Source organism: Streptomyces spongiicola, assembly GCF_003122365.1.
Classification (GTDB): domain Bacteria; phylum Actinomycetota; class Actinomycetes; order Streptomycetales; family Streptomycetaceae; genus Streptomyces; species Streptomyces spongiicola.
Map to the genome: position 1 here is coordinate 6,670,155 of NZ_CP029254.1, position 56,257 is coordinate 6,726,411.

The following is a 56,257-nucleotide window of genomic DNA, read 5'->3' on the forward strand; positions in this document are numbered from 1 at the left end:
GCACGCGCAGTCGTTGACCAGCGGGGTGTCGCCGCGGGACAGCTCGCCCGAGGCGTCGCGCACCCGGCGCAGGACGGTGCCGTGTTCGGCGGCCGTGGACAGGTCGTGGTGGAGGGCGACGCTGCCGGGGACGCTGTGCAGGAGGCGGTCCACGACCTCCCGGCGGGCCTCGGAGTGGAGCCCGCCGACGATGACGACGGGCAGCGCGCCTTCGTGCCGCATCAGAGCGCTCCGCGCCGGCCGTAGCGGCGCTCGAACCGCTCGACCCGGCCGGCGGTGTCCAGGACGCGGGCGGTCCCCGTGTAGAAGGGGTGGCTCACGTTCGAGATCTCGACGTCGACGACGGGGTAGGTGTTGCCGTCCTCCCACTCGACGGTCTTGTCGCTGGTCATGGTGGAGCGGGTGAGGAAGGCGTAGTCGGCGGCGCGGTCGCGGAAGACGACGGGACCGTACGCGGGGTGGATTCCGGGCTTCATCGGGTGTCCTTCGGTGCGGGTCGGTGGTCGGTGGTCGTTGCGGGTCGGTGGTCGGTGGTCGGTGGTCGGTGCGGTCGGAAGTCGGTGCGCGTCGGCGCGGGTCGGTGCGCGTCGGGTCGGTGCCCGATGCCCGGTGCCTGGTGCAGGCGGCCCGGTGGCCCGGTGGCCCGGTGGCCCGGTGGGCGGGTGGCCCGGTCGGCCGGCGGCGGTGGTGGTGGTGCGCGGGGGGTCAGCGTTCCTCGCGGAAGTCGGCGTGGCGCCGGGCGATCGGGTCGTACTTGCGCAGGACCATGCGGTCGGGGTCGTTGCGCCGGTTCTTGCGGGTGACGTACGTGTAGCCGGTTCCCGCGGTGGAGCGGAGCTTGATGATCGGGCGTACCTCGTTGCGAGCCATGCGGGGTACTATATGGGAATGGTTTCCATTACCAAAAAGTATCCGCTCGAAGAGAGGCAGGTAACACCTTGTCCGCCCACTGCCAGCTGACCGGCGCCAAGCCGGGCTTCGGCAACACCATCTCCCACTCGCACCGGCGCACCTCGCGCCGGTTCGACCCGAACATCCAGCGCAAGCGCTACTGGCTGCCGAGTGAGGGCCGCCATGTCCGGCTGACGCTCAGCGCCAAGGCGATCAAGACCATCGACAGCATCGGCATCGAGGCGGCCGTGGCCCGTATCCGCGCCCGGGGAGTGAAGGTCTGATGGCCAAGAAGAGCAAGATCGCGCAGAACGAGAAGCGCAAGGCGACCGTCGAGCGGTACGCGGCCCGCCGTGCGGAGCTGAAGGAGGTCATCCGCCGCCCGTCCTCCACCGACGACGAGCGCCGGGCGGCCGCGGCGGAACTCCGGCGCCAGCCCCGCAACGCGAGTGCGACCCGGGTGCGCAACCGGGACAGCGTGGACGGGCGGCCGCGCGGCCACCTGCGCAAGTTCGGCCTGTCCCGGGTGCGGGTGCGCGAGCAGGCCCACGCCGGCTTCCTCCCCGGGGTCACCAAGTCGTCCTGGTAGCCGTACCGTTCGCAGGAGAGCGGAGCCGCCGGCCGCGACCCCACCGGGTCGCGGCCGGCGGCTCCGCCGGGTCGCGGCCGGTGGCCCCGCCCCCGGAGCGGCCACGGCTGACGTCGGGGCAGGCGAAAGCGGCCGGGCCGGTAGTCCTCGACCTGGGGTGAGCCGCTGCGCCGCGACAGCGGTCATCGTCTGCCGGGCCGGACGGTGCCGTGGCTGCGACCACCGTCCGGCCCGGGGTCTCAGTGCCCCGTCACGCCGCTGAGCGGCCCGTGCTCGTGTGCGCAGCTCTCGTCGAAGCCGTAGGTCTCCCAGGCGGGGAAGGGGTCGGAGGCGGGCGGAGGCTCGCCCTCCCGCATGAGGCAGTCGGCCAGGGCCGCCCGCAGCCCCGCCGTGTCCAGGTGGGTGCCGATGAAGACCAGTTCCTGGGCGTGGGGGTGGTCGGTGTCACGGGCGGAGGAGGGCTCGAAGCGCGCCACGGAGCCGGCCTGGGACCACAGGCCCGTCACACGCGGTCGGCTGGCCAGGGTGAAGAAGCCCTTGGAGCGCAGGACCTGCCCGTGGGCGCCGCTGTCCAGTGTCCGGGTGACGAACGTCCACAGCCGTCCGGGGTGGAAGGGCCTCGTGGAGCGGAAGACGGTCGAGGAGATGCCGTACTCCTCGGTCTCGGGGACATGGTCGCCGTTGAGTTCCCGCACCCAGCCCGGGGCCTGCTGGGCCCGTTCCAGGTCGAAGCGGGCCGTGCCCAGGATCTCGCCGACCGGGACGCGGCCCCGCACGGCCGGTACGATCCGGGCGGCCGGGTTGAGGCGGGCCAGGGTGGCCCCGAGCCGGTCGGCGGAGCGGGTGTCGACGAGGTCGAGCTTGTTGAGCACGATGACGTCGGCGAACTCGATCTGGTCCATCAGCAGGTCGCTGACCGTGCGTTCGTCGTCCTCGTACTGGTCCAGGCCCCGTGCGGCCAGTTCGTCGCCACCGTCCAGCTCGGGCAGGAAGTTGACGGCGTCCACGACCGTGACCATGGTGTCCAGCCTTGCCAGGTCGCCGAGGGTGGCTCCGTCGTCGCGGGCGAAGGCGAAGGTGGCGGCGACCGGCATGGGCTCGGAGATGCCGGAGGACTCGATGAGGAGGTAGTCGAAGCGCCCCTCGCGCGCCAGCCGGTCCACTTCCTCCAGCAGGTCGTCGCGCAGGGTGCAGCAGATGCATCCGTTGGTCATCTCGACCAGGCGTTCCTCGGTCCGCGACAGCGACGCGTCGCCGCCGCGTACGAGGGCGGCGTCGATGTTGACTTCGCTCATGTCGTTGACGATGACGGCGACGCGCAGGCCCTCTCGGTTGGTCAGGACGTGGTTGAGCAGGGTGGTCTTGCCGGCGCCGAGGAACCCGGACAGCACGGTGACGGGAAGGCGCGGCGAGGGGGCGTGGGTCATGCGGGGTCAGCCTTCGGGGCGGAGCAGGCCGCGCTCGTACGCCCTGGCCGGCCGCTGGGGGACCCGGTAGGGCACGCCGTCCACCGTGACGGTCACCGGCTGAGGGGTCGCTGCCTTCCACCGCGCGCGGCGGTGGCGGGTGTTGCTGCGCGACATCCTGCGTTTGGGCACGGCCATGGGGGCCTCCGGGGGTGAGTGGTGTGCGGTGGGTAGCAGACGATACATGAAAATGGATGTCATTATCCTGACGGGCTCCCGGCATGGACGCGCGGGAGCCGCCCCGCGCGAGGAGGCCGCGCTCGATCTGCTCCCGGAGGCCCCCGGGCGAACACCCCGGGCGAACACCCCGGGCGATCGCCCGCGGCGGCCTCAGCCGTCCAGCCCGCCTGCGGCGAGCAGGTCGGCCACGTCGCTCACCAGGCCCTTGCCCGTGCCCCCGGCGTGCGCGAGCAGCGCTTCGAAGGCACCGAGGTCGCGGAAGGCCCGGGCGTACGCCGACTGCTCCCCCAGGGGCAGCTGGAGCACCTGCAGACGCCGGATGTCGACCCGCGACGAACTGGAGGCATGGGTGCCGGCCTGCCGTCCGTTGGAGGGTGCGCTCAGGCAGCCGGCGAGAAAGCGGGCGTCCAGCTTCGCCGGGTCCACCCGCAGGGCGTAGAGCTGGGGCCCCAGGGCCGTCGGCGGCCCTTCGTGCACCCACGCCCTGAACGCGCGTACGACACCGGCGACCACCACGTCGCCCCTCTCGGCGATCACCGGCGCCGATCCGGCTGCGACGGATCCGCTCGGAGTGCCGTCCGACACCAGGTCGGCGACGGTGAGGAGGGGTACGAAGGCACTGCCGGGCGCCGCGGCGCCGTCCAGCGGCTGCTGCCCCGCCCGCAAGGACACGGCGCCGGCCTTGACGAGGTCTCCCACGCCGACCGTCGTCTGCGGCCCGCCGGTGGCGAACCCCAGCTCCGACAACCGCCGGGCGCGCCGGGCCAGGCCGGTCAGCACCGTCTCCAGATCCCGCCAGGCGGCCGCGAGTTCGAGCCCGGACGGCTCCGTGCCGGCCGGCGTGTAGCGCCCGGGGGTGACGTCAACCTCGTCGTCCAGGAGGTCCAGGAGGGGAACCCGGGCGGCGCCGTCCGGCAGATCCGCGTCCGGACGGTCGAGGGCCTGAAGAGCGGAGAGCACGAAGGACTGAAGGGACTCCCAGTGCGGGCCGGGTTCACGCGTACCGGCTCGCGCGAAGCGCGTCGCGTCGACGAGGAGCGCGTCCTGCCCCGGTGGAACCGCACCGGGGTCGTCCGAGGCGGCTCTGAGGACCCACAGTTGAAGGCGGACGCTGTGCGGCTGGGCGCTGCCGGGTGGCAGGGCCACCACGGCCCGCAGTGCGCCGGTGCGCAGCAGCGAGCCTCGGATGCGTCGGCCGGCCTTGCGCGAGGCGACCGCGGGAGGCAGGACGACGACGCCCGCTCCGCCGGGCTTGAGATGGGCGAGCACGTGCTGCACCCAGGCGAGTTCCGGCTCGGTGCGGGGAGGGAGCCCGTGTGCCCAGCGCTGGTCGGTGGCGAGTTCCTCGTACCCCCAGTCACGTTCGTTGAACGGCGGATTGCACAGCACGATGTCCGCTCGCGCCCCCGTGAAGGGGTCCTCGCGCAGGGCGTCCGCCGCGGCGATCTCCGTACGGACGTCGTGTCCGTCCCCGACGAACGCCAGCCGGGCGGAGGCCAGTGCGGCAAGCGCGGGGTCTCGCTCACAGGCCAGCAGCGTCAGGCTTCGATCCCCGCACTCCTGCACGGCGGCGGCCGCCAGATGGCCGGTGCCGCACGCAGGGTCCAGGGCGGTGAGTTCCTCGTCGTGCCCGCCGACGCGGACACCGAGCGCGATCCGCGCCATGAGGGCGGCGAGCGGCGGCGGCGTTGTGCTCAGCTGGCGGACATGCGTCTCGAGCCACCGCTGGAGCAGGAACTCGAACGTCGCCCGCGCTCCCTCACTGCGTCCCAGCTTCGCCGCCTCGTCCGTCAACCTCCGCGCCTCCGCGGTGAGTTCCGCCTGCGAGATGCGCGCACGGGGGGCACGCATGCGATGGGCGGCCTCGGCGATGGCCAGGCCCGAATCGTTCCTGCTGCCCAGCGCCTCGAACCGGGGCCACAGGAGTTCCCGTCCGGCGATGCTGTCGAGCTTGCCGTTGTTCCGCAGCCACCGTTCGACCTCGGCCAGGGAGAACTGAGGGCTGACGTCCGTGCCGCCGATGCGGATCGGGAACGAGTCGTGGCGCCGCCGCCAGTTGCTCACCGCGGCACGCCCCACACCGGCGATCCGGGCGATCTCGGCCAGGCTGACGGGTACGGAACCGGTTGTACGCATCGACAGTCTCCGAGGGCTGGTGGCTGGTGGCTGGTGGCTGGTGGCTGGTGGGAGGGGTCGGGTTCGGGCGGGGCCGGGGGACGGGCCTTGGGCTGATGGGCGGCTGTGTGGCAGAGGCTACTACGCTCATTGACTCTGTTCACAGCATGAATATGGGCAATCGGGTGTCGAAGGGTGGAGTACGGGGGAAATGCAGGGATTCCCTCCGGGAAACGTGCTCCCGGCGCGATACCGGCTCACGTCGCTGGGCCGCGGCGTGACGGGCCAGGGGTGCCCGGGGTTTGACCCGCGTCCCGGGCCGCCCGCGTCGACGAGGACCGTCGCCGTGGACCTGCTCGCCGTCCAGCGGAGCCGGGATGAGGCGTTGCGGGGTTTCCGGAGGGGAGGCGATGGCCGCGACGCGGCTCGGTCATCCGAGCACGACCACCGCTTCGGCGTGCCGATCACGGACGACCCCTGACCGTCTGCGCCAGTCGAACCGCCAGACGTACGCGGACGAGGTCTCCTCCCCGGTCTGCACAAGAGGCCGGTGAAGCACCCGCACATGCCCGGCCGTTCGCCGAGGCCATCCGCAGGCGCGACGAGCAGATGGCCTCGCGGGGTGGTCCGGATATCGGTGAACCACGGACTGGTCCACATCACTTCAGGTGACGTGGACCAGCTCCGTGGCTGTGCGGAGGGGAGCCGTCACGGCTACCCGGCGGCGGTCAGGGCAACGAAGGCCGCCCACTCGCCCCTTCCGACGCGCAGCACGGGCCCGCTGTCCGCCGTCTTCGAGTCGCGCACGTACACGACGTCCAGGCCGGCAGCCACCTCCACACAGTCGCCGCCGCCCGAACCGCTGTAACTGCTCTTGAACCAGCGCAGTCCGTCCACGATCTCGGTCACCCCTTCCACGCTCATGTCTCTTCCGCCAGCCGTTCGATGAGCCGCGCAGACTCGGACCCGTGCAGAGCCTGCGAGCGCAGCTTGCCATATCGCATCCCGAAGGCGCTGACCTCGGCTGGATCACGGATGACGCAACCGACCTCTTGAGACTCGACGTACCCAAGGTGCTTGTGGTCCTTCGTCTCCAGCACCACAAACGGGCCGTTGAGGCCCACGTGGAATCCGGACCTCACAGGCATGACCTGGACCTCGACGTTCCGCCGGGCGCCGACCTCCAGCAGGTGCCGCCACTGCCCGTGCATCACTTCCCCATCGCCCACCGGGTTCCGCAGCGCCTCCTCGCTCACGATGAACGACAGCTCCGCCATGGGCACCCGCGTCAGCAGCTTCTGCCGACTCAGCCGCGCCTCCGTGTGCTGGTCGACGACCTCCTCGCTGAGCGGCGGGCAGTGCCCGGCGAACACCGCCCGCGCGTATGCCTCCGTCTGCAACAGCCCCGGCACCAGCAGCGGATCGTACGAGAACCGGCTCACCACCTCAGCCTCGATCAGCGCGAAGTTGCGGAAGAACCGGGGCAGCTTCGCCCGGTCCACCTCGTCCTGAAGCACCTCCAGCACACCGCCCGCCTCCAGCACCCGGTCAGCCGCCACCGTGAACGCCGCCTTCGCCGGCCGCCGCCCCTGTTCGACCGAGGCCACCTGCTCCAGCGAGTATCCGATCGCGTCCCCGAGCTGCTGCTGGTTCAACCCGGCCCGCTTGCGCAGGTGTTGCAGCAGAACCCCGTACGCCGACCAGACGCCCGGAAGATCGGGAGCCTCGTCCTTCGCCTTCGCCCCTGCCGTGCGTTCCGCTCGCGAGTCCCGTACCGTCCTCACACCCACGCTCCCACGCCCTTCCGTCCATGCCGCCGCCCACGCCGCCGGTCACCACCGGTGTGTGTTCAACCCGGCCCGCAGGACGGGGGACACGCCACCGGACCCGTACAACGCCCGTACAGGACACGTACAACCGGGGCCACCGCCCGCCACCCCCTCCGTACGACGAGGCCGGCGTACGGGCGTCGCAGCTGGTCAGGGGGGAGTCACCGCACCATGCTGACCGCCGTGACCCATCACCAGACCACCGACGAAGCCGCGCCGCCTCCCCTCCCCGCCCGCCAACGGACCCTGCGCTTCAGCGGCACCGGACGCGGCGCCCGCCTCGCCCGTCGGCTCGCCGTCGAGCAGTTCAGCGAGTGGACCGGCCTCCCACACGACTCCGGCGCCGCCCGCGCCGTCGCCCTCGTCACTGCCGAACTGGCCTCGAACGCGGTCCGCCACGGCAGCCTCCCCGGCCGGGACTTCCGCCTGACTCTCCTCCTCCCGCCCCACGCCTTCCGGGTCGAGGTGACGGACACCCGCCCCGAGCGCCTGCCCCCGCACACGGCGCCCCGGCCAGCCGACGAGACAACGGGCCGGGGGCTGCTCCTCGTGCAGGCGTACGCGGACCGTTGGGGATGCACGGTCCGCGACGCGTACACGAAGACGGTCTGGGCGGAGATCCTCACGGACTCCCGTGCCCCGGTGAGCGCCGACGAGCAGGCGCGCCGGGCGGTGTGACGCGCGGTGTGACGAGCGAGGGGATGCCGCCGGATCAGTAGTCCGGAGGCCGAGCCCCACCCTGTTGGCCTGTAAATCGAAGGCGAACGGGTCTTCTCGACCTTGGACGCGTTCTATTTACGAATCAGGCGAGCTGCTTGCCTCGGGCGAACAGCGCGGCTTTCATCTGGTCCGGCAGGACACCCGCTCGTCGGGCGTGGTCGTGGGCGAAGGAGAGGTACCGGCCGTAGCGCGGTGTGGTCCATCCACCAGGAGGCCACTTCTCGCCCGTGTCGGCGGCCCGAAGGGCCAGGGAGACGAAACGGTCCAGGATCAGCGGACGCCGCGCCCCCGCGCGTTGTTCGTGACCGGCGAAGTAGAGCACCTTGGTGAAGAACGCCGGACCCAGGAACCTGATGTGATGGCCGTTGCTGAAGGCGTAGTACGCCGCGACGGCTCCCTCTTCCCGGAGCACGCCCAGCGCGGCGTCGAGGTGTTCGTCGATCTCCTGGGGCGGGGACTCCGCGAAGACCCGTGCGCACCGGGCGACCGACCGGGCTCTGGTTCCGGCGCCCCAGACGAGGGAGGCGGTGAGAAGGTGCCGACGGCCTTCGACGGTGCCCGAGCGACGGGCGATGCCGAACACCGTGGTGCGGTCGACTCTGGGCCGGCCGGCCACCGTCGGGCAGGCGTCGAGTTCCGCGGGCCACCAGTCGGGGCCCGGCAGCAGAGGCAGCCAACGCGCCCGGTAGAACGGGATCGCCTGGCCGAAGACCTCGTCACGATCGGGGACGGACGTCATCGTCGGCATCACCGTCACCTTGGCTCACTCATGTCGGCAAGGGGTCGTCTCCTCTTCGCCGGGGTCATACTCGCGGCTGGCCCTCGGAGTCGGGCGGGGTGGACGTGGGCAGAACATCCTCCTCCCGGAGCAGTTCGATCACGCCGATCGCGTCGTCGTCCCGCGCTGTGCCGGCGTCGTCGTAGGTCACGTCACCGATCAGGTCGCCGTCCGACTTCTCGATCAGGAATCGCTCGCGATACGCGTCGTGCGCGGATACGGCGACCCGGTCGATGATCACGTAGTTCAGACCGGCGCCGACAGCCATGCCGGCGATGGGCACGATCTGCCCGAGCTTCTTCTTCGTCACGTTCTGCATGAACTTCGTCGCGAAAGCCTGGGTGATCCTGGTGAGGACCTTCTCGTTCAGCTTGGCCCAGGGAGCGTTTCGGACCAGCAGCTGGGTGAGTTGCGACAGTTCGGCGTACGCGGCCGTCTTCGCCGATGTCCCCGTGGACATTCCGAGAGCGATCACGGACATCACGAAGACCTCCTCTTCGGGGTCGTTCGGGTCGTAGCCGTAGTAGAGGGCTGTAGCGGTGACCGCTCGAGCGGCGAGCGCGAGCATCATCGCCGTGTCGGCGGCCATCGCCCCGGCGACGGTACCGATTCCGGGCGCGGCACCCGCGCCTGCGCCTGCGACCGTTCCGGCGCCGGCGAGCACCGATCCGCCGGTCACGGCTGCGGCGGAACCGAGGCCGGCTGTCGCTGCCGTGAGCGCGTGGCCGTACCGAACCAGGTTGCGCTTCGCGACATCGTCGACGACCCGCAGGTCGAGCTCACGGATCCTGCCCAGGTCGGCTATGTCGTGTCCGGCACGCCGATACTGCTCGACGACCCTCTTCCTGCTCACCGTCCTGCTCGCGGTGTCTCCCACCACCTTGCTGACACCGGTCGCAGCCGCGCCGTAGGCGGCGACCACCTTGTCCGCGCCCGGGGCGTTCCCCGCCTTCTGGCCGAGCGCCGCGAGTCGGTCCCGGGCCTGCTGCGGAAGGAGTCTCCTCGCCTGCTTGTTGAGGGAATCCTCCTTCCGCTTCCTGAGCCGGTCCCACTCCCGTTGTTCATAAGCAGAGAGAGCCATGTCGTCCGCCTCTGTATCGGAGTGTCCGGAAGTGGTCCCGCGTGATCGAGGCCATGGGTCTGAGCCTCTGCAGAAGGAACCCGTTGCAGCTTCCCGCCGGGATCTCAGCCGGATTCGCCCGGGCGTAAGGGGAGTCGATCGGTACTGGTGGCTCACCCGTGGAGGAACACCATGCCGCAGAATACGCGTTCGGCGCAGTCCGTCGCGGGCGTTCGAGGGACATCATCGAGTCGGAGGCGGCGAAGGAGATGGCGCCCGAGCGTTCCGGATCGCGCTGCCGGCACCCGGGTTTCGCGGCGGTGGGGTGCACGATGCGGGCCATACTGGAGGGATGCTCGTTCCCAGCGGTCAGCTCTCGCCACTCCAACACCATCTGTTGCAGGAACTGGATCTCTGTGACCTCCCGGTCCCGGAAGCGGCGCCCGAATCCTATGCGGCGCGCGATCTCGACACGGACGAGGTTCGCGCCGCCTTGCCGACTCTGCTGTGGTCCGGACTGGTCGAGGAGAGGACCGGTGACCGGGGCGTCCTCGGGCTCACTCCGCTCGGGGCGGCTGCCCTGGGCGCGGCGGAGTGCGACGAGCTGACGGCCCGCCTGGGCGCGGTGGCGTCCTTCGCCGACACCGTTTCCCGCGGCGCGCCTTCCCGCGCCGCCGGCCACGCCCTGAAACGGCTCGCGGAGGGGTCCTGGACCCTGGAGCAGGCGGAGTCCCATGTCCGTGAGGGTGAGGCGGGCAGCGGCCCTTCATGACTCCTCCGGCCGGCCGAACTCCAGGACGACACGGCGCCGGGCGCGGGTCGCCCCCGGCTGCGGTGGGAGGACACCCGCCGACGTGAGTTCGGCGACGGTGATGACCGGCGAACCGACGATCCTCGTGGTGAGCGCCTGCTGCGCGGGTGCGAGGTCGACCAGCCGCCGCAGGACCGACAACAGGTCGATCAGCTCCTCCGTCCACTCCCTCGGCCAGGCCGTGACGTGCATGTCATCCAGGGGACTGGTCTTCCTGCTCGTCGGCGAGGCCTTCCGGTAGCCGAACCACTTCCTGATGACGTGCATGCCGCCGACCTCGTAGTCCCACACCTCGGGCGGGACGCCCGTGAAGGTGCCCGGGCCCACGTGCAGGGTGCCGGTCTCCGCGTCGTAGCCGAGCGTGTCGGGCACGGCGGAGCCGATGCCCGTCTCGTACCGCACCTGCCGTGGGTCTCCCGGCGGAAAGCCGACGCCGTCCCCGTCGGCCGGCGGCCCGCCGGGCGGGGTGCCGGCCTCGCCGTAGGTCGCCGCCCACAGGAACTCGCGTCCCGCACCGACGGCCTCGCTCCACAGCTCCGGGTCGCGCGTGAGGGGTAACCGGACGCCGGGCGTGAGTAGTTCCTCCGCGAAGTGCTCGGTGAAGGCACCGTGCCCGGCGACGGCCACCGCGTACGCGGCGAGGTCGTGCACCGGCACGTCGTCGAGGCCGAGCGCGGCGGCCAGATACCGGAGCAGGCCGGTGGGGACGTTGGCACTGCCGTCCGGATGGAGAACGGGGTGCACCCTTCCGCCCCGGCCGTTGAAGTGGTGGGTGTCCGGCACCAGCGCGGTGGCGGCCAGTGCGGGACCGCCGCTGATCTCGTGGCTGCTCTGCTGGTTGAGGAATATCTGCCCCGGCTGCAAGGACTCCCACAGGTCGGGCCTTGGGAAGTCGAGCACCCTGTTGTCGGCGATGAGCCACTGGCGGTCGAAACTGCGCAGGGCGATCCGCGCGATCCGCGGCTCCGCGCCCTTCTCCCGCTCCATGCTCCGGCCGGGGTGTGGGAAGCCCGGCAGGTGAGGCGGCCGCGTGCCGAGCCGGCGGTCCCGTGTCTCCTTGAACAGGACGGGTTTGACCTCGGGATCGTCCTCCGCGCAGACACGCGCCCAGCGGCGGGCGAGAACCGACGCCGACGGCGAACTCACCCATGACCGGTTGGACTTGCTGCCCGGACTGCCCCAGGGGAAGAGCGCCTCCAGCGAAGGGTAGTCCTCCCAGCCCGACAAGGCGGCCGGAGTGAACGGCCGCACCCCCCGCGAGTGCGCGTCCCGCCAGCCCCCGTCATCGAGGCGCACCCCCCGGAGCTGATCGAACTTCTCCGCCCGCCTGCCGTGCAGCGCCCGGTAGTGGATGCGCGCCGGTCCACCGGACCCGTGATCCGCCCGCCGTACGAAGACGCAGATCGACAGCGGCTGGGCGACATGCGGGAACACGCGGGTGGCCACGTCCGACCGCTGGCCTTCCGGCGACAGGTTGATGATCCACCCCTCGTCGCAGGTCCTGCGCAGATAGTCGCGCATGCCCCGCCCGGCCGGACCGCTGGCGAAAGCCGAGGGAGTGATGAAGCAGACGACGCCGTGCCGTTCGTCCTCGTGGGCGTCGAAGACCTTCCAGGTCGCCCACCGCCAGAAGTAGATGTACATGTTCTTCAGCGCGTGCTCGTACCGGCCGTTGCCCGGATACCGGAAGTCGTCCAGCGGAGGTCTGCCCTGACCCTTCACCCGCTTCTCGATCCAGCCACCGCGGTTCTCGGCCTTGTCGTCGTAGGGCGGATTCGAAATGACGACGGTGACGGGGATGTCGGCCTTCACCCGGTTGGCGCGGGCGCGTGACACCGACAGGGCCGCATAGGTCGAGGCGAGCTGCTCCTCCTGGATGTGAGGGTCGTCGAGCGTGTCCGTCACATAGAGGTGGAGGCCGCCCGGCGGGAGGTGGGCGCCGTGCTTCTTCAGGAGGTCGGCGGCGCGGAGTTCGGCGACGGCGAACGGCCCCATCTGAAGCTCGAAGCCGTACAGCCGCCCGGCGAGACGGCCGATGGCGTCGGGTGCCATGGCGTCGCCGTGGCGCTCGGCCGCTTGCAGCGCCACCCGCTCGATGACGGTGTGCAGGTAGGTGCCGGTGCCCATGGCGGGGTCGACGATGTGGACGCTCTCGTCGCCGTAGCCGCTTGCCTTGCCCAGGCGGGTGCGCAGCACTTCTTCCGCGAGGCGGACCATCTCCCCGACGACCTGGTGCGGGGTGTAGTACGAGCCGCTGCGCTGGCGGAGTGCGTCGTCGTAGACGGACAGGAACGACTCGTAGAGGTGGAGGTAGGCGTCCCGGTTGCCTCGGCGGATGGTCTCCCAGTCGACGGCCTCGACGGTGCGGGCGAGGAGGTCCAGGGTCACCTCGAACCGCTCGTTGACGTTGTCGGTGAGCAGTTGGAGGGCCTTGCCCATCAGCGCATGGCCCGCGTTGAGGCGGCGGCCGATCTCGTGGAAGCTCGTGCCGGTGACCGGGATGCGCTCGGTGCGGGCGAGGAGCAGTGCGAAGGTGACGGTCTGCGCGTAGCCGTCGGCGAAGGTGGCGTCGTTCGCGGTGGGGAAGAGGAGCCGGCGCCAGTCGCTCCTGAGGCCGGTGAAGGGGCGGTCGGCGGCGGAGTCGGCCGCGTCCGGCCGTGCTTCGGCCCGTAGTTGTTCCCGTACGGCTTCGCGCAGCAGGCGGCACAGGGGCGCGATGTGCTGGACCAGGACCGAGACTCGCCGGATCTCGGGCGGGTCCCAGCAGAGCACGGCCTGGGCCAGGGCGTCGAAGGCGGCGAGGTCGCCGGCGGTCAGCTTCTCCCCGGCGGTCTTCAGGGCGCCGGTCAGGACGACCTCGTCACCGGTCTGCATGCCGTACCGGAAGACACGCCAGTGGGTGCCGTTGGTGTAGAGCAGGTTGGGGAGGTCGCGCAGGCGCTGCCACTGCCTCTTGTCGTGGCCGGTGAAGGAGTCGGGGTCGATGCTCTTGGTGGGCCGCTTCACTTCGATGTAGCCGGTCACGTGCTTGTCGACGCGGACGGCGTAGTCGGGGCGTACCCCCAGATGGGGGATGCGGGTCTCCGGGTACCAGCTGACGTCGTGCCGGGCGTGGTGCGCGGCGATCGTGCGGAACAGCTGTTCCAGCGGGCTGCGGATGGCTGCCTCGCGGTCACCGGGGCCCGTCAGGTTCCGTTTGCATTCGGCGCCGAAGACGGAGACGGCTTCCTGGAGCCACTGAAGACGTGCGTCGGCCATCGCTCGATACCCCCCAGTCCCCCTGGTCCCGGGCAAAGTGGGGGACCAGGAACTCTTCGGGCAGTATGGGGCAGGATGCGCCGAAAGGGGGAGGCGCGTGCGGGTGTTCATCCCGGGCGGCAGTGCGCCGGTGCGGTGACGGCCGGTGTGTGATCGAGCCGAACGGTGGGCAGGCGCCGGGCCCACCGGTCTCCGGGCGGGCCCCGCGCGGTCGATTCAGCACCCTGTGCGGTCGTCAGGTCGGCCTGCGTGGGGGCTTCTCCAACGGACCGCCATGTGTGGCGGCCGCCGAACTTCCGCACGGCACGGCGGGAGCGCGGCTGCTCCGGGCGGTGACCCGGCCATACCGGCTATACCGGCCACACCGGTCACACCGGCCACGGTGCCGCGTCCGCCGCAGGCCCGCCGGTCAGAGTCCGCCGCACCGGGGCCGGAAGTCCGCCGCGGGCCCCGCCCCTCAGAGTCCGCCGCACCGGGGCCGGAAGTCCGCCGCGGGCCCCGCCCCTCAGAGTCCGCCGAAGTCGGGTGCCCAGGTGAGCCGCAGGCCGATACTGTCGGCCAGCGTGGTCCAACGGGCCGCGGACGGACGTCTCTCCAGCACCAGGACCGGATGTGTGACGGTGCGGGGATACGCGGTCCGGAGTTGGTGGGCGTAGTCGAGGACTTGTCCGATGCCCAAACGGATCTGCTGGTCCTCACGCGCACCGGTCAGGCTCTTCACCTCGGCGATGAACACGTCCTCACCGCGCAACCACCCGGCGTCGAACTCCGGACCGCCGGGAGCATGCCCACACGCCTCGATCCCCTGCTGCGACAGGTGCCTGATGAGCGCGCCGACCGTCGCCTCGTGCACGGCCGTCCCCTCGTCGAGACGGCTGAGGTCCAGCGTGAGATCACCGACGGTGCGCCGGCCGGTCCTCCGCACCCGCAGCGGGCCGCCGAGAACGCGCCTCTCGGACGCGGTGGCCGCGACCGGGCGAACACGCCTCTCGGACGCGGTGGCCGCGACCGGGCGAACACGCCTCTCGGACGCGGTGGCCGCGACCGGGCGAACACGCCTCTCGGACGCGGTGGCCGCGACCGGGCGAACACGCCCGGTGCGTGCCCTTCTCAGCTCCAGGCACGGTGCGGGACGGCCGTCGAGCAGCTTCGAGAAGCCGTCCGCGTCCACGACGCAGACGTGCCGTCCCCGCCTGCGCTCGGCCTCGGCGCGCACCAGCGTGCTGCTGTAGGCTCGACGGTCGTCGGTGACCACCTTGCTGGCCAGATCGCCGTAGACGACGAGGGTGACCTTCCGGGAGAAGTCGGTCTTGGGGATCGCCTGGAGTTCCCGGGCCCGCTCGGCGCAGCGTGTCCTGACCGTCCACTCGCCCTTGACGAGAACACGCCCCGTGAAGCAGACCGTCCGGCCCTGGAGCCTGTGGACCGTTCCTCCGCACGGTCGGTTCGGCACTGTCATCCCCCTCAGCCGGCGTCCGGCGACAGCCAGCCGATGTGCCGCAGCACCGGCACGATCCGGAAGCGGGCGAAGGCGACGACCGGTGTCTCTTCGTCAGCCGCGGGAAAGAAGACGGCGTGCTGGAGGGGCTTCTCGTGCTGCGGGTCGTACAGGTCCACGGGTGGCAGATCCGGCCGGTCGAACGCGGCCCCCAACCTGACACCCTTCCGGGAGACCAGCTCTCCCAGATGGCGCAGCCCCACCGCGTCCGCGAGGTCCGCCGTCGTGAGCGATCTCCTGATCCGCGGCCTGCCGTGCGTGTCGACGTGCGTGGGGAACACCATGATGCGCAGTTCCCCGGGCGCCGAGGCGGAGATCCCGGACCGCAGCCGGTTGTGCAGATTGGAGAGGGCTGCGGGCATCTCAGGGACCACGGTGGGCTTGAAGAGCACCACATCCCGCTCGCCGTTCACCCAGTGGTTGTCGTGCACCGTCAGCGGGGGCTGTCCGGACAGACACAGGTCCCACTCGACGGCGCTCGCCCTGGACATCTCCCCTGAACAGGTCCTGCCCGTCTTGTCGATGCGCTTTCCACTGCTCCGGGCCAGCGTGAGGTCGTTCAACAGCCGCACGAGTGATGCCCCCCTTCGACGTCGTTCCGCTGCTTCAGTCCCGCCGCGCGAGATCCAGTGCCGCCGCCCCCACGAACCAGTCCAGCACCTCGCGAATCCGGTCACCGTGCTGCGCGAAGACACTCACCGGGAACGACGGACGCAGTTCCAGCTTCGCCTCGGGCAGGTCGATGCCGTCGATCTTGTTGAGACGGTTCAGCAGCTCGCGGCGCTGTTCCGTGTCGTCGAAGGGACTGCGGGACCTGAGGTACTGGAAGACCACCTCGACGGTCCCGCTCACCGGGTAGATCCCGAACGGCCAGAGCAGGTGGGGCCGGTGGCTCGTCCCGGCGTCGAGCATCGGGAAGCAGCTCGTCTCCTCGTGCCGGCCGTAGGTCACATGGCCGCCCTGACGGCGCCAGAAGTCGAGGGCCTCCAGGACACCGGCGTACGCGTCCGGCCGGTTCTCCCGCAACTGCGTGCGGAAGCGCTCGGCCGCCGCGGCGTCCTCCCCACCGGGGAGCGGGTCGAGCACCGCGGGCCGGCTCACGTCCTTGCCCAGCAGGGTCGCCAGCTCGGCGGCCGACAGGCGCCGGGTGCGGTGCGCCCGGCCCCAGGAGTCGAAGCGCACTCCCTCACTGCCCAGCAGCTCCTGCGGCGGCGGGCGGTCGCTGCCCTCCGCCCAGCGGAAGGAGGGCGAGATCTTGCCCTCGGCGGTGAGCACCCGATAGGCGCCGATCACCGTGGGGTTGGCGCCGAGATAGCTGCCGACGGCCACCGGGTGGCTGCCGATCAGCTCGGCGACATCGCCGTACGTCGTCCATGTGCCGCTCGGCATCGCGACCAGCGCGGCGCGCAGCTCGGCCCATCCCGGCGACTCCTCGCCGGACGGCTTGATCCCGCCGATCGGGCCGGGCCACAGCTCCACCGCGCGCACGGCCAGACGGCCTGCCCGCTCATGGATCTCCGCCCTGCCCCAGCGCTGCGCCGACGCGATCTCGAGGTTCATGCGCAGCGCGCTCGAGTCGAGGATCTGCTGCTTGCGTTCGAACGGATGATTGGAGAGCTTGGAGTTGTCTCCGGTCAGCGTGAGGTTGCCGAGTGTGTGCACGAGCCGGTCGTGCAGCTCCTGCGGAGTCTGGCCGGGCTCCGTCTCCTCGGCGAGCAGGTCGAACCACGCCGGAGCGGGACGCTGCGGCAGCACGTGCTCCACGCTGAGGGACGCCTTGGCGAAGTCCACGGGCTCGGAGGCCCGGTAGCTCTCCTCCAGGCGGCGCAGGATGTAGCTGCGCTGCGGAGGACGGCCGCTCCAGTAGAACGGCTTGGTACGGATCGCCTCGCCCAGCTCCTCGTCGCTCGGCCAGCGGCGGCGCCGTCCGGACAGGAACCGCCGGACCGCCTCGGCGGCCGGCCGGTCGGTCTCCAGATCCTTCGGGGCGTCCATGAAGATCCGGTTGAGGCCGGTGGTCGGTGTCTGGCAGATCAGGCGCCGCACGAGATAGGACTCGACGTAACCCAGCGCCTGCGCCGCGTCGTCGGGCGTCGTCCTGCCGGCGGCGAGAAGGTCCAGCAGGTGCAGTGCGAGCGGGAAGTGGGTCTGGCCGCCCCAGGAGGCCAGACGCTCCAGGACCGCGCGCAGGGCCGGGGACTGCTCGCGTGCGGGCTCGATGATGTGCAGGAACCTCCCCGCCCGCTCGGCAAGTTGCTCGATCTCGCCCTGTAGCGCGCCCTCGTCACCGGCCAGCGGCTGGAGCCGCTTCTGCTGCTCGCGGTAGATCTCGCTCTGCTTGGTCTTGTGGTGGCCGCGCACCACCAGGTCGAGCCAGACCAGCAGTTCGAGGTTCTTCGGACCGAGGCTCTGCTGCATGGGCAGCCACAGTTCCTGGTAGATCCGCTCGCCCCGCCGGGGCAGCAGCATGAAGACGTAGTTGCGCAACAGGTCGCTCTGGCTGAGTCCGACACCCGTGTTGTTGATCGACTCGAAGATCCGGTAGACGTTGTCGCCGGACTCGGCGGTGATCTCCACGATGGAGAGCAGGTCCTTCAGGACCGTCTCGACCGTGGCGATCCACCGTTCGTCGCCCGCCTCGGGCCCATCGGCCAGCGCACCGCGGAAGAACCGGTAGGCGGCCCCGACGTTGTCGCCGCCGCCCGCCTCGGCCCGGGACTGCACACAGGCGGTGTACGCCTCCCGGTCCGCCTGTGTGGGCAGCAAGCGGTAGTGGTCGAGGCCCTCGTGGAACTCGTTGACCAGAATCTGGCGGTGCACCCGGTCCGCGGCGCGCGTGTCACCGGTCTCCTTGAGATGGTCGCGGAGTGCCGTGAAAGCCAGCATCAGCGTGGTCAGGCGCTGCTGTCCGTCCACCACCAGCCATCTCTGCACACCACCCGCCTGGATCTGACCCGGTGCGAGCACCACGGAGCCGAGGAAATGGGGAGCCGCCAGATCACCGGCCAGATGCTGGTCGACGAGTTCGCCGACGTCCTCCCAGAGCCGCTTCAGCTGCTCCCCGCCCCAGCTGTACGTCCGCTGGTAGAGGGGGACCTGAAACTGCTTGTCCCCCTGGACGAGCTTCAGGAAGGTGATCTCCTGCGCGCGCATGCGCTTCCTTTCCCGGACGGGCGGATTCGGCCCGGCGGCCCGCCCCGGCGCTGTGGATTCCCTGGTGATGACGGACAGTCAATCTACAGTGAACTCAGTCAACGACGATGGGCTTTCCCTTCAGTCAATGACGACGGATCTTTCCGCCAGGGGAGTTCGGGGCACCCCGTGTGCGAGGGCCGTGGTCGCCTGGTGGGAGATCCGGCGCGCCGTCTCGCCGGGGGCCGTCTCGCCCGGGGCCGGCGCAGCGGCTCGACGGACCCGCCCTCGGCAGGTGCGTTCCGGGCCAGGAGGCCGCGCAAAGCTGCCGCCTGGTGCACCGCTTGCGTCTCGCGGGCGGGTGCGAGAGCGTCCCGGCCGGTGTTCCGCACCCGGTGCCGTACCAGGTGTCCCGTACCCGGTGTTCCGCACCGTGCACGAGGCGCGCGGGGCGTCGCGGGCGGCGGTCAGGGGCGCCGCGATGCCGCCTTGGCGATCGCTGCCGGGCGGTGCTGACCGTCGCTCAGTACGCCGCCCCCGTCGAAGGCGATGCCCTGCTGCGCCGACTGCCGTTCGCCCCGGTGCCTCCAGCCGGTGTGCTGATACTCTCGCGCGTGTGCTCAGTTCACACTCGAACTGGCGTACCGGGGGTCGTCGCGCGCGTGCTCGGGTCGGCAGTGAAGACACCATGCGGCCACCCATGTGGCCCTGAACAGCAGCACCGCCGCCGCCCGCCAGCGGGACCTGGAACGCGTCGACTGGACCTTCGTCCGGATCCGCGGCAGTCGCTTCCACTACGACCGCGAGCAGGCTCTCGCCCCGCTGTGGGCGGAGCTGGAACGGCTGGGGATCGAACCGGTCTCCGAGGAGCCGGAGGCCCCCGCCGCTCCCGCGGAGCCGGCGGCTCCCCGGCTCTCGCCGGCCGGCGGTCGCACCGAGGACGACGAGTCCGGAGGTCGCACCGAGGACGACGAGTCCGGCGGTCGCACCGAAGACGACGAGTCCGGCGGTCGCACCGAAGACGACGAGTGCGACCGGACCCGGAAGCGTGACGAGGCCGGGGAGCCGCGGGAGGCCGGGGAGGCCGGGGAGCCGCAGGAGGGCAAGCACCCGGAAAGGCCGGGCCCGAGGCCGCATCCGGGGTCCGCGCGGGCGGAGCCCTCCGGGCCCGGGCCCGATGACCCGCGTATGTCCTCGCCTGCCCCTGCGGAAGGAGCCGCCCAGGCGCCCGCGCCCCGTCCGGCGCAGCCCGGCAGGCGCAGTTCCCCGCCCGTGCCGGAGATCCCTCCCGCCGCCTTCCGGCGGCTGGTGCGCGAGATGCGGGAACTGCGGGCCGCCGTCGACGCTCCGGACGGGACACCCGAAGGTCTGGACGCGGCGAAGATCGCCTACCTCAGGAGGACGCAGGCCGACCAGCGAGAGCGCCGGACGAAGCGGCTCGGATTCCTGCGCGGCTTCCTCGACGCCGTGCGTGTGGGAGAGGAAGCGGGGCGCCCGGAGGCGGTGTACCCCGGCGCGCTGCTCGTCCTCGAGTTCGACGGACGACTCGACGAGGCGAACCTCTACACCATCGCCGAACTGCCCACCGAGGAGGCGGAGACCGTTTCCCCGTCGTCGCCGCTGGGGCAGGCGCTGATGTGGCAGCCCACGGGCCGGGAGATCACGTACGAGGCCTCCCAGGGCAGGACCCACGCGGTCGTCGTCCGGGAGATCCGGATCTGACGCCCGCGGGGCGAGGCCGGGGGCACGCGGCGACGGGCCCGGGCGCCCCGTTGCCTTCTTCGCGGCCCAGAGGCGGGCCCGGGGCCCGGGCAGCCGCGTGAGGCCTCAGCCGGCAACCGGGTCCAGCATGCGGCTGCGATCACCGCTCCACGAGATCGCCAGTGCGTCGCGGGCCCGCGTACACGCCACGAAGAGCAGGCAGTGCTCGGCCAGCAGATCCGACCGGTGCTGGACGGGATCGACCTCGGCCGGCGTCACCTGCGGGGCGAACGGCAGGACGCCTGCCGTCACGCCCACCACGGCGACACACCGGAACTCCAGCCCCTTCATCGCGTGCATGGTGGCCACGCGCACCCCGGACACCTCCGGCCCGGGGTCGTCCTTGACCGCGACCGCCGGGATGCGCTCCCGCCGCAGGCGCGCGATGACGGCGTCGACCAGCGTGTTGAACCGGGCGCACACCGCCACTTCGGACGGTTTGACCCCGTCCCGCTCGATCCAAGTGCGGGCCTGTTCGACCAGCGCCCGCAGCTCCTCGTCCTGACTGCCGTATCCCCGCGCCGCCGGTACGCGGCCGTGCAGCTGGGACCGGTAGCCGCGCAGGGAGTCCCGGCCGCCGTCCTCGTCGTCCTCACCGAGCCGGCCCACCGGCTGACCGTCGAGAAGGGACGCCGACCAGCGCAGGATCTCCTCCGTACTGCGGTAGTTGAGGCGGAGCCGGGAGGCGCGCCCCCGCACGTCGATGCCCAGCGTGCGGAGCGAGACGCGCGAGTCGTAGATGCGCTGATGAGGGTCGCCGACCAGGAACATGTCGTTCGCCCGGGAGGCGGCGCAGGCGCGCAGTACGCGCCACTGGGCCGGATGCAGGTCCTGCGCCTCGTCCACGACGACATGGCGGTAGCGCGGCGCACTCTCGGCGAGGATGCGCGCCGCCTGGTCGCACAGCTGGGTGTACGTCGCCGAGTCGCGTGCGGCGAGGTCCGCCGTGAACCGCTCCATCACCCGCCACAGCCGGGCTCGTTGCACCCGCCCCACCTGGGTGCCGCGTCCCCGCCGTACACAGCGCAGGTACTCCTCGGGTGTGCGCAGACCCTGTGCCAGGACGACGTTGCGGAACTCCTGCGACAGGAACCGCTCCGTCCACGGCAGGTCCTCGCGGGCGACGGCACGGCTCCAGGCACTCTTCTCCGCGGCGGCGGACAGCGGCTTCGGCGAGCCGCCCCTCGCCTCCCGGATGACCCGCGCGGCGAGCGCGTCCACCGTGGTGACGTCGACACGCTCCAGCAGGTGGGCGTCGGCGTCGCCGAGGAGCAGCGCGAGGCTGTCCCTCAGGGCGGCCGCCATGGCGTTGGTGAAGGTGGTCAGCAGGATCCGGTCACCGTCGCGGGCGGTGCGCAGCAGATGCCGCACCCGGTGCAGGGCGACCACCGTCTTGCCGGTGCCCGGACCGCCGGTGACCTGGGCGGGGCCGGTGAATCCGGGGTGCTGGGCGTAGCGGCGCTGGGCGGGGTGGAGGAAGATCCGCCAGCGGGTGAAGTCCTCGGTGAGGATGCGCTCCAGCTCGCCCGGGCCGGTCACCTCCACGATGCGGTCGGGAGTGTTGAGGATCGCCTCGGTGAGGGTGACCTCCGTCCGGTCCTCCGCCGTGCGCACGGTCTGCCCCCGCGGAGCGATCAGCTGCTCCCAGACGTCCTCGGGGGAGTAGCCGGCCGCCAGGAACTCCAGTACCTCGTACTGGTCGGCGGGCATCATGGGCGGTGCCATGACCGTCAGGTCGTCGACCGTGAGGCAGACGCGGGCCAGCCGCAGCACCTGGTCGTCGATGCCGAGGTCGCGCAGGACGGTGTCGGAGTGCGCTTCGAGGAGGCGGGTGGGCGCGGTGTCCGCCTTCGTCTCGAAGTAGGTCTCCATCTGCTCGAGTGCCTCGACGTTGCGCACCTCCAGTCCTCCCGTGGCGCCGTTGACCGAGTAGGCGCGCTTGCGGGCCCAGTTGATCGCGTCGTCATGCGCTGCGACCCGTAGGAGCGTGAACAGGTCGCTACCGTCGTCGGGGGCCAGGAGCACACCCCGGTAGAACCTGGTGATGCGAATGGTGCGGATCCGGGGATCGCGTGCCCGTTCCAGCTTCTCCAGGTGCATGCCCTTGCTCGCATGGAGCTGGGGGACCGTCATGCTCCGGAACATCTGGATCGCGTCGCTGACGTCCTTCTGGACCGGTCTCTGCAGCGAGATGAGGTCCGCGACGAAGTCGTCGGAGAGAGCGAGTCGGGGCATCGGCGTCCTCGGGTGGCGGGCGGGCGGCGGTCGGGACCAGCCTAGAGACTCCGTCCCGGCGGAGTGACGAATCGCCAAATGATTGTTGCGTGAACTCAGTCAACGGCCGGCTTTTCCCTTGCCGTCCCACGTCCGATCCTCCGCTCACGCCCCATCGGATCCGTCCGGGAGGACCCACCGCATACCCGCTCAGCCCGTCCAGGCCGCTGCCCCGTACCCTCGTCGACGCGGTCTCGCCCACCCCGGTGTCCTTCCGGGCCAACGCGCCGGCGCCATGGTCCTCGGCTTCGGCGTCCTCGGCTTCGGCTTCGGCGGCTTCGGCGTCGGCGGCTTCGGCAACGTCGTCCTTTCCGACACCGGGGCCGACGCCGGGGCCGACTCCACCGCGGCAGCCCTCCGAGTGACCTGCTGCGTCATGATCACCCACGCCCGCGAGCGGGGCCGGCCCGGGTCGGCAGGGCAGCCGGCTGCCGCGCCACCCGGGAGCTGCACGGGTAGACCATGATGCGCCAAGCGCCCACTGGGTGAGATGTCCGGGGGAAGGGCGGACGGCGCCCGACCCGTACGTACGACAGGGGACCCCCGTATCCGCCATGCCGCCGCCTCCCAGCAGCGATACTGGATGCATGGACACGACGATCACCGTCCCCCGCGCCGAGGTGCTGCGGGGCCGCTACCGCAGCCGACTGCCCGAGCGCTTGCAGGAGCTGGCCGGCCCCGTCGAGGGCAACGTGGACCTGCCGCTCCACATCGTCTGGTCCGGGCGGACGAGCTACAGCCTGGGCCGTCCGAAGTCCCGCATGACGCTCTACCGGACCGTTCTCGCCGAAGGACTGCGCGAGGACCTGGTGACCCTCCTGCACCACCGGCTGCTCGCCGAGCAGTGGCCCGTGCTGCGGCGCTTGATCAGTCCCTACATCCGCGAGGTCTGGGAGGACGCCTTCCCGGAGCTGCTGCGCACCGCTCCGGCCGATACGACTGCCGCGTGAAGCTCACTCCGCTCCACGAGCGTCTCCTCGCCGACATCCTGGACCTCGGCTCCCCCTACCCCCTGGTCCTCACCGGCGGATACGCCGTGCAGGCCCACGGCCTGGTCGAACGCTTCAGCCGCGACCTCGACGTCGCCACCGAGAACCCCGCTCCGATGCAGGAGATCGTCGCCTCACTCACAGCGGGTCTCGGTGCGCGCGGATGGCGGACCACGCACGTCCAGACCGATCCGCTCAGCGGCCGTTTCCTCGTCACCGATCCGGACACCGGCGAGGAGTGCGAGGTCGACGTCCTCAAGGAGGCGTTCTGGGCTCCGCCCGCTCAGACCCCCTACGGCCCCGTTCTTTCCCTCGACGACGTGATCGGCACCAAGGTCCGTGCCCTCGCCGACCGCGGCACCGTCCGTGACCTCATCGACGTCCAGGCGGCCTCCCGCCACCGCTCCACCGCCGACCTCGAATCCCTGGGCCGCCGTCGCGCCCACGACGAGTTCAGCCTCGAAGACCTCCGGGACCGGCTCATCGGCGCGGACTGGTACGAGGACGAGGACTACGCCGCGTACGGGCTCACCTCCCGGCAGATCGGAGAACTCAAGGCGTGGGCGCTGGAGTGGGCGGAGGATCTGGGCGCGCGGATCCACGACGAGAACGCCTGAGGCGGCACGGAAGCCCAGGCAGCGAGTTCCGCCTCCATCGAGAAGCGATGTTCCCCGCAACCTTCGAGTCCGAGGCGTGCCCGTGTACAGTGAAGACCGCCCTTGACCTGCACAAAGCAGGCAGGGAGCCGTCTTCCAGGAGTCCAAAGTGCTGCGTACTCTGTTCAAGTCCAAGATCTAGCATTTGGACGTCTGTGCAGGTCAGGGGCATGATGGAGGGCCCTCGGGTCAGCAAAAGGTGGGTGCGTTGCTTCTTGAGTGATGGGTGGGCGGCTGCGGTCATGCCGCGAGGGCGAGTTGTCCCTGGTAGCGGACGGCGTGGGTGTGCAGGTGGTCGAGTTCGGTGAAGTAGCTCCAGTACCGGTCGAAGTCGCCGTTGTCGATGACGGCGCGTAGAAGGAGGACCGCCTCGGCGCCGGTCAGGCTCCATCTCGCCCCGGTCGTGTCCAGGCGGTCCTTGACGAGGAAGCGGCAGCTTCCCTCGATCACCCCGGTCGCGATGGGCCAGCCCATGGCGAGGGCGAGGTGGTAGCGCAGGTAGGGCTCTTTGGCCTGCAGGTAGGCGGCGGTGCGGGCGACGGCGGGTAGTTGCTTCGCGTCATCGGGGCGGGTGCGCAGGTGCTGGCGCAGTGCGGCCACGACGCGGGGGCTGTGCCCGTCCAGCACGGTGCGGGCGGCGTCGGCGACCCAGGCCGCGCGCGCTGCGTGGCCTGGGTGAAGGTCCTCGGCGGCCCGCCACAGATATTCGATCACATGCACGATGTCCACGATCGTGTCGACATGGACACCGCGGGTGGCCGCTTCCCTTGCGATGCACTCGAGTTGGTGGTTGGCGCCGTCGACCAGGACGATCCAGCGGCGCCGGTGGTCGGGGTCTCGCTGTTCGGCGTGGTCGAACATCGCGGTGACCATGGCCGCGGTGGAACGCTGAAGGGAGCCTTCCAGGTGCCGGCCCCGTGCGCGCGGGCCGTGGGTGCGGGCGGCGCGTTCGGCCGCGGTGGCCGGCAGGACATCCGCACCGGTGCGTGGGACCGGGTCGGCATCGTAGACGGCGAAGACGGTCGCCATCCGGCGGCGACCGGTGTGCTCGCGACTGGACAGCTGGGCCGAGGGCGGCTGCGGGCCGTCAGCTGCCCGTGCGGCGCGGACCGCCTCCCGCAGATCGGACGGGATCATGTTCACGCCGGTCGCGTCGCAGCTGAGCACCAGCAGCCGGTCCCCCTCACTGCCGACGGCTGGGGCGGGGGCGGGCAGGTCCTGCTGGTAGAAGGCGGGGATGTGGGCGGCAACCCGACACGCGATCTCCATCAACTGCCGGGTGCCCAGCCGCCCACCGGTGGTGCGCTCAAGGTGAGCGCCCGCCCGGCGCAGGGGTGTCTCGGCGACCTCGAGGGCGACGGCGCGCTGCAGCGGGTAGGAGTAGACCTGCCGGGGCAGGGCCAGGGCGGCGTCGCCGGGGTGCAGGTTAGCCGCACCGGGGGCGCGGTAGGCGATCCGGGCCGCCTCCACCCGGCCCAGCGTGGTGGCCAGCAGCCGGCGGTGGCCCAGTTCGGCCCGAGGGCGCACCACCGCGTCGCTGCCGGTGACCGTCCGAACGCGTACCTCGGCGGCGGCGCGGGCATCCAGCTGGTCCTGCAGCATCTGCCGCAGCACTTCCCGGCCCGCGGCGGTGATGTAGTCCTCCAGCCCTTCGGCGGTGGCCGAGGCCATGGCCGGGTGGGACAGATGGGCGAGCATCTCCTCCATCCGGGTGCGAGTGGCGGTGAACGGGTCGGGGGCCTGGGGCGCGGACGTGTAAGGTGCCACCGGGTCTTCTTCCTTGCGCGGTCTGGCTGTTCACCCGACCAACAAGAAGGAGGCCCGTTCCCGTATCGGCAGGTCACCCACGCGCCGCAGCACCTCCACGCGCCAGGGTGAACAGGCCGCCCGGGGTCTGTACCACCCGCCCGGCGGCAGCGGCCCTCTTCAACTGGTGGCGCACCCGCTCTACTTCCCGAGGCACCGCCTCCAGCCCCAGCCCCTCCACCCCCTGCCGACACCGCACCGGACCAGCGTACGCGGCCAGCACCCCCAGCATCCGCCCGGTGAACTCGCCAGTCCCCTCGGCAGCTTGACCACCGACGGTGCCCGACACCTCCGCTCGCGGGGCCGGGATCCGGCCCCGCCCCGACCCGGCCTCGCCGTGCGCCGCCGGGAGCTCGCCCACCACCTGGCACGCCGTCGCCACCCGGGCCAGCTCCTGCTCGCACACCACCAGCAGCCCGGCAATCCGCTCGGCCTCGCCGCGCAACCGCTCCACCTCCCGACGACAGGCTGCCTCCCGCTCCCGCAGCAGCGCGAGTACCTCGTCGCAGCCCATCCGACCCCGCCTCTCCCACGCCAGCTGATCAACAGCTACCGCAACGAGGACACCGGCCCTCCAGACACGCACTCGTCACTCAAGAGGAAACGCACCCGCAAAAGGTCAGCATGCGTCGCAGCCCTGTCTCCGATTGCTGACCTTCCGCCCTCTGCGCAGCGCCTGTGCATGGTTCCTCGCTCCCGCTCGGAAGGTTCGACACGTGGCTCGACAGCTCGCCCGCGGCATGGGCTCCTTCTTCAAGGAATGTGACTGCGCCAAGCCCACCCGCTGCCCGCACCCGTACACGATTCGCTTCAGGGACGCGCTCGGCAAGCAGCGCGAGGAGTCTGGGTACGACACGCAGGACGATGGGATCGAGCGCCTCACGGAGATCTACAAAGAGAAGAAGAGCACGGCGCCGTCTGTCGTAGAGGCCCGCCGCGAGCTGGGCCAGCAGACGGTCGAGGAATACGCCAAGCAGTGGCGACCTCGGCAGCGCAAGATGACGGAGTACTCCACCGGCGAGCACGTCGACAGTTCGATCAATGAAGTCTTCTCGGCAACGTGACGGTTGCGGTGTGTGATCAAGCCGGGCGGCGGAATGGTGACTCGGTGTCAGACATGAGTGAAGCCCCTGGTAGGAACAGGTCTGCGAAGATCACGTTCCGTACAACCAGAGGCTCCACGTGCCCTCCAGTATCACCTACACCGCCGTGCTCGATGTCCGCAGGGAGACCGTCGAGCACCTCGCCAAGCTGCTGCGTGGACACCGCGAGCACCTCGGGACCCGCAAGGGCACCCGCGCGCTGGGCGTCTTCCGGCAGGCAGTGCTCGTGCTGCGCTGGTTCGTCGACGGTACCCGGCTGGTCCAGCTCGCCCGGGACAACGGCATCTCGGTACCGACCGCCTACCGCTACCTGCACGAAGGACTGACGGTGCTCGCCGACCACGCGCCCGATCTGTCCACCGCGCTGGAGAGGGCGGCGGCGGCCGGGTACACCCACCTCAACCTGGACGGCACGGTCATCCGCACCGACCGCGTGGCCGCCGCCGGCCCCAACGGCGTGGACCTGTGGTGGTCCGGCAAACACAAGCACCACGGCGGAAAGGTACAGGTCATCGCCGCCCCGGACGGCTGGCCCTTGTGGGTTTCCCCGGTCCGCCCGGGCCGCGAGCACGACACCACCTGCGCACGGGCCCACGGCCTGGTCGATGCCCTGAACCGGCTCGCCGCCACCCTGGGCATCCCCACCCTGACCGCAGGGCTGTTGCAAGGTTAGTTGATCTTGTGTTCGTGCTGGTCAGCGGGCCGTGTCCGAGACGGACGAAGCTCCGTTGTGATCGATGACGTCTCAAGTCCTCGATGAGCAACGGAGCTTCGGTGCTTCCTGAGTCTGCCATGTCCTGCCGGTGTCCGGGGTGCGCTGGGGGCGTGTCTCCCGATGCCGGGGTGTTCGCGCTGGTCAACAACCTGCGTGACCCGCGTGATCCGCGCGGGTGTCAGTACCCGCTCGGTGCGGTGCTGCTTGTCGCGCTGTGTGCGCTGGCCTGTCGTTTCGACTCCTTCCGGGCGATGGGGCAGTGGGCGGCGGTGGCGCCCAGTGCCACGCTGGAACGGCTGGGGCTGCGCCGCCGCGGCGCCTTCGGCCTGGTGAAGACACCGAGCTCGGACACGATCCGCCGCGTGGTCAACGCGGTCATGCCGGGCGGGCTGGAGGGACTGCTGCGGGCCTTCCAGGACAAGGCGCGGGTGGTGGCCGTGGACGGCAAGTGCCTGCGGGGCTCGCGGGACGCGGCCGGGCAGGCAGTGATGGTGCTGGGGGCGATGCTGCAGGACGGCACGCTGATCGCACAGCAGAAGGTGGCGGACAAGGGCAGCGAGATCACCGGCTTCGCCGCGCTGCTGGCCGCGCTGGAGCTGGAGGACGCGGTAGTGGTCGCGGACGCGCTGCATACCCAGCGCGAGCACGCCAGGGTCCTGGTGGAGGAGTTCGGCGCGCACTACGCCTTCCCCGTCAAGCGCAACCAGCCCGAGCTGTGGAAGGCGTGCCGGAAGGTTCCCTGGCAGGGCGTGCGGGCCGCCTTCCGCTCCACCGTACGTGCGCACGGCCGCATCGATACGCGGGTGGTGGAGGTGGTGAGCTTCGACGGCCTGGACTTCCCCTGCGCGCGTCAGGTCGCCCGCATCACCCGGTACCGCACCGTGCAGGCGACCGGGAAGCGCAGCCGGGAGACGGTGTACGTGATCACCGACCTGCCCTCCGGCCAGGCCGACCCGCAGCGCATCGGGGAGATCGTGCAGGCCGAGTGGGGCATCGAGAACAAGATCCATTATGTGCGGGATGCGACCTTCGGCGAGGATGCCTCCCGTATTCGTACCGGCCACGGACCGCAGAACATGGCCACGTTGAGGTCGGTCGCCATGAACTTCGCGCGCAGGATGGGCAGTTCGATTGCAGACGCGCGTCGACAGCTCGCCCTCGCGCCACACACCGCTCCACTTGACCTCTTCGGTATCCCCTGTGACCTGCACATTCGTGCCTTAAATCCGACCTTGTAACAGCCCTGGCCCCGCTGGCCCTCGCGGTCCTGGGACGGCTTTCGGCCTCCCGCGGCGCTACGCCCGTGCACATCGGCACACCCAAGCAACGGCGTCTGCTTGGTCTGTTGGCGCTCAAACCAAATGCTGCGGTCGAGCGGGAGGAGATCATCGACGTTCTGTGGGGCGACGAACCGCCGGACTCCTTCGCGCAGTTGATCCACACCTATGTGTCGCGCATCCGGCAGATGCTGGAAACACACCACATTCCGGGCGCCGCCCGGCTGGCCGTCGTACGACGCGGCGCCGCCTACGAACTGCAGGCCGAGGATGAGAGCCGGATCGACGTCCTGGAATTCGCCCGCCTCACAGGGGAGTCCGAGCGCGCCCACGAGGGCAACGACCCGGTTGCCGAACGCGCCTTCCTGGCAGATGCGTTGCGACTGTGGCGGGGACGGCTGCTGGAAGGAATGCCCATGGCCCTCCACGACCACCCGGCCGCTGTTGAGTGGTCCCGGCGTCGCGTGGCCGCGGCGCTGCGCTTCGCGGATCTCGCCCTCGCCGGGCAGCACTGCGACGAGGTACTCGTCCAGCTGGGCTCCATCGCACGGCATGAGCCGCTGCACGAGGGGCTGCACGCACGCCTTGTCACGGCGCTTGCGGGCTCCGGTCGCCGGGTGGAAGCCCTCGAACTGTTCGCCTCGCTCGACCGGCGGTTGCGTGAGGAGAGCGGCATCACACCCGGGGACGAACTGCGCGCAGCACAGATGGCCGTGCTGCGCGATGACCCCAGCGGGGGCGGCCCGCGTGTCGTGCAGCAGGCAACCGCAGCCGGCTTCGGGCTGGCCGGGCTCCCGAAGTGCGTTGGGGACTTCGTCGGCAGGGTCGAGCACCATCAGGTCCGCCAGTTCCTGATCGGGCAGGGATCGCAGGCCGTGTTTGGGGCCACGCCGATCGCCGCGATGTACGGGCCCGCCGGAGTCGGCAAGTCCGCGCTGAGCATCCATGTGGCGTCCTCCGTCGCCCGTCATTTTCCCGACGGCATGCTGTACGCGCGAATGCGCACTGGCAGCGCGCAGGAGGTCCGTGACACGCTGCACAGCTTTCTGCGGGCGCTGGGCGTGGCAGCCGCCGACCTTCCCACCGGCCTGGCGGAGGCGACCGCCCTTTACCAGGGGCTGGTGGCGGGCCGCAAGGTTCTGGTGGTGATCGACGACGCGGCCGGGGAACAGGCGGTCCGGCCGCTGTTCCCGTCAGGTCCGGGAGGAGCCGCACTGGTCAACAGCCGTGCGCCGTTTTCGGGTCTGGAGGGGGCGCGGCACTTCAGGGTGGAGCCGTTCAGCGCGGATCAGTCGGTGTTGCTGCTCGGGAGGATCGCGGGCGAGGCACGGGTGCTCGGCGAACGGCGGACGGCGGAGGCCCTTTCGGGCCTGTGCGGCGGAATACCACTGGCTGTGCGGATCCTGGGAATGCGGCTGGCGGCGCGGCCGCACTGGATGCTCGCGCAGCTGGCGGACCGGCTGGCCGACGAGCGCCGCAGGCTGGACGAGCTGGTGGCCGGCGATCTTGCTATCCGAGACCGGCTGCGGTCGGGTCATGACGGCCTGAAACCGGCCCTGCGGGAGACGCTGCGCGCGCTGGCGTGTGGCGCCGGGCGGGTTTTCACGGTGTCCGAGGCTGCAGTGTTGCTCCGCCGGGGGACATGGGACACCGAGGACCAGTTGGAGCAGCTGGTCGACCGGCAGCTGTTGGAACCACCGGCGGGGGCCGATGACAGCTATGCCTTCCTGCCGCTCGTACGGCTCCACGCCCGGGAGCCATGAACGTCGAAAGGTGACGGCAAGTGTTCCGCCGTCCCCTTTCGACGTATCAGACGGCCCTACCCCGGTTGCCGCTCGATGGCCACCCGTGCTCACGCGTCGCGCTTGCGCAGTACGAGCCAGCCGCCCACGGCTGCCGCGATCGCCCAGACCGCCAGGATCACCAGGCCGACCTCGGGGTTGTACGGGGCCGCCGGGTCCATGTTGATCCTCAGGGCGTACTGGCCGGCGCGATCCGGCAGGTACCAGGCCAGGGCGCGCAGTCCCGGAATCTCGGCCAGGACAGGAGAGACCAGGAAGAGCACTGGCACCAGGAAACCCATGGAGAGCATCTGGCTGCGGAGCATCGCAGTGATGCCCATGCACATGACCGCCAGGAGCGGGAAGTAGAGGGCTCCCGCGATGACGGCGCGGACCGTCCCATCGTCGCCGAACGCGACGCCATGCTCGCCGAGCAGGTTCTGGGAGGCGAAGAAGGTGCCGAACGAGGCGACCACACCCGCCACGAGGGCCAGGGCCGCCGCAGTGGTCAGCTTGGCGCTGTAGAAGAGACCGCGCCGGGGCACGGTGGCCAGCGACGTGCGGATGGTTCCGGTGTTGTACTCGTTGCCCACCACCAGGACTGCGAAGGCGATGACAACGACATGAGCGAAGAACAGGCCATAGTAGCCGAGCTGGACGGGGTCGAAGTTCTTGGCGTCCGACTCCGCGGCGCCGACAGAGCCGGTCACGCCGGCTCCGATGCCGATCAGGAGGGCAGCGGCCAGGGGCAGGGCCCAGAGGACCGAACGGACCGAGCGGATCTTCGTCCACTCCGAGTAGAGAACCGCGTTGACAGACATGTTCAGGCCACCTCTCCAAGGGTTCGTGCCACGTATTCCACCGAATCAGCGGTCATGCGCATGAATGCGTCTTCCAGTGAGTCCTCGACCTGGGACAGCTCCAGGACGGGGGTGCCCTCGCGAGCAGCGATCCGGCCGACCTCGTTGGCTTCAGCCCCGTACACCTCCAGGCTGCCGTCGTCGGCGGACTCCACCCGCAGGTCCCTGCGGAGCAGGGCCGCGCGCAGCCGTACCGCCTCGGTGGAGCGCACTCGCACCCGGCTGCGTCCGTGCTCCTCGGCGAACTCGGCCATGGATACATCGGCCAGCATGCTGCCCTTGCCGATGACGATCAGACGGTCGGCGAGCAGTGCCATCTCGGTCATCAGGTGGCTGGAGATGAGCACCGCACGGCCCTGGGCCGCCAGGTCCTTCAGGAAGTGCCGCAGCCACCGGATGCCCTCAGGGTCGAGTCCGTTCACCGGCTCGTCCAGGATCAGTACCTGTGGGTCGCCGAGCAGCGCCGCGGCGATGCCCAGGCGCTGGCGCATGCCGAGGGAGAAACCGCCGATCCGGCGCTTGGCCGCGCTGTCCATGCCGACCTGCTCCAGGACCTGGTCCACCCGGGAGTCGGGGATGCGGTTGGCGCGGGCGATGCAGAGGAGGTGGTCACGAGCGGTCCGGCCGGGGTGTGCGGCGCCCGCGTCCAACAGGGCGCCGACGTGCCGCAACGGCTCCCCGAGGTCCCGGTAGGTCCGGCCCGAGATGAGCACCCGGCCCGCCGTGGGGCGGTCGAGACCGAGCATCATGCGCATGGTCGTCGACTTTCCCGCGCCGTTGGGGCCGAGGAAACCAGTGACCACTCCGGCCCGCACCTGGAAGGTCAGGCCATTTACCACCGTCTTGTTACCGTAGGCCTTGACCAGGCCCGATACGTCGATGGCCGGCAAGGCTCCTGTACCGTTCGTGAATTCCCTGTCGCTGTTCATGCCCCCAAGTCAACTGTTTCACCGCGTGCAGCGGATCCCCCGGAGGCGGGAATCTCCTCCCTCCGGGGAGGGAGGAACCTCCGATGGTCGCCATGCTGTTGAGCACACTCTCCGCCCTGGCCAAGGGGCGGACGTACACCCGAGGCCTGCACCTGCTTATCAGCGCGGCTGTGGGACCCGTGTGCGTACTGATCTACCCTGGCTTCTCGCCGTCCCTCACGCGGACCCTCGTCTCGGCGGCGCTGGTCCCTCTGCCCTTGCTGTTGCTCCTCGGGATGCTGCCGGGCGTACGTCGCGCCGAGGGGATCCAGGCGCGGCTGCTCCTGGTACCTCCGGACGAGAACGAGATCAGCCTGGCTGAGGAGAAGGGACTCGGGAAACGCTGGCGCACCAGTGTGTGGCTCGTCGCGCGAGTGTGGTTGGGACTCCTCGCTGCGAGCCTCCTCGCCCAACTGCTGTCGATCACTGGGACCGTAGCGACCGCGCCGGCGGTCGAAGGGACCCGTACGGTCCTGGGTCTGGATTTTCCGGGAGGTTACGAGTACATCTGGTACCTAGCCTTCGTGCCGCCCTTGCTGCTGCTCGTCGTCGTCCTCGTCGTCGGCGCCGGGAACTTGCAACTCGCCCTGTCCACAAGGCTGCTGGGACCATCCGCCGCAGAGCGGCTCGCGGACGCGGAGCGCCGCGCGGACGATCTGCTCGCACGCAACCGGCTCGCGGGCGAGTTGCACGACTCCATCGGGCATGCCCTCACGGCGACCGTCCTCCAGGCTAGCGCCGCCCGTGAACTGATTGACGCAGATCGGGACTTCGCGGTACGCGCGCTCACCGCCATTGAGGAGGCGAGCCGGCGCGCGCTGGAGGACCTGGAGCGCACTCTGGGCTATCTGAAGGAAGAGCAGCAGGCCCCCGAGTCCCGTTCGGCGCGCCCCACGCTCGAGGACATCGGGCCGCTGCTGGAAGCGAGCCGGGCGGCGGGGGTGACCGTCACCTGCCGGACGACCGCGAGCTTCGACCGTGTGCCGGGGGTGGTCACGCGTGAGGCGTACCGCATCGTCCAAGAGTCGCTGACCAATGCCATGAAGCACGCCCCGGGGGCCGCTGTGGATATTGTTCTGGACATCAGGGACGATCAGTTGGAACTCTCAGTGGCGAATATGCTCGTCGAGGCAGCCGGGCGGACATCCGGAACCGGCAAGGGCATGCGCAGTGTGCGGGAGAGAGCCGCGCTCCTGGGCGGCCGGGCCACTGCCGGAGCCGAGTCGGGGCGCTGGATAGTCAGCGCCTCTCTGCCCCTACGGTTGGGATCCTGACATGACAATCTCTGTCCTGCTTGTCGATGACGAGGAACTCGTCCGGACCGGAATGTCCGCGATCCTCGGGAACAGCCCGGGAATCACCGTGGTCGGTGAGGCGTCCGACGGCTCCGAGGTCGTCGCGAAGGTGCTGGAACTGCGGCCGGACGTGGTGCTCATGGACGTCCGGATGCCGCGGGTCGACGGCATCACTGCCACCCGCGAGCTGATGGCAGCCGTGTCGGATCCACCGCGCGTCCTGGTGATCACCACCTTCGAACGCGACGACTACGTATACGAGGCGTTGCGCGAGGGGGCTTCGGGGTTCCTGCTCAAGCGGTCCCGCCCGGCCGAGATCGTCCAAGCCGTGCGCACCGTGGCCACGGGGGACTCGGTGCTCTTTCCTGCCGCCATCCGCGGTCTGGTCTCGGGGCGTCTCAACAAGTCCGCCGGCGGGCGGCTGAGCCATGTGCAGTTCACCGAACGGGAGGAGGAGGTGTTGCGCCTGATGGGGCAGGGGATGTCGAACGCGGAGATCGCGGACGAACTGTGCCTGGGAGTACAGACGGTGAAGACCCATGTCAGCAGCACTCTCGCCAAGCTGGGTGCCCGGGACCGCACTCAGGCTGTGGTGATCGCGTACGAGTCTGGCTTTATTGAGGTGCGTTGAGGACCGTTTGGAGCATCAGTCGACGAGGTCCTTGAGCCGGCCGACTACCGAGGCCTCGCTCTCGCCGTCCTGTGGCACGGGGACGATCTGGAGGTGGGTGACCCCGGCCTCGCGGTAGGCGTCGATCCGATCCTTCACGTAGCTCTCAGTGCCGCAGATCGTGGTGGCCTCCAGCAGCGCGGGCGGGACGGCGGCCGCCGCCGCGGCCTTGTCGCCCGACAGGAACAGCCGCTGGATCGTCTCTGCCTCCCTGGCGTAGCCGTACCTGCTTACGAGGTTGTAGTAGTAGTTGTGGCTGGGCGCCCCCATGCTGCCGATGAACAGGGCGAGCTGGCTCCGGGCCAGCTCCCGGGCCCGGGCGGCGTCCGGGCCGATGGCCAGCAGCCCCCCGGCGGAGATTTGGAGTGGGCCCAAACGCGGGTCACGGGCGACCGCACCGTCGCGCAGCGCCTGCCCCCACGTGCGGCCGGACCACTCGGGGACGAAGAACATCGGCAGCCAGCCGTCGGCGGTCTCGGCAACCATGCGGACGTTCTTGGGCCCCAGCGCTGCGACCCACACCGGCACGGAGGGGCGGACGGGCGGCGTGAGCATCTTCATCGCGATGCCGAGGCCGCTCCCCTGGTCCGCAGACAGGGGCAGCCGCACGCAACGGCCGCTGTAGTCCACGGCCTTGTCACGTCGCAAAAAGGCGCGCATGACCTCGATGGTCTCGCGGGTACGGGTGACGGGAGCGGCGTAGGGTACGCCGTGGAAGCCCTCGACGACCTGCGGCCCGGAGGAGCCGAGCCCCAGGTGGCAACGGCCGCCCGACAGGGCGTCCACACCGGCCGCGGTCATGGCGAGCAGCGCGGGGGTGCGGCTGAACACGGACAGGATGCCGGAGCCGATGCCGATCCGCTCGGTGCGGGCGGCGAGGTAGCCCATGAAGCTGGGTGCGTCGTAGCCGTACGCCTCAGGGACCCAGATGAGGTCGAGGCCGGCCCGTTCGAGCTCGGCCACCTGGGAAGCCGCACCGACGATGTCGTTGTCGTACCTGAGCTGCATGGAGATCTTCATGGCTGCTGTGCTCCGATGTGCGAAGGGACGGACGGTTGGCGGCGGGGTGTCAGCGCAGGCGGTCGTGGGCGTCTATGCGGGGGAGGGCGCCCTGTTCGATCAGCTCGCGCACGCGGAACTTCTGGACCTTTCCGGACGCCGTCAGCGGAAGGTCGGAGGACAGGTACCACTGAGCGACTCTGTCGGGAATCTTGAGATGCCGGTTCACTTTCCTTGGCGCCACCACAGTGGGCGGGGCAGGCTGCGCGCGTCGAGGTATTGCTGGAACGCGGTGGGAGGACGGGGCTGGTAGGTGGCGTCCACGGGCTCCTGGGCGCTGAGCCGCTCGACGTTGATCGCAAGTGCGGTCAACACGTGCTGGACGTGCGTCTTGGCCAGGCCGCGGTAGCGGCAACGGCGTCCGCGGTGGCCGTCGACGAACTCCGCGATGGTGCCCTCGGCGCCGGAGCGCTTTCCGTAGAGCCGGCGCCAGTCCGGGTTCTGCTGGTCGGCGCGGTTCTTGATCTGCAGCTCGTGCCGGTGGCGGGTGGGGAAGTACAGGCTGCGGAACGCGCCCGGGGTGCATTTTTCCTGTTCAGGGCAGCGGCCGCACTGGCGGGCGTCGAACCGGACGGTCACCGAGGTCGGCTCCTTGGCTGGAAGGTCCCTCCAGTTGCCGCTCACCTGCCCGTTGGGGCAGGTCACCTCGCGCTTGTCGAAGTCGATGATGAAGTTCTCCCGGCCGAAGCCGTCCTCGGCCCGATGTTGCGGGGTGGTGCTGGGCGGTAGAGGCCCGATGAGGGTGACACGGTGCAGGCGGGCCGCGTCGTCCATGCCGGCCACTGAGGTGTAGCCGCCGTCGACCAGGTGCTTGCCGGGCAGCAGCCGCAGCCGTCGCAGGCGGGCGTGGATGCCGGGCAGGGCCTGGCTGTCCGCGGCCGAGACCTCGGTGGCCACGTCGGTGATGACGTTGATCCGCTTGTCGTCGCAGGTCTCGGTCACATGCACGAGGTAGCCGGTCCATCGCGTGTCGCCGCGGCGGGTCCAGCGGGCCTCGGTCTCGTACCGTGACTCGATCCGCACCCGGGAAGGCGGCTGACCGTCGCGTTTCGTGCGCGGGCGAAACCGGCCACGCCCGTCCACCAGGAAGTGCTGTACCAGGATCTGCCGGAGGACCCTCGCCTGCTCCGGTAGCGCGTCACCGGGGAAGCGGGTGGACACGAGCTTGAGCAGCTCGCGGGCGTCGGCACCGACTTGACTGAGCCGGGCGACGGGGTGGCTGGGCTGGGAGCACAGCCGCACCGGCCGCCCGTAGCGCTCGGCCCAGTCGGCGGTAACCAGCTCATCCAGCAGTTCCGGCGCCTCGCGGGCGAGCTCCTCCAGCGCGGCGCGGACCGCCTCGCACGCCAGCTCCAGGCGGGTCAACTCCCGCGCAGCGGACAGGACGTGGGTGGAGTCGGTGCGCTGGGTGACGCGGCCTTTGAGCATGCCGGCCTGTCGGATCCGGGTGAGCGCCAGGCCCAGCAGCCGATCGGCGCGGTCGCCCTCGGCGAGCCGGTCGCGGAAGTCGGTCAGAACGCTGTGGTGGAAGCCGGGGTCTTCAAGGTCCAAGCCGAGGGCGTACTTGAAGTCGATGCGGCAGCGCACCGCCTCGGCCGCCTGGCGGTCCGAGAGGTTCATCGCGTACTGCAGCACGCACACGGTGGCTAGTTGGGCAGGTGAGAGCCCGGGCCGGCCATCACGCGGGTACCAGGCGGCGAAGTCCTCGTCGCTCCACAGGCCGTCGAGGCGATCGCGGATCCACATCGCGGTGGTGCCGTGGGGATTGCTGGCCCGGGCGACCCGCGCGGTCAGCTGCGGGATCTCGGCTCCGGGACGGGGCTGGAGGGACACGACAGACTCCTGGGGCACTTCGGCATCACGTCTGACGATCCTGACGCAACGTCATGATCGTTAACTGCCAGTCCTCAAGATTCCCGACGGAGTCACTCAGTGAACACCGAACCGCCCAGCGCTACCTCACCATCGCCGCCCGGATCGCGGCGGAAGCCGGCGACGGACCGCTCGGCGGCCACGTCCTGCGTGCCCTCGTCCACCAGGCCGTCGACCTTGGGCACCCGCGCAGGGCGCTCGCCCTGGCGGACGCCTCGATGTCCCGCGACCGCTACGGCCAGGCCAGCCATCGCGAGAAGGCGCTGCTGGCGATCGTCCACGCCCGCGCCCTCGCGGCCGACGGCGACCGGGCCGGCACCCTCGCGGCCATCAGCCGCGCGGAGCGCGACCTCGCCCGCGCCGACACCAACGAAGCGCCAGCGCGCGTCGGCTTCTTCCAGGAAGCGTCCCTCGCTCACGAGACGGCCTGCGCTCTGCGCGACATGGGCCAACCGCTCGACGCGGAGATCCACTTCAAGCGCAGCGTGGCCACGCGGCGACCAGCAGTACGCCCGCACCCACAGCGTGACGCTCGGCTACCTCGGCGCCGTACAGGTCCAGCGGGGAAGCCTCGACGAGGCATGCGCCACTTGGAACGAAGCACTCGACGCCATGACGGGGGTCCAGTCCGGCCGGGCGCGGGACGTCGTCGTCCGCATCCAGAGCGACCTCTCGCCCGTCCGGCAACGCGGAGGCCGCAACGTCACCGAATTGGACCGCCGGGCCCGAAGCATGCTGCGCGCCATAGGCTGATCGCGGCACGAACGTTCGATGCCCCACGGTAGCCCGCGGACCAGCATCTCCCAGGGAGAGGAACCAGTACCGGTGACGACATACAAGGTCGAATCGATCGCAACGGTCGTCGGCGGCCACACCCGCGTGCAAGACGACTACCAGGGCGGAGTCCAGTCGGTGATCCGCCTCCACGAGGCATACCCCCTGGAAACGCTGCAAGGTATCGACGAGTTCTCTCACCTGACGGTGACGTGGCGCTTCCACCTGGCACAGCCCGAGGACGTCCAGCTCCACGCCCGCAGCCCCAGGGGCAACGCGCAGTGGCCGGCGATCGGTACGTTCGTCCACCGAAATCACCGGCGCCCCAACCAGTTGGCTGTCAGCTACCCGAGGCTGCTGAGCGTGGACGGCCGCGACCTTCTGGTGACCGACCTCGACGCAGTCGACGGGACACCGGTGATTGACCTGGCCCCCTACTTCCAGGAAATGGGGCCCCGAGGCTCCGTCCGCCAGCCCGCCTGGCCTGGCGAGATGCTCGTCGACTACTGGCGCGACGCAGCGGAGCGCCCGGAGGCAGGCTTGCCGTAACTCCACGGCGCTGGAGCCCCTGCCGGTATCCATCACGACCTGCCCGAGGGCCTGGTCATGATCCGCACCCAGACGCGGAGCGCCACCGGCGGGAACCATGAAGTCGGAGACGACGGCGCTGGCGGGGCCGCGGCCACCGCCGCGGGACGTTTACACATGGAGAGGTCCTTGGAGAAGACGGGCAAGCGGAATGGATCGCGGGGAGGGGGAGGAGCCCGCGGGAGCCAGGACGACGGTCCGGATGCCGTCTGCGGGGCAGGTGATCGCACCAGCGCGTTGGCCGTGCGTGGCGGACCGGCGGTTCGGGGGTGCGGGCGTGGTCAGTTCGCCTGGGCGTTCATGAGGCCAGGAGTCAAAGGCTCCTGATACCGACGAGCACGCGGCCGAGCAAGTGCGGGTCTACTCGTTCGGCCCGGGGAACCTTGCGCCCGGTCGGAGAGGGCCGGGCCGGGTACTGCTCTGCTCGTTCCTCCTGGTGGAGATGGCTCGTGGGGACGAGACCGACCTCGGCCCACACGACCTTTCCGGGAAGGTCCCGAGCGGGGTAGTAGCCCCAGTTTCTGCTCATCGTCGCGACCAGAAAGATCCCTCGGCCGCCTGTCGCCTCGACCCCGACCTCTTTCAGCAGGGGCGGCCTCTCGTCGCGGTCCCACACCGAAATCCTGACCGCTTCATGGGCCATCTCCAGCAGCAACTCGAAGGTCTGCACCGTGCTCTGCGGTGAGAACAGCGAGACTTGCTCCTTGCCCTCCTTGGGGTGCTGTACAGCGTTGGTGGTCAGCTCCGAAACGACGAGCTGCACCACCTTCACGATGTCGGAAGGCACGCCCCAGCAGGCGAGGACGTCGGCGGTGTGCAGCCGTGCCAAGCCCACCGCATTCGGTGTGGTGGCCAGCACCAGTCTGTTACACGGGGGTAGTGCCTGGGACACGGTGTGCCTCCCGGGTTGGGAGAGGAGCGCGGGGTGCGTTCGCTGGCTCTCGCTCGTTTCGTGATGGAGACCGCCTGACCCGAGATCGACGCTTGAGGTGTGGTGCGCCGGCCCGGGGTCGTTCGTGACCCTGGTCCGCAGAGCCGGTGTCGGCTGATCGCGCCGCACCGCTGGCCCATGGCCGGGTACGCCCATATGAGAACCGCCCCGCTGTGCCGGTAAGAAGGGTGCACGGAGGATGTCTTCGACCACGCGGGTCGGCACGGTTGGTGGAGGGTTGTGCGGATGACAAGTTCAGGGCGGGACCGCGGAAAGCGAGCGGCAACAGGAAAGTTCGCGGGCCGCCGCATCGTGGTGACGGGAGGCTCGAGGGGGCTCGGAGAACACGTGGTCCGCTTGCTTCTGTCCGGAGGAGCGCGTGTGGCGACATGTGCCCGAAAGCCGGAGTCGCTGGAGGCGCTCCGCAGTTCGCTCGATGCGTCGGCTGCTCTGTTCATCCGGCCTTTGGACGTCTCCGTACCGGAACTGCTGGAGCGGTTCGTGGAGGAGGCCGCCTCCGAGCTGGGTGGGCTGGACGGTGTCGTCGCGTGCGCCGGCGGAGCACGAGGTCGGGGAATCACCGAAGCGTCGGCCGAGGACTGGGCGACGACGTGGGAGATGAACGTCGGTCACGCCGCCCGACTGGTTGCGACGAGCGCCCCGCACCTACGAGCGGCCGGTGGCGGATCGATCGTCGTGGTGGCCTCCATCTCCGGATGGAAGCCGGGGCCGCAGGCTCAGTACGGCTCCGCGAAGGCGGCCCAGATCCACATGGTGTCGTCCCTGGCCAGGGAACTGGCCGTGGATGGCATCCGCGTGAACGCGGTCTCGCCCGGATCGATGCTCATTCCGGGCAAGCGGTGGGATCGAATGCGCAGGGAGGACCCGCCGGCCTTCGAGCGATTCCGTACGGAGTTCCCGGGGGGAGAGCTGGTGCGGCCGGAGGAGGTGGCGGACGTGATCGCTTTCCTGCTCTCGGACGCGTCGCGGGCGGTGACCGGGATCAACCTGCCCGTCGACAAGGGCCAGAACGCGCCGACACCGGACGGGTACTGACTGGCGCCTCAGGCGGCCGTGCCGAGTATGGGCCGGGCCTTTCGTTCGAAGTCGCGGACGACGGCTTCGCCTCGGTGCGGAGCGAGACGTGCGCGGAAGTCACGAAGGGCCTGAACGGACCGTTCGCTGTGAACCCCGGCGAGCATGTCGACGGCCTCGCTCGCGGTGCCGACTGCCTCGTCCAACCTGTTCTGCTGGAGGAATGCCGTCGCGAGCACCGAGCGGCTGATGGCCTGTCGGCGACGGCGGTCGCCGTTGGCCTCGACAGACGCCAAGGCGAGCCGTTCGGCCTCCGCTGCTTCGCTGAGATCTCGGTGAACCAGGGCAGCTTCGGCTTCCAGGTAGTGGTGGTCCAGGAAGCGAACCCATGGCGACTCCTCGGAGGGGCCTCGGCTGGCCTCCAGGTCCTTGTCGGCATCCAGGAGGGATGCCGTCGCGCGCCGAGTATCACCCAGGACCGCGTACCCTCTGGCGGCCATGGCGTGCAAGCGCATGAGCCCGAGAGGGCTACCAGCTGACTTGGCGGTCGCGATGCCCGCTCTCGCCAACGAGACTCCTTCAGCGGGGTTGCCGAGGCTGGTGGCGAGATGCGACATGCCGGCCAGGATTTGTCCGCCGAGCACACGATCGCCGCCTTCGGCGCACAGCCTCAATGCCTGGATCATGTAGCGCTCCGCGAGCCCGTAGTCGGCTGAGTCGTACGAGCACCAGCCGGCCATCGCTGCCAGCTTCGCGGCCGAGGTGTAAAGGAGCCGGCGCTGGTTTGGTGGCAGACCGCGCTGCTGCAGCATGGGGGTGAGTTCGGTGCTCAGGTAGTGCACGATGCTCGCTCGGACTCCGCCACCGCCGAAGCGGTTATCCATCTCGTCGAACATCCCGATCATCGCCTGGACCTGCTCGACAGGGCCGCTGTCGGCGACTACGGCGAGCCGGGGGGCCTGGTCATCCTCCAGGAGCCACAGCAACCATTGCCGTTGGGGGTCCAGGAGTGCAGTCGCGACGTACGGCACTGCGCCGAGAAGGCTGCGCCGCGAGATGTCGGTCGCGCCGAGTTCCGCAAGGGTGTGAAGGGTTTCGCCCACGTCTTCACGGTACGTTAAGGCCCTTGCAACCACAGGCTTCTGGGGCTGCTGGGAGAACCCGATGTCAACGGGGGAGACCGGGCGCACTAAGAATCCGGCCAGGGCGGCGGCGATGAACTCCGGGGCGCGGCCCCGTGGGGTCATTCCCTGCAGCCATCGGGTCACCGACGCCTTGTCGTAGCGCGAGACCTCGCCCTGCAGCGCGCTCAGTTCATTGACCCTGCGCGCCAACGAGGCGTGTGAGCAGCCGGCCTCTTGGAGCACAGCCGCGAACGCAGTGTTGGCCTCGCCGTTTCCCCTTGAACTGCCCATACGGAGATGATGCCTTGTGGATCACGCTGCGTCCCAGGCTTTCGACACAGAGCCATGACGATGCAACCCCCGTACAACCGAACAACCCCGCAACCCCCTGCTCCGAGGCCCTGCCGACGCGGACACTAAGAGGGCTGCGGGGCCCACGGCTCTTCCCGGCGAGGACGCCGCTGGAACACCGCCGACGCCCTCAGCGCTGGAGGGAGAACCAATGCAGCCTGCTGTGATCTTGGACTGCTTCACCGTCGAGCCGAGTGGCCTCGGCGTGCCGCCCTACCTGTCGACCTACGTCCGGAACGCCTGGTCGGCGCTGCGGCGGGCTCGGCCGGAGGCGGACGTCAGGTACGTGACCATCGACGACGTCCGCTGGTGCCTGGCCGGAGGCAAGCCCACCGTCGAACCGCCTCTGAGTGATCGGCTCACCTACTCTGTCACCGTCAACCGGGACGACGCCGTCCGGCTCCTGCGAGACGCCGAGATCGTGGTCGTCATCGCTGGAGACGCGGTTCCGTCCGTGCATCTGCATGCCGTGAACGGTTCGTTCGAGGAGATCGCTCGCGCGCTCGCCTGCACGCGGGGCCGCCGATACCTGCTCGGCCCGCTGTCCGCCTACGCCCTTGCCTCCCCTGCGGAGTACGCAGGGCTGTTCGACGCCGTCCACACCCACACCGTGACGTCGGCTGACTTACTGCTCGGCAGCCGGCAACCGGCCGGCTACGAGCAGATGCGACGCGAACGCGACTCATTCGCCGGCCTCGTCGAACAGATGCCCTGGCGTCCGATCGCCGAGCTGGAGCTGTACCGCGGCTGCACCCGACGCAAGTTCTGCGGCTTCTGCAACGAACCGGCGAAGTCACCCCTCGTTGCCTTCCGCGAGGTCGATGACGTCGTCGACGAGGCGGCCCAGCTCTACGCCGCCGGTGTCCGCAACTTCCGCCTCGGCCAGCAAACCTGCTTCTTCTCCTACCGCCACCGGGACGAGGACGCCATCCGCGCCCTGCTGAGCGGCATCCGCGAGCGCTGCCCCGAGCTGGAAGTGCTCCACATCGACAACGCCGATCCCCTGGCCGTGGCCGCGCCCGTCGGCTTGCGCATCGCCAAGCTGGTGGCGGACTTCTGTACCGAGGGCAACTGCGCGCCGATGGGTATCGAGAGCTTCGATCCGGCAGTGATCGAACGCAACACCCTCACGTGCACGCCCGAAATCCTGCTGCGCGCCATCGAGCACGTGAACATGGCGGGCGCCGCTCGCGGCCCTGGCGGTCTGCCGATGCTCCTTCCGGGCCTGAACCTGATCTACGGTCTCCCCGGGGAGACCCACCACACCCACGCGGCGAACCTTCGTGGCCTGGCCGGGATCCTGGACGCTGGCCTGCTGTGCCACCGCACGAACGTGCGCCTGGCCAGGGCGTTCCCCGGTACCCCGCTTGCCGCGCTCGGTGAACGGGAGCCGCTGCCATCGGACGAGCACTTCGCCTCCTGGAAGGCGGACATCGACTTCACCTGGGACCAACCGATGAAGGAGCGGGTCTATCCGGCCGGCCTGAGCCTGCCCGGACTCCACTCCTACTTCGTCAGCGAAGAGGGCACCTACTGGCGGCGACTGGGCTCGTACTCCATCCAGGTCGTCGAGCGCGGCGCCACGGTGCCGCTCGGTACCTCAGGCGACCTGGTGGTCACCGGGCACTCGCCGCGCATGATCTACGGGGAACGCGTTGTCTCCGCCTCCTGACGGAACGCTCACCACACTGCAGGCCCTGGACGCTGCGGCGGGCCGCACTATCCGTGTGGGCCTGCTGCTGCCCTGGGCCAACGTCGCCGTGGAGAGCGAGCTGCCCCGCCTTAACCTGCGCCACACCGTCTTCCACCACGCGCGGCTCATGCCCGCCTCCCGGACGACGGCGATCGACGCCTCCTTCTGGCATGGGTTGCGCGAGGCATCGGTTCGGGCACTGGACTCGCTGCTGCACGTCCCGCTCGATGTGGTGATGCTGGCATGCACCTCGGCGCACTTCACCGGCGGCCCGCCACTGCCGAGCGGCGTGCTCACTGCCTTCGACGCCCTCCTGCATGCTCTGGGCGAGGTGGCCGAGGCGCGCGTGGTCCTCGTCACGCCTTACCCCGAACCGGTGACCGAAGCGGAAGCGGCGGCGTTCACCGCGGCCGGTGTGGAGGTCCTGGCTCACGCGAGTCTCGGCCTCACCGACGGCTACCCCAGGGTGACCCGCGAACAGGTAATCGCCCTGGTGGAGCGGATACCGCAAGACGCCGTCGACGCTGCCGGGGCCCTGGTCCTGTCGTGCACTGGGTGGCACACCCTGCCGGTGATCGACGAACTGGAGCACCGGCTCGGGAAGCCCGTGCTGTCGTCCAATCTCGCCATGGCGCTGCTTGCCGTCCGAGTTCCTGCTGGAGTCGGCTCATGACGATCGAACGCGCGAAGCCGAAGGCGATCGAGGTCCGGCGTGTCCACCAACTGGTTGCTCGTGCCGCCGGCCTACCGGACGTGCGGGCCGATGTGGAGGCCAACCACGACGAGAACCGGTGGTGGCCCACGTCCATCGCCGATCCGCGGGTACGGATGCTCGCCGCCGGCTGGTCCACCCGAGTCTCCTACCGCATGGTGGACACGTACGCCAGAGTGATCACAGCGGCCGAAGCCCGCGGCTTCGATGACCTGGTCGCGAGCACGGACGCCGAGCTCGCCTCGCTCGTGCGCCCCATCGGCCTGCCGCAGACCCGGATCGACTACGTCCGCTCCCTCGCCGAGCTGCTCCAGGGCTGGGAGAAGCAGGGGGTCGATCCCACGACGGCGGAGTCGGCCGACATCGACGCCTTGATCCTCGACTTCGCCGCGCGGGTGAGGGGCGCCTCCTACAAGGTCGCCCAGTGCGCACTCCTCACCGCTCGCGGGTACCACTGCGGCATCATTCCCGTGGATTCCGGCATGGTCACCAAACTGGCACCCGTACTGGGCATCACCCTTCCCTCGGGCGCCGTGGCGCACGAACGCATGAGGCACGTCCTCGAAGCGGTCGTCCACGCCCGCGCGGCCGAGTTTCGAGCCCTGGTCGCCGACAACGAGTACCAGGTCACCATCCCGGAGGGGGTGGAGCCGACGTGGTGGGTGCACCTCGTCTTGATCTACTTCAAACGTCTGTATCTCAACGGCCCCTCCCCGCAGCTCTGCCGTCGGCGACCGGTCTGCACGAAGGCCGTCGGCTGCGCACACCCAACCCGGATCGTCTGACCTTGGGGGAGCCTGTGGACCGGCTCGACGTGATCGGCAATATCAGTCGGGACCTGACCCGCTACCCCGACCACCGCGGCGGGGCCCGGCTCGGCGGCGCGGCCCTGTTCGTGTCGCTGGCGGCCACCAAGGCCGGCCGCCCGGCAGCCCCCGTCTGTGTCCTGGGGAGCGATCTCGCCCACCTTCCCCAGTTACCGGGCCTGGACGCGCTCGACTGGTCGGCGCGACTCCAGACCAACGGCACGTCTACGACCTTCGGCCTGGAGTACGACCTGCAGGGCGATCTGGTGGAGGTCCGCACGGACTACGGCGCGGCCGAGGCTCTGACCGAGCACGCGCTGAGCCACGTCAGCAGGCGCACGCAGGCGACCTTTCACGTGTGCTGCCGCCGGCCCTTGGACGTCGAGGCGGTACTCGACCGAATCGCCAACACCACGGCCCCGTTCAGCGTGGACTTCTTCCTGCCGAGTGCGGAAACGATGATCCGAGCTGCCGCGCCCTGGCTGCCGGCGGCGACCACCCTGTTCGTCAACGCCGCTGAGTACCGGCTCCTGAACCAGGCGGTCGACTGCAGCATGCTGCGGGAGGTGGTCGTCACCGATGGCCCCCGGGCCGCCGTGGTCCACAGCTTCGGGCGTCAGGTCGCCTCCGCCGTGCCGCCGCCACACCATGCGCACGAGGTTTCCGGCGCCGGAGACACCCTCGCCGGCACCTACCTGGCTCACCGCTCGCGCGGTACGGCGATCGCTCAGGCCCTGGCGAAGGCGACAGCAGCCGCAGCCAGGTACGTCGCGGCGCCGTCCCTTCCGATCCCCGCGCCCCGGCGCGGCTGACCTTCGACTTGGGGGCCTCTTCCCGTGACCTTCTACATAGCCCATCGGCTCTTCGCCGCACACGACCGCGCTCTCGCTGCCGACCTCGGCGACCGCCTCGCCGAGAAAGTTGGCCCCGATCGCGTCTTCCTGCCGTTCTGCGACACCGACGAGGAGGACCTCGTCGCCGAGGTCAAGGGACGCCGCCTGTTCGAGCTGGATCGTGAACGCCTCGGCCGCCTCGACGCCATGATCGCCATCCTGCACGGCCCGAGCCTGGACGACGGGGTCTGCATGGAGATCGGATACGCCGCCGCCTGTGGCGTCCCCGTCCTCGTGCTCACCACCGACTTCCAGACCTACTCAATGACCGAGGCCGGCACCCACCTCGAATTCCCCGACCCCCTTCTCCAGGCCGTGGCCACCCGTATCGTGCGGATGGCCAAGCTCGGACCGCCGAGCCCACGGCCGACTCCGGGCCATTCACGGTTCCAGGTCTTCCAGGCACGCAACGTGGCCCAGACGAACACAGCCCTCGACGCGGCCGTCGACGCCCTGTTCGAACTGCCGACTCGAGCGCCCCTCCGCGCGGACTCAGCTGCGGCCATCGGCACACCCGTGTACGTCGAGACGTCGCCGTACACGCCATGGGGCCAAGACCACCTGGCGAAAGCCTGTATGGACGCCGGCCATACCGTGGCGGTGCCCCAGCGCTTCACATCATCGGACCCGGTCGCGGGCGCCCTGACCGACCTGACCGTGGTGCGCGCGGCCGCCCGGCTTCTCGCTGACGTGTCCGGCCCCGAGACGCCACCCGGCACCGCCCTTCTCATCGGCACAGCTCTGGCCAGCGGCGTACGGATCGCGGCCTACCAGCCGCGCCCGACGTACACGCACGCTCATGGCCGGGAACCCAACTGGCGAAACCTCATGATCCAGTACGCCTCCGAGGCCCATCTCGAAAGCGGCGAGGCCGTCCTGTCCTGGCTGACCGCATGAACCCCGACGGGATCGTCGGCTACCGCACTGTGGTCCTGGAGGGCTGCGACGGAGTCGGCAAGAGCACGCTCGGCGAGCGTCTGTCGACACACCACGGCTTCACCCTGGTCCATTCCCCCAGGACTCCCGACCATCTCGACCTGGCCAGCCGCTACAGGACCATCCTTGCCGGAGAGGGCAAGATCCTCTTCGACCGGTGCTTCATCAGCGAGCTGGTTTACGGCCCGCTTCACAGGGGGCGCTCCCGGATCAACTGGTCCCAGGCCATCGACCTGGCCGAAAGCGTCATCCAGCGGGCTGGAGCGCTCGTGCATCTGACGGCACCACCCGCCGTCATCCGCCAGCGGCTTCTGTCACGCGACGGCGAGGCCGTGGGTCTGGAGGAGATCTCCGCCTTGGTGACGGGGTACGAAAGAGTCTTCTCTACGCTCGCGGACTACACCCGCGTGCTCACGCTCGATACGTCACTCCTCGACCTCCCCTCAACAGGGTGACGGCTCACGAAGCCAGCACGCAGGCACACCGCTCCCGCTAGGCTTCTAAGGCACCTGCTGTACCGCCGCTGGAGGAGCCTTGGAGATCGGAGCCGCCCAGAAGCTCGCCTGGGAGAACAAGACCCTCAAGGGGTTCAACACCACCGACGTGGCTCTGGAGTTCGGTCTCCTTACCGCCGAAGTCGGTGAAGCCTTCACGGCTTGGCGAAAGGGCCTCCCCGACCTCGGGGAGGAGCTGGCCGACGTCCTCCTCTACGTGACCGCCTTGGCGGAGATGAACGGGGTGGACCTCGAAGCAGAGGTGGCCCGGAAGATCGAGAAGAACGAGCGGCGTACGTACGAGTGCAATGAGCATGGAGCGCAAATCCGCACGAGCGGCGACTGAGGGCCGCTCAGGCGGGATGTGTGAAGGCGGCCCCCGGCACGGACCTTGGGTTCTGACGGTCCTCGCAACATCCGCGATCTGTGGGAGTTGCGAGGACCGTGGGCGTTGAGCGTGCTGATCTTGCGGGGTTACGGGAGCGTTTCCTCGCGCGGCTTGATGTCGTGGGGAACGTGACCGTGGTGGCGCGTGAGCTGGGGGTGAACCGGAACACCGCCTTCGGCTGCGCACGGCGAAGGACTGGGACTGGGGCGTCAAGAAGAGCCGCAACGGGGCTGGTCTAACATCCGTGTGGCAGCCCCCGCGCAGCGCGACCGCGAGGGCGACGTCCAGCAGGATCTTGCCCGAACCGTGTACCGCCCGCGACTTGCGCCACGGCGTCAGCGCCGCCGGTACCGCCTGGTCAAGCCCGGCCTTGCGAGCGGTCCCGACCAGCAGCACCGCCCCGGCCTGGGACACCGCCCCATGGCCGCCGCCCTCGATGCGGACGCGCGGACAGGACCCGCTACGCTTCTTCACCTGGGAAGTGCCTCCGGCTGGTGCGGGAACAAGGACCTCGACACTCCTCATTCTCGCTGTTCAGAGGTGCTTTCTGCTCACCTGACCACCCGTCGGGCAGCCAGCTTCATGAAAGCGCGAGGCTAATGGATCTTCTGCTGTTCCAGCCACTTGAAGATCTCGGTCCTCTTGTACAGCACCTTGGCGTTCCTGCCTCGGCCGAGCTTGTAGCCCTTCAACCCCAGTTTTGATGCCTCCCTATAGACCCAGCTCGTCGACATGTTGAGCATCGTGGCGACCTCCGAAGTGTCCATAAGGACGGGCTCGACGCTACGGCGCCTGTTCGACGAGTTGATATCGGTGCGGGTCTCGTCGGAGTGCGACTGCGGTTCCATGGGCAAGATGGCTCCTTGATGCTGGCCTGAGCCGGATCGCGGCATCGACTCGCGCTCTGCTGTGGCCTAATTCCAAACGTCGTGACGGCCGCCCTGTGCCACCGCCAGGAGTCACCGGACGAGCTGTAGCCATGGTCGTGAGAATCGCCGGTTTGGCTAACCGGCGATCCGCGGCTATGTTGCCGCGCCGCTTCGGCCCCTCGGATTCTCGTTGAACCATGGGTGCCTCCTCCCTTGAGGCGGAATGAGGGGGCCTGGGCCGACTGACCCATGGCGTGCGCAGCCAGGGTCCCTGGCGCGCGACCGTCCTCGTAGTGGCCTCCCAGGCCGCCAGAGTGACGGTGATCACGGACACCCTTCGGAAGGTGCTGCGTAGGCTTGTGTGGTCGTCGCGGTGGGGTCCAGGAGAGCGGACGGAGCTCCCCTGCAACACCTGATGGTGCGTCAGAAAAGTCAGCAAGTGGTCAGCATGAGTCCTGAAAAACCTGGGGAATGCTGCCCGAACATGCGACTCGTTGTAGGGTAGGGAAACCGCCCTTGACCTGCAAAAACGCAGGCAGGGAGCCTATGTCCAGGAGTACCTCGATGATGCGTACAATGTTCAAGTCCAAGATCCACCGGGCCACCGTGACCCAGGCCGACCTGCACTACGTCGGTTCCGTCACCGTCGACGCCGAGTTGATGGAAGCGGCCGACCTCCTTCCCGGTGAACTCGTGCACATCGTCGACATCGACAACGGCGCCCGACTCGAGACGTACGTCATCGAGGGGGAGCGGGGATCCGGCGTCATCGGCATCAACGGCGCCGCGGCCCATCTCGTCCACCCCGGCGACCTGGTCATCCTCATCAGCTACGCGCAGGTCGACGACGCCGAGGCGCGGGAACTGGTGCCGCGCGTCGTCCACGTCGACGGCCGCAACCGCATCGTCCAGCTGGGCTCGGACCCCTCCGCGCCGGTCCCCGGGAGCGGCACGGAGAGCAGCCCGCACGCCGTGCCCGCTCCCGCCGCCCGACACTGAGCCGCCGGCGGGGCTCGCGCGGGCGCTGCTGCACACCTCCCCCCGGTCCGTGACGCCCGTCCTCGACGCTCCGCGGGACCGCTACCACCCCGGGCTGCGGCTGTGGCACACCGTCGAGGAGGAACTGCTTGGCCGGGGCCCGGGCGTACGGTCCGCAGACGGTCGCGGGGGCCGTACTCCGAAAACCGAAGCAGGGGCCCGCACAAGGAAGTCCGCAGACGGTCGCGGGTGCCGTACGGGCGGCTCGGCCGGTGCGGTCCCCGGGGGAGCGGACGCGGTCCGGGGCGCCGGGGTGATCGTCCTGGCCCGGGCGTCCGCGGCGGACGCGGCAGCCCGCGCCACGGCCTCCGTCCCCGTGCTCTCCGGCCCCCGCCCCGGCCGCGCGGCAGCGGCACGTGCGGTGGCGGCAGGGACGAGTGCGCGCCCGTGCCGATGACTGGACCGGGCGTGTCTGGGCAGCCGCAGGTATGGAGCCCCGACGCGTCGCCGTCCGGCCCGCCGTCCGGCCCGCCCGAATCCCCGGGAGCCAGTCATGACCCAGCCACCGCCGGATCCCGCGCATCCCACCCCGCCGCCGGATCCCGCGCATCCCACCCCGCCGCCCGGTCCGGTGCCGGACCCCGTACCACCTGAGCCCCCACCGGACCCGGTGCCCCCGCCTCCCACGCCGCCGCCGGATCCCGGCCCGGGGCCGGTGCCGGGGCCCCCGCCCGGACCCGTGCCCCCGCCGCAACCGCCGCCCGGCCCCGCACCGGATCCGATCCCGAAGCCTCCGGGACCGGATCCGGTACCCGGGCCGGACCCGCAGCCCGGCCCACTGAGCTGACGCCGGGGGAGCCGGTACCGCCCCGCAGGGCGCGCCGGGTGCCCGGCGCGGCGCGAGGCGGCACCGCGCCACGCCGCACGCCGCAGACCACACACCGCACGCCACGCCACTCAGCGGCCGGCCCGTCCGCGGCTCAGCCGGTGCTCACCTCCGACCGGTCGCCGCCCCAGAGCGTGTGGAAGGACCCCTCCCGGTCCGTGCGCCGATAGGTGTGCGCGCCGAAGAAGTCGCGCTGGGCCTGGGTCAGCGCCGCCGGGAGCCGGCGTGCGCGCAGCGCGTCGTAGTACGCGAGTGCGGTGGAGAATCCCGGCGTCGGCACGCCCTGGCGTGCCGCCGTGGCCACCACGGCGCGCCAGTCGTCCTGCGCCGCGCCGATCTCCTCGGCGAACTGCTTGTCGGACAGCAGGCTCGGTAGATCGGGCCGGGTGTCGAACGCCGTCCGGATCCGGTCCAGGAAGGCCGCGCGGATGATGCACCCGGCCCGCCAGATCGCGGCCACCGCACCCAGGTCGATGTTCCAGCCGTAGATGTCGCCGCCGGCCCGGATCTGGTGGAAGCCCTGCGTGTACGACACGATCTTCGACGCGTACAGGGCTTGTTCGACCTGCGCCGCGAAGCGGGCGGCGTCCTTCTCGCCGAGCGGCTGCGGCGCCGGTCCCGGCAGCGCGTGCGAGGCCTCGCGCAGATCGGCGTGCCCGGAGAGCGAGCGGGCGAAGACGGCCTCCGCGATACCGGACACCGGTACGCCCAGGTCGAGGGCGATCTGCACGGTCCAGCGGCCGGTACCCTTCTGCTCGGCCCGGTCGGCGACCACGTCGACGAACGGCTTCCCGGTCTCCGGGTCCGTGTGCGCCAGCACCTCGGCGGTGATCTCGATCAGATACGAGTCGAGCCGTCCCCCGTTCCACTCCCGGAAGGTCTCGGCGATCTTCCCGGGCGGGTATCCGGCGACCGAGCGCAGCAGGTGGTAGGCCTCGGCGATCAGCTGCATGTCCGCGTACTCGATGCCGTTGTGGACCATCTTCACGAAGTGGCCTGCGCCGTCGGGGCCGATGTGCGCGGTGCAGGGCGTGCCGTCCACCGCCTTCGCGGCGATCTTCTCCAGCATCGGGCCCAGCGTGCCGTACGACTCGGGAGAGCCGCCGGGCATGATGCTCGGCCCGTGCAGCGCGCCCTCCTCGCCGCCCGACACGCCCACCCCCACGAAGTGGATGCCGCGCTCGCGGAGTTCGCGCTCACGCCGCCGGGTGTCCTCGAAGTGGGCGTTGCCGCCGTCGATGATCTGGTCGCCGGGTTCCAGCAGCGGGGCGAACTCCTCGATCACCGCGTCGGTCGGGGCACCGGCCTTGACCATGATCACAAGGCGGCGGGGGCGCTCCAGCGCGGCGACGAACTCCTCCGCCGACCCGGTGGGGACGAAGGCCCCCTCGTCGCCGAAGGATTCGACGAGTTCGCGGGTGCGGGCCGGGGTCCGGTTGTGCAGGGCGACCGTGTAGCCGTTGCGCGCGAAGTTGCGGGCGAGGTTGCGGCCCATCACCGCGAGCCCGGTGACGCCGATCTGGGCGGTACCACTCATACGTGTGCTCCTGGAGTCCGTCGACTGTGTGCGGTCATGCGGAAGTGCGCTCCCCCGTGGTCAGTATGAATACGCGTCACCGGTGTGCGGTGTTCATGGAGCGGGGAGTCGCGCGCGGGGCGCATGGTTCACCGCTTTCCCCCGGTCCGGCGGTACGCCCTGCGCCGTGGCGCCGCATGCACCCCCTTGTCATGTCTTGTGGCGGGCCAATAGCTTTGGCGGCTGCTGAGGCGATCGAGGGGGGAAACATGACCGAACGAGGACGGCACCGCAGGTACCAGCCGAGTCGTATCAACCGGTTATCGCTCACCGTGACCGCCGGTGGCGCGGGCATCGCGCTGCCGCTGGTGGCGGCGGGCACGGCCGCCGCCGCGCCCGAGGACGTCTGGGAGCAGGTCGCGTCCTGCGAGTCGACCGGCAACTGGCAGATCAACACGGGCAACGGCTACTTCGGCGGTCTCCAGTTCAGCCAGTCCACCTGGGAGGAGTACGGCGGAACGGCCTACGCGGAGCGCGCCGACCTCGCCACCCGGGACGAGCAGATAGCCGTCGCCGAGAAGGTGCTGGCCGGTCAGGGGCCGGGGGCCTGGCCGGTCTGCTCCTCCCGCGCGGGACTCACCCGCGGTGGGGACGCCCCGGATGCGTCGCCCGAGCGGCAGGCCCGCCCGCAGTCGGCCTCGCCACGGCGGGCCGGCGCTGAGCGGGGCAGCGCTGAGGCGACGCCGACGACGATTCCCGGGAAGCGCGAGAGCTACACCGTGACGACCGGTGACTCGCTCTCGGGGATCGCCGCGTCCGAGCGGGTCGGGGGTGGCTGGCGGGCGCTCTACGAGACCAACCGGAAGGTCGTCGGCGACGACCCCGATCTCATCCACCCGGGCCAGCGGCTGGTACTGCGCGGCTCGGCCTCCGCACCGTCGAAGAGCCGTCCGGAGTCCCCGTCGAAGTCCCTGTCGAAGTCCCAGCGGGAGGCCCCGTCGAAGGCTCCGTCCAAGGCCCCGTCGAAGGCTCCTTCTGAGGCGCAGCCGCCGAAGGCCGCGGCGCAGGCCGCCGCTCCGACGCAGCAGAAGCAGCAGAAGCAGCAGGCGAAGCCGCAGCCGGAACACCCGCAGGAGAGGAGCGCCGACCGCGACGAGCGCAGCGGTGGCTTCAGCGCACCCGTCGCCGCGGGGACCGGCACCGCGTACGGCAAGGCCGGCTCGTCCTGGTCCAGCGGCTACCACACGGGTGTGGACTTCCCCGTGCCGACCGGCACCTCGGTGAAGGCCGTGGCCCCGGGCCGGGTGGTCTCGGCCGGCTGGGAGGGGTCCTACGGCTACCAGATCGTGATCCGGCACGACGACGGCAGGTACAGCCAGTACGCCCATCTGTCGGCGCTCACCGTGCGCGAGGGGCAGCGGGTCAACAGCGGTCAGCGGATCGCCCGTTCGGGATCGACCGGTAACAGCACGGGACCGCATCTCCACTTCGAGGTGCGCACCGGGCCCGGGTACGGCTCCGACATCGATCCGCTCAGGTATCTGCGCTCGGGCGGCGTCAGCATCTGACCCCGCTTGGTGCAGCAGACGGCGGCGCTGCGGGAGCGCCGCCGTATGCTGCACCGGCGGGAACCGGACCGGCGGACGTCGGGTCCGGGGGGCGCGGCAGGACCACGGAACGAGCCGGGAGGGGCGTGTGGAGCTGACCCGGGCGGAGTCGATCGGCGGCTTCTTCGCGACCGCCACCGGGGAGCCCGGCCCCGGGCAGCTGCCGCTGTCGAGGCTCTACGCCGGCGGACTCGCGCCCCTGTCCGCCCGCGTCGACCGGGTCGCGGCCCGGTTGCGCACCTCCGAACGCCGGGTCGCCGCCTCCATCGCCCACCTCGGTCTCGCCGCCCGCCTCTGGTCCACGGCGCTGGGCCCGGCCGCGCTCCACGGGGAGTTTCCCGACCCGGCCGCCGGAAGCCTGTGCTGGGACCCGGAGTCCACCGCGCCCGACGACCTCCGCTGGACACGTCCCGGAACGCTCCCCGGCACCGTCGACGCCATCCGGGAGGCCGTCCAGTACGGGCACCTCGTCCCGCTCGCCGAGGCCCTGCGCAGCGACGCGCGTGTCTCCCGCCGGCTGCTGTGGGGCAACGCCGGCTCCGCGCTCGCCGGCGCCCTCCGCGAGATCCACCGCTGGGCGCGGGAACACGACCGGCCCGACGCGGCGGAGCGCGCGGCCGCGCTCGTCACCGGCCTGCTGGACCATCCCGACCTCTCCGGCGCCGTGGAAGGGCCCGGCCTGCGCCGGACCAGTTGCTGCCTCTACTACCGGTGTCCGGCCGGCGGACTGTGCGGGGACTGCGTCTTCGACCGGCCGCCCCGCCGCCCGGGCGCATAGCGCAGGCGTCCGGACGTTCTCCGGCACCGGGGCGTATAGCGCAGGAGTCCGGACGGTCCCCGCCACCGGCGCCCCGCACGGTCCGCCCCCCGCCCCGCCGCCCGTGCCGCCGCCCGTGCCCCGCGGGCCGCCGCCCTCGCCCCGCAGTCCGTGCCCCGCGGGCCCACCGCCCCGCCCCGCCCCGCAGCGGAGAGCGACCGTCCGCGCCCTTCTCGGGCAACGGTTTGGTCCGCACGCCCGCCTCTGAAGTAAGGTTCCGCTTTTGGAATCCCCCAAGCGGCACACCGAGAACACAGGGAACGGCAGCGGCGATGACGGTGACAGACGACAGCCTGGACTTCGGCCCGGGCATCGACCCCGAGCGACTGGCCGTCTGCCTGGGCGTTCTCGAGGAACTCGACCGCCTGGAGGTGGACCACCCCGACGCGATCACGGTGCGCCGCGCCACCGCCGGGATCTACCGCACGGTGAAGCAGCGCCGCCGTCAGGAGCGCCGGGCCGCCAAGACCGCCCACGACAAGGCCGTCACCGAGGCCACGGCGACCGGCTCCGCGGAACGGATCGACGACGAGACCCAGGGCCTGCTGCCCTCCTCCACGGTGACGGGGGAGATCGCGGGCATACTCCGGCGCCCCCGGTCCTGCTACATCTGCAAGACCCGCTACGTCGAGGTCGACGCCTTCTACCACCAGCTGTGCCAGAAGTGCGCCGCCGAGAACCGGGCCCGCCGCGACGCCCGCACCGATCTGACCGGGAGACGCGCGCTGCTCACCGGCGGCCGGGCCAAGATCGGCATGTACATCGCGCTGCGGCTGCTCCGGGACGGCGCCCACACCACCGTCACCACCCGCTTCCCGAACGACGCGATCCGCCGCTTCAAGGCGATGCCGGACAGCGACGAGTGGATCCACCGCCTCAAGATCGTCGGTATCGACCTCCGCGACCCGGCGCAGGTCGTCGCCCTCGCCGACTCGGTCGCCGCCGAGGGACCGCTGGACATCCTGATCAACAACGCCGCGCAGACCGTCCGCCGGTCCCCGCAGGCCTACGGCGAGCTGGTCGCGGCCGAGGGCGCCCCGCTGCCCGCGGGCGAGCTGCCCGCCGCCGAGGTGATCGGCACGTTCGGCAGTGGCGGAGTGGACCGGGTCGCGGCCCTGCCCGGGCCCCGGTCGGAGGGCCTGACCGCCGAGGACGTGACCGCTCTCGCCCTCGTCTCCGGGTCGGCGACGCCGGCCCGGATCGAGGCCGGCACCGCGATCGACGCCGGCGGGCTCGTGCCCGACCTGCACGCCAGCAACAGCTGGATCCAGACCGTCTCCGAGGTCGACCCGGTCGAGCTGCTCGAGGTGCAGCTGTGCAACTCCACCGCGCCGTTCATCCTGATCAGCCGCCTCCGTGCGGCGATGGCCGCCTCCCCGGCCCGGCGCAAGTACGTCGTGAACGTCTCCGCGATGGAGGGCGTCTTCAGCCGCGGCTACAAGGGCG

51 protein-coding genes and 3 pseudogenes (2 of these 54 only partly in view) are annotated in these 56,257 nt (G+C 70.4%); 27 read left to right on the plus strand and 27 right to left on the minus strand.

Annotated features, from left to right (window positions below; translation table 11 throughout):
* The 3 genes from DDQ41_RS28960 to rpmG all read right to left on the minus strand — a co-directional run.
* Window positions 1-222: the start of a CobW family GTP-binding protein gene (locus tag DDQ41_RS28960; RefSeq protein ID WP_109297115.1), read on the minus strand. It extends 936 nt beyond the left edge of the window; only the first 222 of its 1,158 coding nucleotides appear in the window; it begins with the start codon at window positions 220-222; the stop codon falls past the left edge of the window.
* Window positions 222-476, minus strand: a complete 255-nt coding sequence (locus DDQ41_RS28965; RefSeq protein ID WP_109297116.1) for a type B 50S ribosomal protein L31 — start codon at window positions 474-476, stop codon at window positions 222-224. The genes DDQ41_RS28960 and DDQ41_RS28965 overlap by 1 nt, the downstream gene beginning before the upstream one ends.
* A 229-nt stretch (window positions 477-705) precedes the next feature.
* The gene (gene rpmG / locus DDQ41_RS28970; protein WP_109297117.1) at window positions 706-870 is read right to left on the minus strand and encodes a 50S ribosomal protein L33; all 165 of its coding nucleotides are present in this window, start codon (window positions 868-870) and stop codon (window positions 706-708) included.
* Window positions 871-938: 68 nt separating this feature from the next.
* Here rpmG and rpmB point away from each other — a divergent pair, with 68 nt between their 5' ends.
* Both rpmB and rpsN read left to right on the plus strand, forming a co-directional pair.
* Window positions 939-1,175 carry a 50S ribosomal protein L28 gene (rpmB, locus tag DDQ41_RS28975; RefSeq protein ID WP_109297118.1) on the plus strand — a complete coding sequence of 79 codons (237 nt, stop codon included), beginning with the start codon at window positions 939-941 and terminating at the stop codon, window positions 1,173-1,175.
* Window positions 1,175-1,480, plus strand: coding sequence for a 30S ribosomal protein S14 (rpsN, locus tag DDQ41_RS28980; protein ID WP_109297119.1), 306 nt, complete (start codon window positions 1,175-1,177; stop codon window positions 1,478-1,480). Before rpmB ends, rpsN begins: the two co-directional genes overlap by 1 nt.
* 239 nt (window positions 1,481-1,719) lie before the next feature.
* Here rpsN and DDQ41_RS28985 read toward each other — a convergent pair whose 3' ends face one another.
* The 5 genes from DDQ41_RS28985 to DDQ41_RS29010 form a co-directional block, all read right to left on the minus strand.
* The gene (locus DDQ41_RS28985; protein WP_109297120.1) at window positions 1,720-2,907 is read right to left on the minus strand and encodes a GTP-binding protein; all 1,188 of its coding nucleotides are present in this window, start codon (window positions 2,905-2,907) and stop codon (window positions 1,720-1,722) included.
* A 6-nt stretch (window positions 2,908-2,913) separates the two neighbouring features.
* The gene (gene rpmF / locus DDQ41_RS28990) at window positions 2,914-3,084 is read right to left on the minus strand and encodes a 50S ribosomal protein L32 (protein ID WP_109297121.1); all 171 of its coding nucleotides are present in this window, start codon (window positions 3,082-3,084) and stop codon (window positions 2,914-2,916) included.
* 192 nt (window positions 3,085-3,276) lie between these two features.
* A complete protein-coding gene (locus DDQ41_RS28995; protein ID WP_109297122.1) occupies window positions 3,277-5,262 on the minus strand; it encodes an N-6 DNA methylase in 1,986 nt (661 codons plus the stop codon).
* 693 nt (window positions 5,263-5,955) lie between these two features.
* Window positions 5,956-6,165 carry a DUF397 domain-containing protein gene (locus DDQ41_RS29005; protein ID WP_109297124.1) on the minus strand — a complete coding sequence of 70 codons (210 nt, stop codon included), beginning with the start codon at window positions 6,163-6,165 and terminating at the stop codon, window positions 5,956-5,958.
* Complete coding sequence (locus DDQ41_RS29010) at window positions 6,162-7,031, minus strand: helix-turn-helix domain-containing protein (protein WP_262508605.1); 870 nt, start codon at window positions 7,029-7,031, stop codon at window positions 6,162-6,164. Before DDQ41_RS29010 ends, DDQ41_RS29005 begins: the two co-directional genes overlap by 4 nt.
* 222 nt (window positions 7,032-7,253) lie before the next feature.
* Here DDQ41_RS29010 and DDQ41_RS29015 point away from each other — a divergent pair, with 222 nt between their 5' ends.
* Window positions 7,254-7,748 (plus strand): ATP-binding protein, encoded by a 495-nt coding sequence (locus tag DDQ41_RS29015; RefSeq protein WP_262508606.1) that lies wholly within the window; start codon window positions 7,254-7,256, stop codon window positions 7,746-7,748.
* 124 nt (window positions 7,749-7,872) lie between these two features.
* Here the strand turns inward: DDQ41_RS29015 and DDQ41_RS29020 are convergent, their stop codons facing one another.
* Both DDQ41_RS29020 and DDQ41_RS29025 read right to left on the minus strand, forming a co-directional pair.
* The gene (locus tag DDQ41_RS29020; RefSeq protein WP_162602759.1) at window positions 7,873-8,538 is read right to left on the minus strand and encodes an 8-oxoguanine DNA glycosylase OGG fold protein; all 666 of its coding nucleotides are present in this window, start codon (window positions 8,536-8,538) and stop codon (window positions 7,873-7,875) included.
* 55 nt (window positions 8,539-8,593) lie between these two features.
* Complete coding sequence (locus tag DDQ41_RS29025; RefSeq protein WP_109297126.1) at window positions 8,594-9,649, minus strand: EcsC family protein; 1,056 nt, start codon at window positions 9,647-9,649, stop codon at window positions 8,594-8,596.
* A gap of 331 nt (window positions 9,650-9,980) precedes the next feature.
* Here DDQ41_RS29025 and DDQ41_RS29030 point away from each other — a divergent pair, with 331 nt between their 5' ends.
* Window positions 9,981-10,400 (plus strand): hypothetical protein, encoded by a 420-nt coding sequence (locus DDQ41_RS29030; RefSeq protein ID WP_109297127.1) that lies wholly within the window; start codon window positions 9,981-9,983, stop codon window positions 10,398-10,400.
* Here DDQ41_RS29030 and DDQ41_RS32070 read toward each other — a convergent pair.
* The 4 genes from DDQ41_RS32070 to DDQ41_RS29060 all read right to left on the minus strand — a co-directional run bounded on the left by DDQ41_RS32070 (window position 10,395) and on the right by DDQ41_RS29060 (window position 18,348).
* A complete protein-coding gene (locus DDQ41_RS32070; RefSeq protein ID WP_217364452.1) occupies window positions 10,395-13,697 on the minus strand; it encodes a type ISP restriction/modification enzyme in 3,303 nt (1,100 codons plus the stop codon). The two genes, DDQ41_RS29030 and DDQ41_RS32070, sit on opposite strands and share 6 nt — an antisense overlap.
* A gap of 505 nt (window positions 13,698-14,202) precedes the next feature.
* On the minus strand, window positions 14,203-15,150 hold the full coding sequence (locus DDQ41_RS32810; protein ID WP_262508607.1) for a BRCT domain-containing protein: 948 nt from the start codon (window positions 15,148-15,150) through the stop codon (window positions 14,203-14,205).
* Window positions 15,151-15,161: 11 nt separating this feature from the next.
* A complete protein-coding gene (locus tag DDQ41_RS29055) occupies window positions 15,162-15,767 on the minus strand; it encodes a hypothetical protein (protein ID WP_262508608.1) in 606 nt (201 codons plus the stop codon).
* Between the two features lie 34 nt (window positions 15,768-15,801).
* Entirely contained in the window at window positions 15,802-18,348 is a 2,547-nt protein-coding gene (locus DDQ41_RS29060) for a GmrSD restriction endonuclease domain-containing protein (RefSeq protein WP_109297129.1), read from the minus strand.
* A 681-nt stretch (window positions 18,349-19,029) separates the two neighbouring features.
* On the opposite strand from DDQ41_RS29060, the gene DDQ41_RS29065 reads away from it, so the two are divergent.
* Complete coding sequence (locus DDQ41_RS29065) at window positions 19,030-20,049, plus strand: hypothetical protein (protein WP_109297130.1); 1,020 nt, start codon at window positions 19,030-19,032, stop codon at window positions 20,047-20,049.
* 105 nt (window positions 20,050-20,154) lie between these two features.
* Here the strand turns inward: DDQ41_RS29065 and DDQ41_RS29070 are convergent, their stop codons facing one another.
* Window positions 20,155-22,323 (minus strand): DEAD/DEAH box helicase, encoded by a 2,169-nt coding sequence (locus DDQ41_RS29070; RefSeq protein WP_109297131.1) that lies wholly within the window; start codon window positions 22,321-22,323, stop codon window positions 20,155-20,157.
* A gap of 626 nt (window positions 22,324-22,949) precedes the next feature.
* Between DDQ41_RS29070 and DDQ41_RS29080 the strand changes: the two genes are divergently transcribed.
* Both DDQ41_RS29080 and DDQ41_RS29085 read left to right on the plus strand, forming a co-directional pair.
* Window positions 22,950-23,312, plus strand: coding sequence for a hypothetical protein (locus DDQ41_RS29080; RefSeq protein WP_109297133.1), 363 nt, complete (start codon window positions 22,950-22,952; stop codon window positions 23,310-23,312).
* Window positions 23,309-23,968: a nucleotidyl transferase AbiEii/AbiGii toxin family protein gene (locus DDQ41_RS29085; RefSeq protein WP_109297134.1), complete on the plus strand. Its 660-nt coding sequence runs from the start codon at window positions 23,309-23,311 to the stop codon at window positions 23,966-23,968. Before DDQ41_RS29080 ends, DDQ41_RS29085 begins: the two co-directional genes overlap by 4 nt.
* A gap of 279 nt (window positions 23,969-24,247) precedes the next feature.
* Here the strand turns inward: DDQ41_RS29085 and DDQ41_RS29090 are convergent, their stop codons facing one another.
* Together DDQ41_RS29090 and DDQ41_RS29095 are read right to left on the minus strand one after the other, a co-directional pair.
* Window positions 24,248-25,774 carry an ISKra4 family transposase gene (locus DDQ41_RS29090; RefSeq protein WP_109294477.1) on the minus strand — a complete coding sequence of 509 codons (1,527 nt, stop codon included), beginning with the start codon at window positions 25,772-25,774 and terminating at the stop codon, window positions 24,248-24,250.
* Between the two features lie 73 nt (window positions 25,775-25,847).
* Window positions 25,848-26,327: a hypothetical protein gene (locus DDQ41_RS29095; protein WP_109297135.1), complete on the minus strand. Its 480-nt coding sequence runs from the start codon at window positions 26,325-26,327 to the stop codon at window positions 25,848-25,850.
* Between the two features lie 202 nt (window positions 26,328-26,529).
* Here DDQ41_RS29095 and DDQ41_RS29100 point away from each other — a divergent pair, with 202 nt between their 5' ends.
* The 4 genes and pseudogenes from DDQ41_RS29100 to DDQ41_RS29115 all read left to right on the plus strand — a co-directional run bounded on the left by DDQ41_RS29100 (window position 26,530) and on the right by DDQ41_RS29115 (window position 30,671).
* Window positions 26,530-26,877: a hypothetical protein gene (locus DDQ41_RS29100; RefSeq protein WP_262508609.1), complete on the plus strand. Its 348-nt coding sequence runs from the start codon at window positions 26,530-26,532 to the stop codon at window positions 26,875-26,877.
* 118 nt (window positions 26,878-26,995) lie between these two features.
* A pseudogene (locus DDQ41_RS29105) lies at window positions 26,996-27,565 on the plus strand (transposase family protein); the annotation flags it as partial.
* 176 nt (window positions 27,566-27,741) lie between these two features.
* Window positions 27,742-28,869 carry an ISAs1 family transposase gene (locus DDQ41_RS29110; protein ID WP_162602761.1) on the plus strand — a complete coding sequence of 376 codons (1,128 nt, stop codon included), beginning with the start codon at window positions 27,742-27,744 and terminating at the stop codon, window positions 28,867-28,869.
* Window positions 28,870-28,934: 65 nt separating this feature from the next.
* A complete protein-coding gene (locus DDQ41_RS29115; RefSeq protein WP_109297137.1) occupies window positions 28,935-30,671 on the plus strand; it encodes an AfsR/SARP family transcriptional regulator in 1,737 nt (578 codons plus the stop codon).
* A gap of 89 nt (window positions 30,672-30,760) precedes the next feature.
* Here the strand turns inward: DDQ41_RS29115 and DDQ41_RS29120 are convergent, their stop codons facing one another.
* Window positions 30,761-31,510 (minus strand): ABC transporter permease, encoded by a 750-nt coding sequence (locus DDQ41_RS29120; RefSeq protein WP_109297138.1) that lies wholly within the window; start codon window positions 31,508-31,510, stop codon window positions 30,761-30,763.
* A 2-nt stretch (window positions 31,511-31,512) separates the two neighbouring features.
* On the minus strand, window positions 31,513-32,478 hold the full coding sequence (locus tag DDQ41_RS29125) for an ABC transporter ATP-binding protein (RefSeq protein ID WP_109297139.1): 966 nt from the start codon (window positions 32,476-32,478) through the stop codon (window positions 31,513-31,515).
* Window positions 32,479-32,561: 83 nt separating this feature from the next.
* Between DDQ41_RS29125 and DDQ41_RS29130 the strand changes: the two genes are divergently transcribed.
* Both DDQ41_RS29130 and DDQ41_RS29135 read left to right on the plus strand, forming a co-directional pair.
* The gene (locus DDQ41_RS29130; RefSeq protein WP_109297140.1) at window positions 32,562-33,791 is read left to right on the plus strand and encodes a sensor histidine kinase; all 1,230 of its coding nucleotides are present in this window, start codon (window positions 32,562-32,564) and stop codon (window positions 33,789-33,791) included.
* A 1-nt stretch (window position 33,792) separates the two neighbouring features.
* Window positions 33,793-34,443, plus strand: a complete 651-nt coding sequence (locus DDQ41_RS29135) for a response regulator transcription factor (RefSeq protein WP_109297141.1) — start codon at window positions 33,793-33,795, stop codon at window positions 34,441-34,443.
* A gap of 15 nt (window positions 34,444-34,458) precedes the next feature.
* Here DDQ41_RS29135 and DDQ41_RS29140 read toward each other — a convergent pair whose 3' ends face one another.
* Genes DDQ41_RS29140 through DDQ41_RS29145 form a run of 3 tightly spaced genes read right to left on the minus strand, consistent with a single transcriptional unit; the run spans window position 34,459 to window position 37,374 of the window.
* Complete coding sequence (locus tag DDQ41_RS29140) at window positions 34,459-35,502, minus strand: LLM class F420-dependent oxidoreductase (protein ID WP_109297142.1); 1,044 nt, start codon at window positions 35,500-35,502, stop codon at window positions 34,459-34,461.
* Between the two features lie 49 nt (window positions 35,503-35,551).
* Window positions 35,552-35,710 (minus strand): cyclohexanecarboxylate-CoA ligase, encoded by a 159-nt coding sequence (locus DDQ41_RS31510; protein ID WP_162602762.1) that lies wholly within the window; start codon window positions 35,708-35,710, stop codon window positions 35,552-35,554.
* Window positions 35,707-37,374: an IS1182 family transposase gene (locus DDQ41_RS29145; protein ID WP_262508610.1), complete on the minus strand. Its 1,668-nt coding sequence runs from the start codon at window positions 37,372-37,374 to the stop codon at window positions 35,707-35,709. Before DDQ41_RS29145 ends, DDQ41_RS31510 begins: the two co-directional genes overlap by 4 nt.
* 98 nt (window positions 37,375-37,472) lie before the next feature.
* Here DDQ41_RS29145 and DDQ41_RS29150 point away from each other — a divergent pair.
* A pseudogene (locus DDQ41_RS29150) lies at window positions 37,473-38,166 on the plus strand (Tat pathway signal protein); the annotation flags it as partial.
* Between the two features lie 18 nt (window positions 38,167-38,184).
* Window positions 38,185-38,736, plus strand: coding sequence for an SAM-dependent methyltransferase (locus tag DDQ41_RS29155; protein ID WP_394342165.1), 552 nt, complete (start codon window positions 38,185-38,187; stop codon window positions 38,734-38,736).
* A 352-nt stretch (window positions 38,737-39,088) separates the two neighbouring features.
* Here DDQ41_RS29155 and DDQ41_RS29160 read toward each other — a convergent pair whose 3' ends face one another.
* Window positions 39,089-39,610, minus strand: a complete 522-nt coding sequence (locus DDQ41_RS29160; RefSeq protein ID WP_394342166.1) for an ATP-binding protein — start codon at window positions 39,608-39,610, stop codon at window positions 39,089-39,091.
* 342 nt (window positions 39,611-39,952) lie between these two features.
* On the opposite strand from DDQ41_RS29160, the gene DDQ41_RS29165 reads away from it, so the two are divergent.
* A complete protein-coding gene (locus DDQ41_RS29165) occupies window positions 39,953-40,762 on the plus strand; it encodes an SDR family NAD(P)-dependent oxidoreductase (RefSeq protein WP_109297146.1) in 810 nt (269 codons plus the stop codon).
* Window positions 40,763-40,770: 8 nt separating this feature from the next.
* On the opposite strand, the gene DDQ41_RS29170 is transcribed toward DDQ41_RS29165, so the two are convergent.
* Window positions 40,771-42,156 (minus strand): hypothetical protein, encoded by a 1,386-nt coding sequence (locus DDQ41_RS29170; RefSeq protein ID WP_109297147.1) that lies wholly within the window; start codon window positions 42,154-42,156, stop codon window positions 40,771-40,773.
* A gap of 211 nt (window positions 42,157-42,367) precedes the next feature.
* On the opposite strand from DDQ41_RS29170, the gene DDQ41_RS29175 reads away from it, so the two are divergent.
* The 7 genes from DDQ41_RS29175 to DDQ41_RS29205 all read left to right on the plus strand — a co-directional run bounded on the left by DDQ41_RS29175 (window position 42,368) and on the right by DDQ41_RS29205 (window position 48,096).
* The gene (locus tag DDQ41_RS29175; RefSeq protein WP_109297148.1) at window positions 42,368-43,888 is read left to right on the plus strand and encodes a radical SAM protein; all 1,521 of its coding nucleotides are present in this window, start codon (window positions 42,368-42,370) and stop codon (window positions 43,886-43,888) included.
* Entirely contained in the window at window positions 43,872-44,582 is a 711-nt protein-coding gene (locus DDQ41_RS29180) for a maleate cis-trans isomerase family protein (protein ID WP_109297149.1), read from the plus strand. The genes DDQ41_RS29175 and DDQ41_RS29180 overlap by 17 nt, the downstream gene beginning before the upstream one ends.
* Window positions 44,579-45,406 (plus strand): hypothetical protein, encoded by an 828-nt coding sequence (locus tag DDQ41_RS29185; protein ID WP_109297150.1) that lies wholly within the window; start codon window positions 44,579-44,581, stop codon window positions 45,404-45,406. The genes DDQ41_RS29180 and DDQ41_RS29185 overlap by 4 nt, the downstream gene beginning before the upstream one ends.
* 2 nt (window positions 45,407-45,408) lie before the next feature.
* Entirely contained in the window at window positions 45,409-46,239 is an 831-nt protein-coding gene (locus tag DDQ41_RS29190; protein WP_262508611.1) for a carbohydrate kinase family protein, read from the plus strand.
* Window positions 46,240-46,263: 24 nt separating this feature from the next.
* Window positions 46,264-47,217, plus strand: a complete 954-nt coding sequence (locus DDQ41_RS29195; protein WP_109297152.1) for a nucleoside 2-deoxyribosyltransferase — start codon at window positions 46,264-46,266, stop codon at window positions 47,215-47,217.
* Entirely contained in the window at window positions 47,214-47,711 is a 498-nt protein-coding gene (locus DDQ41_RS29200) for a nucleoside/nucleotide kinase family protein (RefSeq protein ID WP_109297153.1), read from the plus strand. Before DDQ41_RS29195 ends, DDQ41_RS29200 begins: the two co-directional genes overlap by 4 nt.
* A gap of 79 nt (window positions 47,712-47,790) precedes the next feature.
* Window positions 47,791-48,096 carry a MazG nucleotide pyrophosphohydrolase domain-containing protein gene (locus DDQ41_RS29205; RefSeq protein WP_109297154.1) on the plus strand — a complete coding sequence of 102 codons (306 nt, stop codon included), beginning with the start codon at window positions 47,791-47,793 and terminating at the stop codon, window positions 48,094-48,096.
* A 279-nt stretch (window positions 48,097-48,375) separates the two neighbouring features.
* Here the strand turns inward: DDQ41_RS29205 and DDQ41_RS32815 are convergent.
* Both DDQ41_RS32815 and DDQ41_RS32955 read right to left on the minus strand, forming a co-directional pair.
* Window positions 48,376-48,612, minus strand: a pseudogene (locus tag DDQ41_RS32815) (IS1380 family transposase); the annotation flags it as partial.
* Window positions 48,613-48,734: 122 nt separating this feature from the next.
* Window positions 48,735-49,031: a helix-turn-helix domain-containing protein gene (locus DDQ41_RS32955; protein WP_316683994.1), complete on the minus strand. Its 297-nt coding sequence runs from the start codon at window positions 49,029-49,031 to the stop codon at window positions 48,735-48,737.
* Between the two features lie 540 nt (window positions 49,032-49,571).
* Between DDQ41_RS32955 and panD the strand changes: the two genes are divergently transcribed.
* Entirely contained in the window at window positions 49,572-50,006 is a 435-nt protein-coding gene (gene panD / locus DDQ41_RS29225) for an aspartate 1-decarboxylase (protein WP_109297157.1), read from the plus strand.
* 959 nt (window positions 50,007-50,965) lie between these two features.
* Here the strand turns inward: panD and gndA are convergent.
* Window positions 50,966-52,408, minus strand: coding sequence for an NADP-dependent phosphogluconate dehydrogenase (gene gndA, locus DDQ41_RS29235; RefSeq protein WP_109297158.1), 1,443 nt, complete (start codon window positions 52,406-52,408; stop codon window positions 50,966-50,968).
* Between the two features lie 248 nt (window positions 52,409-52,656).
* Between gndA and DDQ41_RS29240 the strand changes: the two genes are divergently transcribed.
* The 3 genes from DDQ41_RS29240 to DDQ41_RS29250 all read left to right on the plus strand — a co-directional run.
* Window positions 52,657-53,955 (plus strand): transglycosylase family protein, encoded by a 1,299-nt coding sequence (locus DDQ41_RS29240; RefSeq protein ID WP_109297159.1) that lies wholly within the window; start codon window positions 52,657-52,659, stop codon window positions 53,953-53,955.
* A gap of 127 nt (window positions 53,956-54,082) precedes the next feature.
* Entirely contained in the window at window positions 54,083-54,772 is a 690-nt protein-coding gene (locus tag DDQ41_RS29245; RefSeq protein ID WP_109297160.1) for a (2Fe-2S)-binding protein, read from the plus strand.
* A 311-nt stretch (window positions 54,773-55,083) separates the two neighbouring features.
* Window positions 55,084-56,257: the 5' portion of an SDR family NAD(P)-dependent oxidoreductase gene (locus DDQ41_RS29250; protein ID WP_109297161.1), read on the plus strand. 290 nt of this gene lie beyond the right edge of the window; 1,174 of the gene's 1,464 nt are visible here — the first part of the coding sequence; the start codon lies at window positions 55,084-55,086; its stop codon lies beyond the right edge, outside the window.

Excerpts from the sequence above, each read along its gene's own strand:
- DDQ41_RS28965 (WP_109297116.1), bottom strand. The coding sequence starts at position 476 with ATGAAGCCCGGAATCCACCCCGCGTACGGTCCCGTCGTCTTCCGCGAC.
- rpmG (WP_109297117.1), bottom strand. The coding sequence starts at position 870 with ATGGCTCGCAACGAGGTACGCCCGATCATCAAGCTCCGCTCCACCGCG.
- rpsN (WP_109297119.1), top strand. The coding sequence starts at position 1,175 with ATGGCCAAGAAGAGCAAGATCGCGCAGAACGAGAAGCGCAAGGCGACC.
- DDQ41_RS28985 (WP_109297120.1), bottom strand. The coding sequence starts at position 2,907 with ATGACCCACGCCCCCTCGCCGCGCCTTCCCGTCACCGTGCTGTCCGGG.
- rpmF (WP_109297121.1), bottom strand. The coding sequence starts at position 3,084 with ATGGCCGTGCCCAAACGCAGGATGTCGCGCAGCAACACCCGCCACCGC.
- DDQ41_RS28995 (WP_109297122.1), bottom strand. The coding sequence starts at position 5,262 with ATGCGTACAACCGGTTCCGTACCCGTCAGCCTGGCCGAGATCGCCCGG.
- DDQ41_RS29005 (WP_109297124.1), bottom strand. The coding sequence starts at position 6,165 with ATGAGCGTGGAAGGGGTGACCGAGATCGTGGACGGACTGCGCTGGTTC.
- DDQ41_RS29020 (WP_162602759.1), bottom strand. The coding sequence starts at position 8,538 with ATGCCGACGATGACGTCCGTCCCCGATCGTGACGAGGTCTTCGGCCAG.
- DDQ41_RS29025 (WP_109297126.1), bottom strand. The coding sequence starts at position 9,649 with ATGGCTCTCTCTGCTTATGAACAACGGGAGTGGGACCGGCTCAGGAAG.
- DDQ41_RS29030 (WP_109297127.1), top strand. The coding sequence starts at position 9,981 with ATGCTCGTTCCCAGCGGTCAGCTCTCGCCACTCCAACACCATCTGTTG.
- DDQ41_RS32070 (WP_217364452.1), bottom strand. The coding sequence starts at position 13,697 with ATGGCCGACGCACGTCTTCAGTGGCTCCAGGAAGCCGTCTCCGTCTTC.
- DDQ41_RS29060 (WP_109297129.1), bottom strand. The coding sequence starts at position 18,348 with ATGCGCGCGCAGGAGATCACCTTCCTGAAGCTCGTCCAGGGGGACAAG.
- DDQ41_RS29070 (WP_109297131.1), bottom strand. The coding sequence starts at position 22,323 with ATGCCCCGACTCGCTCTCTCCGACGACTTCGTCGCGGACCTCATCTCG.
- DDQ41_RS29080 (WP_109297133.1), top strand. The coding sequence starts at position 22,950 with ATGGACACGACGATCACCGTCCCCCGCGCCGAGGTGCTGCGGGGCCGC.
- DDQ41_RS29095 (WP_109297135.1), bottom strand. The coding sequence starts at position 26,327 with ATGGGCTGCGACGAGGTACTCGCGCTGCTGCGGGAGCGGGAGGCAGCC.
- DDQ41_RS29120 (WP_109297138.1), bottom strand. The coding sequence starts at position 31,510 with ATGTCTGTCAACGCGGTTCTCTACTCGGAGTGGACGAAGATCCGCTCG.
- DDQ41_RS29125 (WP_109297139.1), bottom strand. The coding sequence starts at position 32,478 with ATGAACAGCGACAGGGAATTCACGAACGGTACAGGAGCCTTGCCGGCC.
- DDQ41_RS29130 (WP_109297140.1), top strand. The coding sequence starts at position 32,562 with ATGGTCGCCATGCTGTTGAGCACACTCTCCGCCCTGGCCAAGGGGCGG.
- DDQ41_RS29135 (WP_109297141.1), top strand. The coding sequence starts at position 33,793 with ATGACAATCTCTGTCCTGCTTGTCGATGACGAGGAACTCGTCCGGACC.
- DDQ41_RS29140 (WP_109297142.1), bottom strand. The coding sequence starts at position 35,502 with ATGAAGATCTCCATGCAGCTCAGGTACGACAACGACATCGTCGGTGCG.
- DDQ41_RS29155 (WP_394342165.1), top strand. The coding sequence starts at position 38,185 with ATGCCCCACGGTAGCCCGCGGACCAGCATCTCCCAGGGAGAGGAACCA.
- DDQ41_RS29165 (WP_109297146.1), top strand. The coding sequence starts at position 39,953 with ATGACAAGTTCAGGGCGGGACCGCGGAAAGCGAGCGGCAACAGGAAAG.
- DDQ41_RS29170 (WP_109297147.1), bottom strand. The coding sequence starts at position 42,156 with ATGGGCAGTTCAAGGGGAAACGGCGAGGCCAACACTGCGTTCGCGGCT.
- DDQ41_RS29175 (WP_109297148.1), top strand. The coding sequence starts at position 42,368 with ATGCAGCCTGCTGTGATCTTGGACTGCTTCACCGTCGAGCCGAGTGGC.
- DDQ41_RS29185 (WP_109297150.1), top strand. The coding sequence starts at position 44,579 with ATGACGATCGAACGCGCGAAGCCGAAGGCGATCGAGGTCCGGCGTGTC.
- DDQ41_RS29200 (WP_109297153.1), top strand. The coding sequence starts at position 47,214 with ATGAACCCCGACGGGATCGTCGGCTACCGCACTGTGGTCCTGGAGGGC.
- DDQ41_RS32955 (WP_316683994.1), bottom strand. The coding sequence starts at position 49,031 with ATGCCGCGATCCGGCTCAGGCCAGCATCAAGGAGCCATCTTGCCCATG.
- panD (WP_109297157.1), top strand. The coding sequence starts at position 49,572 with ATGATGCGTACAATGTTCAAGTCCAAGATCCACCGGGCCACCGTGACC.
- gndA (WP_109297158.1), bottom strand. The coding sequence starts at position 52,408 with ATGAGTGGTACCGCCCAGATCGGCGTCACCGGGCTCGCGGTGATGGGC.
- DDQ41_RS29240 (WP_109297159.1), top strand. The coding sequence starts at position 52,657 with ATGACCGAACGAGGACGGCACCGCAGGTACCAGCCGAGTCGTATCAAC.